General features: G+C 71.7%; 32 protein-coding genes. 18 read left to right on the top strand and 14 right to left on the bottom strand.

Translation table 11 applies throughout. The features are described 5' to 3' along the window. Positions 1 to 135: 135 nt before the first annotated feature. Positions 136 to 477: a site-specific integrase gene (locus tag KBX34_RS25525; RefSeq protein ID WP_210927379.1), complete on the bottom strand. Its 342-nt coding sequence runs from the start codon at positions 475 to 477 to the stop codon at positions 136 to 138. A 309-nt stretch (positions 478 to 786) separates the two neighbouring features. Here KBX34_RS25525 and KBX34_RS25520 point away from each other — a divergent pair, with 309 nt between their 5' ends. Both KBX34_RS25520 and KBX34_RS25515 read left to right on the top strand, forming a co-directional pair. Next, positions 787 to 1,158 (top strand): hypothetical protein, encoded by a 372-nt coding sequence (locus KBX34_RS25520; RefSeq protein WP_131309512.1) that lies wholly within the window; start codon positions 787 to 789, stop codon positions 1,156 to 1,158. A gap of 318 nt (positions 1,159 to 1,476) precedes the next feature. After that, positions 1,477 to 2,463 (top strand): zinc-binding dehydrogenase, encoded by a 987-nt coding sequence (locus tag KBX34_RS25515; protein WP_374223721.1) that lies wholly within the window; start codon positions 1,477 to 1,479, stop codon positions 2,461 to 2,463. 158 nt (positions 2,464 to 2,621) lie between these two features. Here the strand turns inward: KBX34_RS25515 and KBX34_RS25510 are convergent, their stop codons facing one another. After that, entirely contained in the window at positions 2,622 to 3,029 is a 408-nt protein-coding gene (locus KBX34_RS25510) for a nitroreductase family deazaflavin-dependent oxidoreductase (RefSeq protein ID WP_210927375.1), read from the bottom strand. Positions 3,030 to 3,251: 222 nt separating this feature from the next. Between KBX34_RS25510 and KBX34_RS25505 the strand changes: the two genes are divergently transcribed. Beyond that, positions 3,252 to 3,893 (top strand): DUF4291 domain-containing protein, encoded by a 642-nt coding sequence (locus tag KBX34_RS25505; protein ID WP_210927373.1) that lies wholly within the window; start codon positions 3,252 to 3,254, stop codon positions 3,891 to 3,893. Positions 3,894 to 3,959: 66 nt separating this feature from the next. Here the strand turns inward: KBX34_RS25505 and KBX34_RS25500 are convergent, their stop codons facing one another. From KBX34_RS25500 to KBX34_RS25490, 3 genes are all read right to left on the bottom strand, one after another. Beyond that, on the bottom strand, positions 3,960 to 4,442 hold the full coding sequence (locus tag KBX34_RS25500; protein WP_210927370.1) for a hypothetical protein: 483 nt from the start codon (positions 4,440 to 4,442) through the stop codon (positions 3,960 to 3,962). A 235-nt stretch (positions 4,443 to 4,677) separates the two neighbouring features. Then, the gene (locus tag KBX34_RS25495; protein ID WP_210927368.1) at positions 4,678 to 5,316 is read right to left on the bottom strand and encodes a hypothetical protein; all 639 of its coding nucleotides are present in this window, start codon (positions 5,314 to 5,316) and stop codon (positions 4,678 to 4,680) included. 101 nt (positions 5,317 to 5,417) lie between these two features. Then, positions 5,418 to 6,047, bottom strand: a complete 630-nt coding sequence (locus tag KBX34_RS25490) for a VOC family protein (protein WP_210927365.1) — start codon at positions 6,045 to 6,047, stop codon at positions 5,418 to 5,420. 264 nt (positions 6,048 to 6,311) lie between these two features. Between KBX34_RS25490 and KBX34_RS25485 the strand changes: the two genes are divergently transcribed. The 4 genes from KBX34_RS25485 (at position 6,312) to KBX34_RS25475 (ending at position 8,588) form a co-directional block, all read left to right on the top strand. Then, complete coding sequence (locus KBX34_RS25485) at positions 6,312 to 7,148, top strand: histidine kinase (RefSeq protein WP_307871492.1); 837 nt, start codon at positions 6,312 to 6,314, stop codon at positions 7,146 to 7,148. Then, positions 7,091 to 7,486, top strand: a complete 396-nt coding sequence (locus KBX34_RS33805; protein WP_247672229.1) for a sensor histidine kinase — start codon at positions 7,091 to 7,093, stop codon at positions 7,484 to 7,486. Before KBX34_RS25485 ends, KBX34_RS33805 begins: the two co-directional genes overlap by 58 nt. Further along, entirely contained in the window at positions 7,477 to 8,121 is a 645-nt protein-coding gene (locus tag KBX34_RS25480) for a response regulator transcription factor (protein WP_210927363.1), read from the top strand. Before KBX34_RS33805 ends, KBX34_RS25480 begins: the two co-directional genes overlap by 10 nt. 95 nt (positions 8,122 to 8,216) lie before the next feature. After that, positions 8,217 to 8,588: a hypothetical protein gene (locus tag KBX34_RS25475; RefSeq protein WP_210927361.1), complete on the top strand. Its 372-nt coding sequence runs from the start codon at positions 8,217 to 8,219 to the stop codon at positions 8,586 to 8,588. A gap of 77 nt (positions 8,589 to 8,665) precedes the next feature. On the opposite strand, the gene KBX34_RS25470 is transcribed toward KBX34_RS25475, so the two are convergent. Beyond that, entirely contained in the window at positions 8,666 to 10,354 is a 1,689-nt protein-coding gene (locus KBX34_RS25470; RefSeq protein WP_210927359.1) for a cellulose binding domain-containing protein, read from the bottom strand. A gap of 432 nt (positions 10,355 to 10,786) precedes the next feature. Here KBX34_RS25470 and KBX34_RS25465 point away from each other — a divergent pair, with 432 nt between their 5' ends. Beyond that, positions 10,787 to 11,494, top strand: a complete 708-nt coding sequence (locus tag KBX34_RS25465; RefSeq protein WP_210927357.1) for an SDR family oxidoreductase — start codon at positions 10,787 to 10,789, stop codon at positions 11,492 to 11,494. A 28-nt stretch (positions 11,495 to 11,522) separates the two neighbouring features. Here the strand turns inward: KBX34_RS25465 and KBX34_RS25460 are convergent, their stop codons facing one another. Together KBX34_RS25460 and KBX34_RS25455 are read right to left on the bottom strand one after the other, a co-directional pair. Next, on the bottom strand, positions 11,523 to 11,891 hold the full coding sequence (locus KBX34_RS25460; protein WP_141912776.1) for a MerR family transcriptional regulator: 369 nt from the start codon (positions 11,889 to 11,891) through the stop codon (positions 11,523 to 11,525). A 92-nt stretch (positions 11,892 to 11,983) separates the two neighbouring features. After that, on the bottom strand, positions 11,984 to 13,186 hold the full coding sequence (locus KBX34_RS25455) for a low temperature requirement protein A (protein ID WP_210927356.1): 1,203 nt from the start codon (positions 13,184 to 13,186) through the stop codon (positions 11,984 to 11,986). A 216-nt stretch (positions 13,187 to 13,402) separates the two neighbouring features. Between KBX34_RS25455 and KBX34_RS25450 the strand changes: the two genes are divergently transcribed. Beyond that, a complete protein-coding gene (locus tag KBX34_RS25450) occupies positions 13,403 to 13,996 on the top strand; it encodes a hypothetical protein (RefSeq protein ID WP_088948936.1) in 594 nt (197 codons plus the stop codon). A 95-nt stretch (positions 13,997 to 14,091) separates the two neighbouring features. On the opposite strand, the gene KBX34_RS25445 is transcribed toward KBX34_RS25450, so the two are convergent. The 5 genes from KBX34_RS25445 to murQ all read right to left on the bottom strand — a co-directional run bounded on the left by KBX34_RS25445 (position 14,092) and on the right by murQ (position 18,264). Then, positions 14,092 to 14,856 (bottom strand): class I SAM-dependent methyltransferase, encoded by a 765-nt coding sequence (locus tag KBX34_RS25445; RefSeq protein ID WP_210927354.1) that lies wholly within the window; start codon positions 14,854 to 14,856, stop codon positions 14,092 to 14,094. A gap of 28 nt (positions 14,857 to 14,884) precedes the next feature. Further along, positions 14,885 to 15,292, bottom strand: coding sequence for a helix-turn-helix transcriptional regulator (locus KBX34_RS25440; protein WP_210927352.1), 408 nt, complete (start codon positions 15,290 to 15,292; stop codon positions 14,885 to 14,887). A 150-nt stretch (positions 15,293 to 15,442) separates the two neighbouring features. Beyond that, the gene (locus KBX34_RS25435; protein WP_210927350.1) at positions 15,443 to 16,543 is read right to left on the bottom strand and encodes a Gfo/Idh/MocA family protein; all 1,101 of its coding nucleotides are present in this window, start codon (positions 16,541 to 16,543) and stop codon (positions 15,443 to 15,445) included. Beyond that, complete coding sequence (locus KBX34_RS25430) at positions 16,513 to 17,223, bottom strand: ThuA domain-containing protein (RefSeq protein ID WP_210927346.1); 711 nt, start codon at positions 17,221 to 17,223, stop codon at positions 16,513 to 16,515. Before KBX34_RS25430 ends, KBX34_RS25435 begins: the two co-directional genes overlap by 31 nt. Positions 17,224 to 17,370: 147 nt before the next feature. Continuing rightward, a complete protein-coding gene (gene murQ / locus KBX34_RS25425) occupies positions 17,371 to 18,264 on the bottom strand; it encodes an N-acetylmuramic acid 6-phosphate etherase (protein ID WP_210927344.1) in 894 nt (297 codons plus the stop codon). 184 nt (positions 18,265 to 18,448) lie between these two features. Here murQ and KBX34_RS25420 point away from each other — a divergent pair, with 184 nt between their 5' ends. Genes KBX34_RS25420 through KBX34_RS25410 form a run of 3 tightly spaced genes read left to right on the top strand, consistent with a single transcriptional unit; the run spans position 18,449 to position 24,111 of the window. Next, positions 18,449 to 20,014, top strand: a complete 1,566-nt coding sequence (locus KBX34_RS25420; protein WP_210927343.1) for a sodium:solute symporter — start codon at positions 18,449 to 18,451, stop codon at positions 20,012 to 20,014. An 11-nt stretch (positions 20,015 to 20,025) separates the two neighbouring features. Then, positions 20,026 to 21,222, top strand: a complete 1,197-nt coding sequence (locus KBX34_RS25415) for an anhydro-N-acetylmuramic acid kinase (RefSeq protein WP_210927341.1) — start codon at positions 20,026 to 20,028, stop codon at positions 21,220 to 21,222. Between the two features lie 24 nt (positions 21,223 to 21,246). After that, a complete protein-coding gene (locus KBX34_RS25410) occupies positions 21,247 to 24,111 on the top strand; it encodes an FAD-binding and (Fe-S)-binding domain-containing protein (RefSeq protein WP_210927339.1) in 2,865 nt (954 codons plus the stop codon). 9 nt (positions 24,112 to 24,120) lie between these two features. Here the strand turns inward: KBX34_RS25410 and KBX34_RS25405 are convergent, their stop codons facing one another. Then, positions 24,121 to 24,321 (bottom strand): ribonuclease, encoded by a 201-nt coding sequence (locus tag KBX34_RS25405; protein WP_307871491.1) that lies wholly within the window; start codon positions 24,319 to 24,321, stop codon positions 24,121 to 24,123. Between the two features lie 440 nt (positions 24,322 to 24,761). Between KBX34_RS25405 and KBX34_RS25400 the strand changes: the two genes are divergently transcribed. From KBX34_RS25400 to KBX34_RS25375, 6 genes are all read left to right on the top strand, one after another. Continuing rightward, entirely contained in the window at positions 24,762 to 36,890 is a 12,129-nt protein-coding gene (locus tag KBX34_RS25400; RefSeq protein WP_210927338.1) for a non-ribosomal peptide synthetase/type I polyketide synthase, read from the top strand. Further along, positions 36,887 to 40,048, top strand: coding sequence for a non-ribosomal peptide synthetase (locus KBX34_RS25395; protein WP_210927336.1), 3,162 nt, complete (start codon positions 36,887 to 36,889; stop codon positions 40,046 to 40,048). The genes KBX34_RS25400 and KBX34_RS25395 overlap by 4 nt, the downstream gene beginning before the upstream one ends. After that, complete coding sequence (locus KBX34_RS25390; RefSeq protein ID WP_210927334.1) at positions 40,041 to 41,108, top strand: TauD/TfdA family dioxygenase; 1,068 nt, start codon at positions 40,041 to 40,043, stop codon at positions 41,106 to 41,108. Before KBX34_RS25395 ends, KBX34_RS25390 begins: the two co-directional genes overlap by 8 nt. Continuing rightward, positions 41,105 to 42,121, top strand: coding sequence for a TauD/TfdA family dioxygenase (locus KBX34_RS25385; RefSeq protein ID WP_210927333.1), 1,017 nt, complete (start codon positions 41,105 to 41,107; stop codon positions 42,119 to 42,121). Before KBX34_RS25390 ends, KBX34_RS25385 begins: the two co-directional genes overlap by 4 nt. After that, the gene (locus KBX34_RS25380; protein WP_210927331.1) at positions 42,118 to 47,400 is read left to right on the top strand and encodes a non-ribosomal peptide synthetase; all 5,283 of its coding nucleotides are present in this window, start codon (positions 42,118 to 42,120) and stop codon (positions 47,398 to 47,400) included. Before KBX34_RS25385 ends, KBX34_RS25380 begins: the two co-directional genes overlap by 4 nt. Further along, a partial coding sequence (locus tag KBX34_RS25375; protein ID WP_210927330.1) for a PLP-dependent aspartate aminotransferase family protein occupies positions 47,397 to 48,562 on the top strand: 1,166 nt, incomplete at its 3' end. The genes KBX34_RS25380 and KBX34_RS25375, both read left to right, overlap by 4 nt.

Genomic DNA, 48,562 nt, shown 5'->3' with positions numbered 1-48,562 from the left:
GGACCCGGTGACCGTGTTCCTCACCGAGGTCGGCGATGTTCGATCCGCAGGCTTCGAAGATCCGTAGTCCGAGCAGGCCCAGGAGCGCGACCAGGGCGAAGTCGTTCGGGTTCGAGGACTTCCGCGCGGTGGTGATCATGGCTTCGAACTGCAGGTGCCCCAGTCCGAGGGTCGTGACTCGGCCGGCACCGTGGGCCGGCGGACGTAGTCGGCCGGCGAGTGCTCCAGGATGGCGTCGATGACGCAGACCCGATAGAACCCAACCACGACCGACAGCCGGCGGGGCACCGTCGAGGGCTGGTACCGGCGGACGTCTTGTAGCCAGCGCACGTAACGCTCGATGTCCACCCGCACCGCCGCCAGCGGGTCCAGGTCGTGGTCGGCGCACCAGCGGAGGAAGACCCGGAGGTCGGAATCAGTGTGGACGCGAGTCTGGCCACGGTAACGGCCCAGGAAAGCGGACACCGCGGCGCGCACAACGAGTTGATCGGTCAGTACGACAGGGGAAGCGGAAGCAGGCGAGGTAGTCATACATCACCGTGCGTCACCACCGGCGATGAACACCAGCCCGCCTGGAGCGGCATTTCCGGGCGTCGCGGGACAGCATGGGTAACACATAGCGTGACGGCCCTGCAGGCGCGCGATCAGCTCACCGAAGAGTTGCGGACTTCCGCGCAGCGGTCGCAGTTGTCGGCGCCGACTGTCGGCCCCAGTGGTGGCCCGCAAGGCGGGCGCAGGATCCGCCGACCGAAGCGGGGGTTACGGTGGATAATTAACAATCCGACGATGAGGCTGCAAATGATCAATGTCCAGGAGTTCGCGCGACGGCTGAGTACTCTCGGAGCTGATGCATTCACCAGCGACGACGTCGTGGACCTGGCGACCGCGGCCGATGTTCGCATCAGCGCAGACGTCGAGATCGACGCCACCCTGGCGCAGCGCTTGCTCGACCAGATCTCGCCCACCCTGCCGGTCACCGGGGCCCAGATCGCGGCGTCGCAATGGCCGCCACCGAAGTCTTCCCGTCCTGCAGCGCCTTCGGTGTCGTTCTCCAGCCCTGGTGCCGTCGACGGACCGGCTGATCAGCCGACCCGACCCCGCAGTTCTGGGTCTGCGGGTAGCGGTCGGCGACCCGGCTCCCGACGAACTGGCAGGTGAAACTGCAGTCCCAGCTTTTTCAGCAACCGCCAGACTGCTCGCCGCAGCCGTCGACTACGCGCGAGCTGCGAACCCAACTCTCGCCGCCATCATCGGCTGAACTTCGTCCTCCTGTCCGGCTACGTACGCCCGGGCAGGCTCGACGCACGATGATCCCGGTAAGGCATGCGGATCGCGGCATGTGCGGTTGTTTCGGTTGTGTTCAGACAACGGCTTGATGCGGCAACGGTGGGACCCCGGGGTTCGTCGGGGGGATGCGTCGGTCGACCTCCACTTAACTTGAGGTTGCATGCTCTCGATGTTCGCGTCGGCGAACGGATGGGAGCGGGTGGTATGCGAGTGGTCCAGGTAGTTCGTTTCGGGGGGCCCGAGGTGCTGGTTCCAGGCCAGGACTCGGATCCGGTGGCCGGACCGGGCCAGGTCGTGGTCGATGTGGCGGTGGCGGGGATGACGTTCGTCGAGACGCAGATCCGGCGTGGCACCGACAGGTGGCATGAACGACCGCGGTTGCCGTACGTGCCGGGCGGTCTGGTAGCCGGGCTTGTGAGCGGGGTCGGAGCGCAGGTGGATCCGGCTTGGGTGGGGCGGCGTGTGCTGGCCAGCACGGGAGAGACCGGCGGTTTCGCTGAGCGGGCGGTGGCACTGGTCGGGGCCCTCTTTCCGGTGCCGGATGGCCTGGGTCTGCCGGAGGCCACCGCCCTGTACAGCGACGGCAGCACGGCGCAAGGGCTGGTTGAACACGCCAAGATCGGCGCCGGTGACTGGGTTCTCGTCGAAGCGGCGGCGGGTGGGGTGGGCAGCCTGCTGGTGCAGCTCGCCCGTTCGGCGGGCGCGCGGGTGGTCGGAGCTGCTCGCGGGTCGCGGAAGCTCGATGTGGTCAGGGAACTGGGCGCCGACGCGGTGGTCGACTACTGCGAACCGGGCTGGACCAAGCGGGTACTCGAAGCAACCGGTGGCATGGGACCGGATGTGGTGTTCGATGGTGTCGGCGGTCAGATCGGGCGGGCCGCGTTCGAGGTTACGGCCCGCGGCGGCCGTTTCTCGGTACACGGCGCCTCCAGCGGTGAGGTCACGCTTATCGAGCCCGCCGAGGCGCGCCACAGGGGTGTAAAGGTGATCGGCATCGAGCAGCTATTCGCTTTCGGGCCGGAAACGGTGCGGTGGGCGGAACAGATCATTGCCCAGGCTGCGGCGGGAGTCGTTCGGCCGATCATCGGGCAGACCTTCTCGTTGGAGCGTGCCGCCGAAGCACACGCCGCAGTCGAAAACCGCACCGCCGTAGGGAAAACCCTGCTGCTGATCTGAGTGCCTGGAAGAGCTGACCAGGCCACACCATCCGCCACTGAGGCTCAACGGCCCGTGCCACCGCCTAGCCGGACCGCTCGCTCATCGGCATGAGCGGTACGCGCCGGATCAGCGGCGCGGCCCGCACCGCCGGGCAATGGGGGTTGTACCGTCCCTGCCTACGGCGCAGGTTCCAGTACGACGACTGGGATCTCGCGGGTGGTCTTCCGCTCGTAGTCGGCGAAGCCTGGATACGCGGCCTTCTGCGCGCTCCAGATCCGTTCCCGCTCGTCGCCGGCGGCAACTCTGGCGACCAACTCGACCTTGTCCGTACCAATCTCCGCTTGGGCCTGCGGGTGAGCGAGCAGGTTGTAGTACCAGTCGGGATTGGTGGGCGCACCGCCCTTGGACGCGAACACGGCGTAGCCGCCGTCCACCTTCTGGTACATCATCGGGTTCACGCGAGGCTGGCCGCTCTTGGCGCCGACCGTGTGCAACAGCAGCAGCGGCGCGCCAGCGAACTGACCGCCGACCTGCCCACCGTTGGCGCGAAACTCAACGATGATCTTGTCGTTCCAGTCGCTCATGCCCTCTCCTCGCCTCCACGAACCGACTTCTTGACCACGATTCTGACAGTCCCGGCCGGGGTGTGACACTGCGACCACGCACCAACGAACCCGCGGCGACAATGCGTAGCGCTCGATTCGCGGGGGGATGCGGGTGCAGCCGCAGGTTCATTTCGGCCTGGTGCTGGCCTGGGTGCGGAATCTCGGTGGCGCAGTCGAGTCCCGATCGGTGACGATCAAGCCGTGTCCGTTCCCGCCCGTCAGATCCGCGCCCGCTACTCAGCCGACACCATCACCGTGTACCAGGCGTATCCCCCGCAGATCGCGCTGGCGGCGGTGGCAGCCGGCCGTTTCGTGGCCCCCTTCAAGCGGGATCGGATGACGTGGATCAAGCCGTCGTTCCTGTGGATGATGTACCGCTGCGGCTGGGCCATCAAGCCAGGGCAGGAGCGCGTGTTGTCCATCGACATCGCGCGGGAGGGATTTGAGTGGGCGCTGGCACGAGCCAGCCTGAGCCACTACGACCGAGACCTCCACGGCGACAAAGAGACCTGGACCCGGCAACTGAAGGCCAGTCCCGTACGAGCGCAGTGGGATCCGGAACGATCACTGCGTTTGGAGGCGCTGCCGTACCGGTCGCTGCAGGTCGGGTTGTCCGGCGAGGCAGTCGATCGATACGTTGACGACTGGATCGTGGCCGTCACGGACATCACCCCCACCGTTCACCGCGTGAGGGACCTCCTGCGTAGCGGCGACGAACAGGCGGCAACAGCTCACCTGCCCGTCGAACGTGTCTACCCGCTGCCGGCTCAGATCGCCGCCGGCCTCAACGCCAGCCCGGACGTCGCCGCCGAAGAGGTGGCCGAGCAACAGCACGCACACTGACGCTCGCTCGGCACGCCAGCGCGCCCCGCTCGGCGGCAGATCCGGATACCTACGAGGTGCGATGGTTCAGGACGAACGGCCGTTGGTTGCTGCGCGTGGGTTACTCAAGCAGCCAACTGGAGCATCAGGCAACGCGAACCAACGGCCCTCAACCACCTCGCGTAGGTGACCCTCACGGGCAAGGTGGATACATGCCTCGACGATGTCCTCATGGTTGTGGCCGCCGTCGGCGGCTTCGTCCAGGTACGAGCGGATGCGCCAGGCGTCGAATGCTTCGACCACGCGCCCGAGGACGGGATCGGTGACCAGGTCGACGTCGACCTCCCTGCCATCGGAGCTGACCATGCGGCATCCCGCGCCGTGAACGGTGTACTCGATCCCGCTGTGGGTGAGACCCTCCCGGGGCAGTTCCCGGCGTGAGCGAACCGCTGCCAGAAGGTCCGCGATGTCCGCGATGGGGAGCAGGTCGGCAAGTAGCCGACCACGTATATCGCGCAAATCGGCGGTGAACCGCCGGACGGCGGCAGCCGATGAAGCATCTCGCGCCATGCGTCCAGTATGAGCGTCCTGCCCACCGGTGTGAAGATCCCCGGGTCAACGGCACCTGACGGGTCAGCCTGGGCCTCGTTGGTCGACGATCGGAAAGGCCAGCCGTGCGATGCCATAAATGATGCCGCGTACGCGCCGGAGCCGCTCACTCGGCGGGCGGCCGCCCCAGCATCGCAGCTCGTCCCGCTTGCGGTGCTCGGCTTCGTGATGTTCCTGCTCCAATCGCTTGAGCATCTCAGTCTCGACCTGCTCCGACAGGGTCGGCGGGGGGTGGCAACGCGCGCGCCCAGGCGTGCCAGTAGGCGGCGCCGCCGCTGGTCTGGCGCAGGATCGCGTCGGCGCGCGTCACGCCGTCACCCGGGTCGCCGCCCGTTGCGTCCTCCGGCCAGAAGCACAGCAGGTAGCGGTCCGGCCGCTGATCCATGTAGGTGTAGTCGTTCTCGGCAAACTCGTCAGGGTCGTGACCGCCGAACGGGTCGTGCCCCGCGTCCATGCCCGTGGCGCAGTACCGCACGCGGTAGACCGGCAACCGGCTGGTGTCCTGCCCGTCGGAGGTCAGCGGCAGCCGGGCGAGTGAACCGTCGCCCCACGGGACCAGGTCGAGCACTGCGGCCCTCGGCGCGAACGACACCTCCACCACCTCCTCCCACTCCTGCTCCGCCGCTGGCGGCTCGACTTCGTGCAACTCGACAGTGAACTGGACCTGCCCGGAATGCGTACCGGTCATCAGGAACAGCGTGCCCGGCTGACCACCCCCGCAGAGGCCATTCGCCTGCCCGGCGAACGACCCGGCCATGTCGTCTGGCAGCTCACGACTCGTCACGTAGATCTGCCCGTAGGCGACCGGAGCCTTGCCGTCGAAGAGAACGTGCATCGACCGATCCTGTCATCGACCGACGGACGCCCGCTGTCCCCACGAACGGCAGACAGGTCGACGATCGCCTGTGCGGCGGCGTCGCGCTGCCGGATGTGGTGTTATTCGCGGGCGATCCAGGTGGCGACGCACGCCTCGTTGCCTTCGGCGTCGGCCAGAATCCACCACCTCGGCGCATGTGCGTCGGAGACGAGGTGGCCGCCTGCGGCCAGGGCGGCGGCGATGCGTGCCTCAGCCTGGTCGTGGGGAACGGCGACGTCGAGGTGCATGCGGTTGCGCTCTGAGCGCACCGTGTCCATCTGCTGCAACCCGAGGCCCGGGCCTCGGCGTGACGGGTCACCCAGGTAGTCGTCTCCGACGCGGTGGTAGCCGAGCAGTGCCTGCCAGAACGGCAGCACGTCCGCGCCGACGAGTGCGTCGAGGGTGACGTTGACGAGCTGGACGGCTGTCGGGTCCGCGGGGAAGTTCAGTGCCTTCGCGGCGGCCGAGATCCGGCCGGCCAGGGCGATGTCGCGCCGGGTCATGGACACCGTGACACCGGAGTGCCGCAGGTCGACGGTGAGATGTTGCTGCTCTGGGCCGTCGACGAGCCGACCGATCTCATCCACGAGCGTGATGCCGTTGGCCAGCGAGCCGGTTCGGAAGTGCGCCGAGACCAGGTGATAGAGGCAGCGCCAGTCCTCGACACCATCGGCCGCGTGGAACTGCCCGGCGGTGATGTGCACGGTCATGCCGGCGAACGTTACATCGACAGGGAGACGCACGTCTGGCGTCGGCTGGAGGCGGTGCTTCGTTCGATGGGTGGTGCGGTTTTCCACACCCCGGCGGTTGTGGTCGGCCCACTGAGGTCGGCGGTCGACCTCATGGTTCGGGCCGCGGTGAGTTCATAGCGTCTTCGGCATGACTAGGTTGGGTGGGCGGCCCGGGCGCAGTGCCCGCCGCCCAGGCGAGGCGGCGTGGGTCCGAGACGACATGAGCGATGGAGGGACGCCCCGGTGGCGGAACGCGCGGTGCCCGCTGGGCGGTCGTGGATCGACAGCATGACCCGGTGGGGCCGGCCGTTGGCGGGCGTGGTGGTCGGTGTGATCACCGGTGCGTCCGAGGTGCTGTTCCTGCTGCTCGCCGCGCTCGTCGTGGTCGCGGTCTCGCCCGCGCCGGCGGCTCGGCGCCGCATCGGCGCCACCATCATCCGGTACGCCCACCGCGTCACCGAGTGGGAACGGCACCGCCTGGCCGTCATCGCCTCGGAGCCACCGCCACCCCCGGTTCGGGCGAACGGACCGCGGGTGCTCGGCTACCTCGCCGCCCGCCTCCTCCCGGCGGTGCTCGGTCTGCTCACCACCGGCCTGCTCGTGGTCGGTGCCGTCCTCGCCGCCATCGTGGTACGTGCCTTCGTCGGAGGCACCCTGAATGCGGCCGGTTTTCTGTTGCAGGGGCTCATCGGCGCGGCCCTGCTGCTGGTGAATGTGCAGGCGATAGTCAGCGTGGCCACGCTGGATCGATGGCTGGCCCGCAGCCTGCTCGAATCCCACACCCGTGAGGCCCTTCAGGCGCGGATCAGCGAGCTGGCCGTCAGCCGGGCCGGTGTCATCGCCGCTGTCGACGCCGAGCGCCAGCGCATCGAACGCGATCTGCACGACGGGCTCCAGCAACACCTCGTCGCACTCGGCATGCTGCTCGGCCGGGCACGCCGCACCCGCGACGCTGACAAGGCCGCGAGCTGCTCGCGCAGGCACACGAGGGCATCCAACGCGCCGTCGACGACCTGCGGGACGTGGCCTGGCGGGTGTACCCCGCAGCCCTCGACCACACCACGCTGGACGAGGTGCTGAGCATGGTGGCGCAACGATCGTCGGTCCCGGTGAGGGTCAGCTACCACGTGCCGGTCCGGCCCGCCCGACCGGTCGAGACCGTGCTGTACTTCGTGGCCTGCGAAGCGATCACCAACGCCGCCAAACACGCCCGAGCTAGCCTGATCACCATCGAGATCATGGCGGGGGACGGAAACATCACGATGCGGGTCCGGGACGATGGCCTCGGCGGCGCCGACCCGCACGGCAGTGGCCTGCAGGGACTCGCCCGCCGGGTCAGCGCGCTCGACGGGCACTTCGAGGTGGACAGCCCGTCCGGTGGCCCGACGACCATCCGGGTGGCACTGCCGTGCGCATAGTCCTCGCCGAAGACTCCACCCTGCTGCGGGAAGGGCTGGCCCGCCTCCTCGCCGACGAAGGACATGCCGTCGTCGCCGCAGTCGCGGACGCCGATCAGCTCGTCACGGCCGTCGAACAGCACCGCCCCAATGTCGTCGTCACCGACGTCCGCATGCCGCCCACCAACACCGACGACGGGCTGCGGGCCGCCCTTGAGATCCGCCGCCGCTGGCCCGACATCGCGGTGCTCGTGCTCTCCCAGTACGTCGAGAAGCGATACGCTGCGAAGCTTCTCGCCGACCGGTCGGAAGGCATCGGCTACGTGCTGAAGGACCGCGTCGCCCAGGTCGAGGACTTCCTGGACGCGCTCGACCGCGTCGCCGCCGGTGCCACGGCGCTCGACCCCGAGGTCGTCCGGCAGCTCATGTCGGCCACGAGCCACAGTGACCCGCTGAACCGCCTCACCCCACGCGAACGTGACGTGCTGCACCACATGGCGCAGGGGCACACCAACGCCACCATCGCCGAGCGCCTCCACGTGTCACAGAGCGCGGTCGAGAAGCATGTCAACACCATCTTCGACAAGCTCGGGCTGTTACACGTGACCGGCTACAGCCGCCGGGTCCTGGCGATCCTGCGCTACCTCGGCTCCTGACCAGCCGTCCAGGAAGCGCTTCACGGGTCCATCGCGTGCGACACGGGCGTCGACAGCGCTGACATGGATGGCCCAGTCCATGAAAGAGTCGGTCGATGTTACGTGGACGACTCCTGACGGAGAGCCTGCGTGTTGGCGTCGATGTGCGCGTACCCTCGCTGCGCGTCGTCCGAGTGGGCCGACACGACGTATCGGATTCAATATCAGCCGCCCAGACGAGTGTCTGGACGTTCCTGGATTTCGAGGCGCCCGACGACGTGGCCGACGAAGTGGCATCCGCGCTCGCTGGTTCCCTGGTCAGCGATCAAGGCTGGTACGCGGACTTCGAAGTCGGAGATGATCACGTCGTCGTGTTTCCCGGTCGTGTGTTCCGCTACGCCAAAGGTGATCGCGCGGGGCGAGACGCCGCAGTGGAGTACGGCCGGAGTGTCGGCGTGCCCGGCCATCAGCTCGATTGGGGCGATTGAGAGAGTCACCCCGATGGGGCGTGCGGATGCGTTCGCTCGATCACACCCACACGCCCCAGCGACGGTGAGAAGACGCCTCAGAGGGTGAACACGAGCGTGGAGATGCTGCGTGGACCGACGTTGATGGTGGCCTGACCTCCGTTCACGGTGATCGGCTGGCTGGCCGCGTTGGCGGTCTGCGAGGTGAGGAAGTGCTCGGCCTTGCTGACGTTCTGCGGGGCCTGGACCACGGCGTTGTTGACCGCGTTGTTAGACCGGTTGAGGATGACCAGGCTGATCTTCCCGTCACCCTGGTAGGCGGTCACCTCCAGCGGCGACGCCTTGGAGCTCTTCGTCAGGGCGACCCGCTGGTAGCCGGGGCGGACGTACTTGGCGTACTGCGAGAACGCGTAGCCGCGCTTGAGCGGGGCGCCGGCGACGGTGCCGTACGCCGCTTCGCCGTCACCGATGAACGAGTAGTAACGCTTGCCGTACCACCAGATGTAGGCGTTCCAGTTGGCCTCCATCGACTTGTGCACAGTGCGCATGATGTCGTCGAGAGTCTCGTTCCAGACCGCCGCGTTGCCGGGGTTGCCCCAGATGTTGGAGCCGCCGCCGTCGGCGGCGTGCAGGTTCCACTCGGTCATCCACACCGGCTTGTTGTGCTGCTCGGCAAGGGTGTACGGCTTGAGCCGGCCGGCGTCCTCGGTGCCGTACAGGTGGCCACCGATGTAACCGATGTTGTTGCGGGCGGTCGCGTCGTTGAGGGTTGGATCGGTGTAGTTGTAGTTCAGGTTCACCGCCTCGGCGACCATCAGTTTGGTGTTCTGCACCTTCGTGCCCTGGTCGCGGACGAAGGTGCGCAGCTCCGTGCCGCTCCAGTCCATCGAGTCGTAGTCCGGGTGCCAGTCCGGCTCGTTCTGCACCGAGGTGACGTCGATCGGCACGCCCTGGCCACGCATGTACTGGACGTAGCTGTTCAGGTGGTTGGCGTAGTCGTCGTAGTAGTCGGTCTTCAGTTTGCCGCCGTTGACCCGGCTGTTGTTGGTCTTCCACGCAGCCGGCGCGGTCCACGGCGAGGCGAGGATCTTCACGTTGGACCCGGCGGTCTTCGCCGTCTTCAGGGAGTTCACGTGTGTCGCCCACTCGCTGGACACCGGTGACAGACCGGTGCGCACGATGGACAGACCCAACTGGTTGGCACCCATCCCGACCAGTGTCTGCGTCTCCGTCGTGGACCATGCGCTGCCCCAGATGGACTGGGCGGCCCCGAACCCGTCGACGGTCTGGTATCTGGTCGCGCTGTTCACCGTGATGTCCGCCGGCCCGTTCGGGGGTGGGGTCGTCGGCGGCGGGGTGGTGGGCGTCGTGCCACCGGTGCAGGCCACCCCGTTCAACGCGAAGTTGGTCGGATCAGGGTTGCTGCCGGTCCACGAGCCGTTGAAGCCGAACGACACCGTCCCGTTGGTCGCGATGCCCCCGTTGTAGCTGACGTTCTTGGCGGTGACTGTGGCGCCGCTCTGGGTCAACGTCGTGTTCCACGCCTGCGTGACGGTCTGTCCGGCGTCGTAGGACCAGGTCAGCGACCAACTCGACACCGCGTCACCGACGTTGGTGATAGTGACGTTGGCCCCGAAGCCACCCTGCCACTGCGACGACACGCCGTAGTTCACCGAACAGCCGGCGGCTGCTGCCCCTGCCGGCACCGCCAAGGCGACCGCTGTCGATGCCAGCAGCATGGCGCTGGCCGACATCAACGCGGTTCTGATCACTCTGGGTCTTCTCATCGATCATTCTCCTGGATCGGGGGGACACTGATCCGTCGCCGTCGGGCCACGCCGCCACCGCAGCCAGGTCAGCGGTGCAGAGCATCGTTAGCGTTAACAAGCGCCGCCCGCCGTGCCCACGGCTGAGTCATGTCGATGCACTGCTGGCGCCCGAGCTCCCGACGGCACGCCACCTACGCCCACATCGACTCTGGTAGATGAGCACTGCGTCCGTCAAGCTGCGACGACGAGCTTTCGCGAAAGTTTCCGAACGTCCCTCGCCCCAAGGCGCTCCCCGGCACAACCCGGCCGCCAAATGTTGTCGTGAACATTCGGGCCGGGCTGAGGGTGACCGAGGTCACCGGCCAATGCCTTGAATCTGACACCAATGACAGGTTCTAGCGTTTCGGTGGCAGCGCACCTGGCGTCGCCCCTCCACCGAAGGAGTTCATCGTGCAGATTCAGGGTTCCATCGCTCTCGTGACCGGCTCGAACCGCGGCATCGGACGGGAGTACGTAGCGCAGCTCCTCGATCGGGGCGCGGCGAAGGTCTACGCGACGTCCCGCAACGGTCAGCCCGTGGACCTGCCGGGTGCCGTACCGCTGTCTCTTGAACTCACCGACCCCGCCGCCGTCCGCGCGGCGGCCGAGGTCGCGGCTGATGTGACGGTGCTGATCAACAACGCCGGCGTCGACTCCCATGTCGACCTGGTGGCCGGCGACCTCGACGCCGTCCGTCGCGACATGGAGGTCAACTATTTCGGCACCCTCTCCGTGGTGCGAGCGTTTGCCCCGGTGCTGGCCCGCAACGGCGGCGGCGCGATCGTCAACGTCCTCTCGGCGCTGTCCTGGTTCTCCTGGCCCGGGGAGGGGGCGTACGCGGCCGCGAAGGCGGCGGCCTGGTCGCTGACCAACAGCATCCGCCTGGAACTCGCGGCACAGGGCACGCACGTCACCGGCGTCCACGTGGGTGCGGTGGACACCGACTTCAGCGCGAACTACAACGGCGCGAAGATCGACCCAGCGGACGTCGCTCGGGCCACCCTCGACGGTCTGGCGTCAGACGCCCTGGAGGTCCTCGTCGACACGTGGAGCGCCGACATCAAGGCCGCGCTGGCTCGCGATCCACGCGACTTCTACTCCCAGCTCTCCGCAGCCTGACGGCCCGCGGGCGGGCGGGCGGCCCGGGTCAGGTGCGGGCGAGCACCGCGCGGTGGGCGCGGTTGGCGGCGATCAGCTCGTCGAGCACCCCGCGGGTGTGGACCAGGTCCTCGATGTGCCGATCGAGTCGGTCGCGCTCGTGGCGCATGCGATCCACTGCAGCCTCGGAGGTGTCCTCACTCGGCGAGTCGACGCACGGCAGCAGGTCGACGATCGTCCGGCTGCTCAGCCCGGCGGCGAACAGACGCTGGATGAGGACGACGCGCTCGACCTGACTGTCGCTGTAGCGGCGGTGGCCTCTGGGGCTGCGAAGGCTGGTGAGCAACCCCTGCTCCTCGTAGTAGCGCAGCGATCGCACGCTCACCCCGGCACGGGCGGCGAGTTCGCCGATCCGGATGCTGGCCGTCATCGCTACCCCCACAGCGCACCTGACATGTATGTCAGATTCAGTGTATCCATCGCCTCGCGGTTACCTGAGGGCCGGCGTGATCAGCGTTCGAAACGATGTGGGTGGGGCCGTTCGGGAGGGTTTTGCCTGGCGCGCATCGTGTCGGAAATGGCAATGCCACCGAGGACGACGGCGGCGGTGACGGCCGCGGCCAGTGGCGGCAGGAGCACCATGGCCGGCGCGGCGCCGAGGAGCACCAGCGCGCCGATTGTCCGGGAGCGGGACACCCGGTCGAATACGGCGTGTTCGGCCAGGGCTCGCCCGACAAGGAACAGTATCGGTCCGCCGACAATGACGAAGATCCACGCCGTTTCGGTGTGTCCGAACGGGTGATCGATCACGATTTCGTACCCGACGGCGACGGCGACGATGCCAGCCACCATGAGTACGTGGGCGAGGAACGCCTCCCGGACGAGGCGGGCGGGCCCGACGGAGACTCTGATCGCCTCGGGTAACAACTGGCCCGCCTTGAAAAGGTAGACCCGAAACAGCAGCACCGTCGTGATGAATGAGACCGCGAAGGCAACCGCCGCCCCGCCCTGCCGAAAGGACGTGTCGCTGTAGGCCGATCCCGTCGTCAGAATCAACTCACCGAGGGCGATGATGAAGAACTGCCGGTAGCGCTCGGACAGATATTCGGCCAGGACGGGCCACTGTCGTTGGGCGGGGCGGGTCCATGGCGCGGGATAGAACAGCAGCAGTGCCGCGCAGTCGATGGCCAGCGCCAGCGTCCACAACAACCCACGCGCCGAACCGGACACGATGGCGCCAGCGAGCCACGGCACGGCGGAGATCGCGAACCAGAGGAACACCCCAGCCGCTCGACGCTGGGCCTCGTGGCCGCGCAGCGCCGGCACGATGACCAGCCCACGAACGATGTGTACGGCAACGTACGCGCCAGCGAAGGCCAGGCTCCGGTCGCCGAACGCCTGCGGCACCGCGACCGCCATTATCAGTGCGCCGAGCATGGCCGTGTAGACCAACAACTGAAGCTGCGGCCGCTGCGGATCGTAGAGATCGGTGACCCATGCCGTGACCAACCAGAGCACCAGGAAAGCCAGCAGCAACAGCAGCGTCTCCCCGGCTTCGACAAGGACCACTCGCCGCTCGGTGAGGTCCTCGACCAGCCGGTGGGAGACCCGGTTGAGGGCAAAGATGAACACCAGGTCGAAGAAGAGTTCCAGAAGACTCGGTCGCTGCGGTTGCCCCGGCTTACGCAGCAGCTCTGCTGCCCTTGTCGACATGGGCCGCCCGTTCTGCCGGCTTCGCCTATCTGGGTATTGGTACCACGCCGGGCGGGTCGTCGAGTTGATACCGAACGATTGCCAACGTGACATTCGCCGGATTCCCATGGGCGAGGGAGCAGCTACCCCCTCGCAGGGGATCGCCTCCGTTCCCCGATCGCCGACCGTGGAGGTAACACAGAGCCGCGGCACCGCGGCCGGATCGGGAGGACGACCATGCGTAAGACACTCGGATGGGGCATCGCGGCAGCGGCCATGCTGGTTGTGGCGGCGACGCCGGCCGGGGCCGCGAGCCACAGGCCGGCTCAGGTGACCGGATCGGCGGAGTTCGTGCTGCCGTACGGGCAGGACAGCGACGTGCGATCGTTTGCCTTCGACGCCCGGTCGGTGCCCTACAGCCGCCCGATCCCGCTGCCGGGCGGGGAGAAGGGTTCTCCCGCAGACGCCACGGGCACGGTGCGGGTCGCGCACTGGCTGGCCACGGAGAACATCACCGTCCGCTTCGAGGCGGCGGTCGACTGCATGATCACCAGCCCGGGTCATGCGACAGTGACCGGCGTGGTCATCCGCGCTGACGAGAAGGCCAGCGACTTCCTCGGCCAGCGGGTCGGTTTCAGCGTGCAGGACGGCGGCCGTGGCCGCGACCGGGTCGGCTTCACCTGGTCGGCCAGCGCCGACCAGAACGAGGCCGGCCAGTGGGGTCCGGCCCGGGTCGGCACCTGCCTCGCGCCGGCGGCGTTCGCCACTGTGACTCGCGGCAACTACACGGTGCGGCACGCCGAGCTGACCGCGCCGCCCGAGGGCCACTGACCATCACCGCGCTGTGACAGAACCGCGGCGGGGCGGAGATCGCCCCGCCGTGGTGCGCACGCACCCCGCGACGGACGGGCTTCCGGCGATGCCGGTCAGCGACGAGCCGTGACGATCCAGGCGCGCGAGTCGAAGTACACGCCGCCGTCGGTGTGGTGGGCGTCGAGGGTGGTGCGCAACCGCGTACGGGCCTGCTCGGCGGCCGTGGCGTCCAGGTTGGCGAGCAGATCCTTGAATTCCCACAGGCGGAACACCGCATCGAAGGCGGTGGCGCTGTCCGGACCGTAGTAGACGGGTACGTGCACGTCGGTGAAGTCGACGTCCGCGAAGCCGGCCGCCACCAGGAGGTCTTTGGTGACGGTCTGGTCGGCGAGGGAGAACGGGTTCGGACCGCCGGGCGTGACTGGCTCGTCGGTGAAGGTCCGGCGGATCGCGGTGGCCCATTCGTTGCGGTCGCGGTCCTGCCACACCAGCAGAACCAGGCGCGCGCCGGGGCGCAACGCCCTGCCGATGTTGGTGAACGCGGCGACCGGGTCGGCGAAGAACATCGTTCCGAACCTGCTGATGCAGAGGTCGAAATGCGTCGGTGGGAAGCGGTGCACCTGGGCGTCCGCCTGTTGGAAGGTGATGTTCGGCAGGCCCTCGTCGTCGCTGAGCTGACGGGCCCGTTCGAGCATCGGCCCGGAGATGTCAACGCCTGTCGCGCTTCCGTTCACCGCGGCCCGGGCGGCGTCGCGGGTGGACTGGCCGGTGCCACAGCCGATGTCGAGCACACGGTCGTGAGAGCCGACACGGGCAGCGGCGCGGAAGAGTTCGTTGTGCAAGCGCAGTTCAGCGTCGTAGTCGAACAGGTCGGACATCACCGTCACCGGGTCCTCTCGATGCCTGTCAACTCGCCCGGGACGACCTTCGGTGCCCGAGGCGGCGTAAGGCGGCCAGAATGTGCTCTCGTTCGGCGGCGGTGGTGCGGGGATCGACAAGTCGGTCCCGGACGGCCACGAAGAGCGCCTCCGCCGCCGGCACCTCCGGTGCCGGTGTGTCGTACGACAGCGGGGTGAGAGCGCGCAGGGCGGCGCCGAGCGGGAGGTCCAGGGCCGCGCAGAACGCTCGCACCTTGGGAAGCTCCGGGTGGTGCTGCCAGTCACCGGACAGCCATCGGAAGACGGTGGACCGACCGACGCCGCTACGAGCCGCCACTTCCGTGATGGACCAGCCACGCTCGTCGCTGGCGGCGTCGACAGCACCGCGCACGAACTGAGCGAACGCGTCCTGCGCGGCCCGTCGGGTGTCACCCATGTCCCGGCCGTCGCCTCCCCCGCAGTCGACACCCGGCGGGGCCGGTGCGTCGTGGTGCGTCCGCTTCCCTCCGCGGACGTGTCGCATCACAGTAATCGATGCCAATCGAGCTGACCGGGACCTCACACCGGTCGTCATCGCGGACCCCCTTTACGCGTTCCAGGCCTCGACCGCGGTGAGCGGCACCGGTTCGGGCCGCTCGGCCACCGTCGTCAGCTCGATCCGCCGTCCCTCGGCGGCCGACCGGAGCAGGGTGGTCATCGTTTCGAGGACGTGCAGCGCGACGTCGCCGCCCGCCCGTGGCGGACGCTGACCGTCGGCCCTGACCAGGTCGATCAGGCCGATGCCTCGGGAGGCCTGGGCGTAACCGGCGCGGGGTTCGAGGACGCGCCACTCGGTGCCGCCGAGCGCGAACAGGCGGACCTCACCATCGAAGTAGTTCGGATCCGGCACGGCGAGCGTGCCGGTCTCCCCGTGCACCTCGATCGGTGCGGCCGTCGTCGCGACGCCGTCGAAGCTCGTCGTGATGGTGGAGAGAGCGCCGTTGGCGTGCTCCAGCACGCCGCTGACGTGGGTGTCCACCTCCACCGGAACCCGCTGGCCGGTGCGCGGGCCCGAACCGATGACGCGCTCGGCGCGCAGGCGGCTGGCGGCTCCGACCACCGCGCGCACCGGGCCGAGCAGGTGGATGAGCGCCGAGATGTAGTACGGCCCCATGTCCAGCAACGGGCCGCCGCCCGGGGCGTAGTAGAAGTCGGGGTTGGGGTGCCAGCGCTCGTGCCCCGCCGTGACCATGACGGCCGACGCGGACAGCGGGCGTCCGATGAGCCCGCCGTCGATCGCCGCCCGCGCTGTCTGCGTACCCGTGCCCAGGACGGTGTCCGGCGCGCACCCGACGCGGACGCCGGCCGACGCGGCCCGTTCGATGATCGAGCGGCCGTCCGGGAACGTCACGGCGAGCGGCTTCTCGACATACACGTTCTTGCCCGCCTCGATCGCGGCGAGCGAGATGTCGGCGTGCGCCGCGGGGATCGTGAGGTTGAGTACCGTCCGCACGTCCGGGCGGGCGAGCAGGCGCTCGACGCTCAACGCCTCGGCCCCGGGAATCGTGGCGGCGACCGCGGCCGACCGGGAGGCGTCGAGGTCGGCCAGTGCGGCGATGCTCACCGCGGGGTGGTTGGCGAGCGTGTCCAGGTAGGCGCGGGAGATGACCCCGAGACCTACGACGCCGACGCGGTGCGGGTCGCCCACACCATCCCCCTCTCGATGACGGTACGGACGCCCGCGTGCTCCAGCACGTCGAGGCTGTGCCCCGGGGTCGTCACGACGATGCGCCCGGCACCCCAGAGCCGGGTCCAGATCGCCGGCGAGGTGACCGGGCGGTGCCACGGGTGCCACGCCTGCGTCGGGTGGGTGGTGACGGCCAGTATGTCGATCAGGTCGTCGTGCAGCACCCAGTACTGCTCGGTGACCAGGTCGAAGTCCTCGATGCCCGCGGTGATGGGATGCTCCCGGCCGAGGTCGGTGATGCGCACCGTGTGCGGCAAGAAGTTGTCCTCCGGGCCACCGTGGCGCTCACACGGCTCCTTGCCCGGATGGGTCGCGAACTGCCCGCCCACCAGTTGGAGATAGTCGGACGACGCGCGGAACGAGTCCACGATGCCGCCGTGCCAGCCGGTGAAGCCCGTGCCGGCGACGACCGCCGCGCTGAGACCCGCCAACTGGTCCGAGGTGATCTGCGACATCGTCACGCACTGCACGACGAGGTCGGTGTCGGCCATCTCGGCGGCATCGGCGTAGATCTCCGTCGACTCCTCGACCCGTACGGCGTAGCCGCTGCGTTCGAGGTAGGGGATGAACAACTCCGTCGCCTCGACCGGTTGGTGTCCCTCCCAGCCACCTCGGACCACCAGTGCTCTGCGCTGCGTCACAGTCGCTCCCTCCCCCGGCCCGTCGCCGCCGGGCTGGCCGCTCCCGCCCCGGTGACGAGCCGCCGATTCGCGTGCCTTGCGGGCACCGCAACCGTACTCGGAGGACACCACTGAGGACAGTGGCCGGGCTCCGCCTGCCGCAGTGGCTCAGGCCGCTACGGCCGCCCGGACGTCGTCGTCGGCGGCGCGCAGCCGTGCGGCGGCCTCCTCGGCGGTGCAGTGCGCGAGCAGCAGCACGATGGCCGTCTTGGCGTGCCCGTGTGCCGCCGCGAGCGCCTGCGTGGCGGTGTCGAGATCGGTGTGGGCGGCTTCGGCGACGATCCGACGCGCCCGGTCGACGAGCTTCTCGTTGGTGGCGTTCATGTCCACCATCAGGTTGCCGTAAACCTTGCCGAGCCGGGCCATCGTGGCGGTCGAGAGCATGTTGCAGACCAGCTTCTCGGCGGTGCCGGCCTTGAGGCGGGTGGAGCCGGTGAGGACCTCGGGGCCGGTGGGCACCTCGATGGCGACGTCGGCGTGCCGGCTGATCACCGCGCCGGAGTTGCAGGCGACGGAGACGGTCGTCGCGCCGAGCGCGCGGGCGTGGGCCAACCCGCCGACCACGTACGGGGTACGGCCGCTGGCGGCGAGCCCGACCACCGTGTCGCGGGCGGTCAGGCCGACCGCGTCGAGGTCGGCGACGGCGCCGGCCGGGTCGTCCTCGGCGCCCTCGACGGCGACACCGAAGGCTCCGGCCCCGCCGGCGAGCAGGCCGAGAACCCGGTCGGGCGGCGTACCGAAGGTGGGTGGGCACTCGACGGCGTCGAGCATGCCGATCCGGCCGCTGGTGCCGGCACCGAGATAGATGAGTCGCCCGCCCTGTCGGAGCGACGCCACGACGACGTCGACGGCGGCCGCGATGTCCGGCACGGCCCGGCGGACGGCCTCCGCGACCGAGCGGTCCTCGTCGTTCATCGCGAGGAGCAGCTCGGTGGGGGACATCTGGTCGAGGTCGCTGGTGCGGTCGTTGCGAGTCTCGGTGCCGAGGGTGCTGAGGTCCACGGGGTGGTCGTTCCTCTCGCTGGTGAACACATCGCCGACCGACGGGAGGCGGCTCACCGGCGCGCGTTCCCCATATCAGCAGGCTGGAGGCTCAGCGTAGCCAGCCCGGGCCCGCTCTGGCAAAAAGTTTCGCGTTACTCTCGGCTAACGTCGCTTATTGACAACCGCTGGTAGGGAGCGAGCCGTGCGTCAACTCGACCTTGTCGTGATCGTGCTGTACCTCGTGGTGATCGCCTTTGTCGGACTTCGCCTGTCCGGCAGACAGAAGTCCGCCAAGGACTACTTCGTGGGCGAGGGTCGACTGCCCTGGTGGACCGTTTCGTTCTCCGTGGTCGCCACCGAGACCAGCGTCCTGACCGTGATCAGCGTGCCCGGTGGTGCCTACAGCGGTCAGGGGTTCGGCAACGTCGAGCTGGCCCTGGGTTACGTCATCGGTCGCGTCGTCGTGGCCGCGGTGCTCATCCCGCTCTACAAGCGGGGTGGCTTCGTCAGTGCCTATCAGTACCTTGGTGAACGGTTTGGCCTGAAACTTCAGGGTCTGGCGTCGGTCACATTCGTCTTCACCCGGCTGCTCGCCGAGGGCGTACGACTGTTCGCCTCGGCCATCCCGATCAAGCTTCTCCTCGACGAGCTCGGCCTGAACGTCGGCTACCAGGCCATCATCGTCGTCCTCACCCTCATCACGGTGATCTACACCTACCTCGGTGGCATCAAGGCGGTCATCTGGACCGATGCCATCCAGATGGGGCTCTACCTGGGCGGGGCGATCCTCGCGATCGCGGTGCTCAGCCACGCCGTCGGCGGCGACGGCTACGCGCAGGCGCTCGACGCCGGCAAGTTCCACCTCTTCGACACCAACTTCGACCTCGCGCACGTGCTCACCAGCCCGTTCGCCCTGCCGACCGCGATCATCGGCGGTGCGATCTTCGCGATGGCCAGCCACGGCTCGGACCAGCTGATCGTCCAGCGCATCCTGTCCACCCGCACCCTGCGTGACGGCCAGAAGGCGATGATCTCCTCGGGCATCTTCGTCGTCATCCAGTTCGCGGCGTTCTCCCTGGTCGGTGCGCTGCTGTGGTCGTACAACAAGGGTCAGACCTTCAAGGAACTCGGCCTGGACAGCAGCGACAACCTCTACCCGAACTTCATCCTGCACGCCCTGCCGGTGGGCATCTCGGGTCTGCTGGTGGCGGGCATCCTCGGCGCGGCGATGGGTTCGCTGTCGTCGGCGCTGAACTCGATGTCGAACTCCACCGTCGCCGACTTCATCCACAGCTTCTTCCGCAAGGTCCCGTCGGACGACGCGATGCTCCGGCTCGCCCGGGTGATGACCCTGGTGTGGGCGGTGCTGATGGCGATCTTCGCCTGCGCGTTCAGCTCCAGCACCGGGAACGTCTACCTGACCGGCCTGACCATCGCCGGCTACACCTACGGGGCGCTGCTCGGGGCCTTCCTGCTCGGCCGTCTCGTCAAGCGGGCGAACCAGGTCGACGCGGTGATCGCCTTCCTCGTCACCGTGGTGGTGATGACCTACATCGTCCGCTACGTCAAGATCGACGTCACGACGGCCGGGACCACCACCGCCACCGCCATCGCCGCGCAGTGGCTGGTCCCGATCGGCGTTCTGGTCACCCTGGTCGTCGGCGCGGTGTCGAGCCGGTTCCACCCGGCCCCGACGACGTTCTACGACCATGGACGCACCGACGAGGTCGACGACGACTCGGCGGCAGCCCCCGCCGGCCGGGCATGAAGGAGGACGTGATGCGCGTGATCGGCCTGATGTCCGGGACCTCGTATGACGGCATCGAAGCCGCCGCGGCCGAGTTCGACCTGAGCGGCGACAGCCTGCGGATGCGAACGCTGGGCCGGCTCAGCCACCCGTACCCCGACCGGCTGCGCGCCCAGATCGCCGCCGCCCTTCCGCCCGCGGCGACCAGCACCGAGGCGATCTGCGTGCTGGACACCGGCGTCGGCCAGGCCTTCGCCGAGGCCGGCGTGCGGGCTCTCGCGGAGCTGTGCGACGGTCAGGCCGACCTGGTCGTCTCGCACGGCCAGACGATGCACCACTGGGTCGAGGCCGGCGTGGTCCGGGGCACGCTCCAACTGGGTCAGCCGGCCTGGATCGCCGAGGCCACCGGCCTTCCGGTCGTGGCCGACCTGCGCAGCCGCGACGTCGCCTCCGGCGGCCAGGGCGCTCCCCTGGTCGCCCTCTTCGACGCGCTGCTGCTGGGTGGCCTGCCCGGCGTCCCCGCCGCGCTGAACCTGGGCGGCATCGCCAACATCACGGTCGTCGCGCCCGACGCGGAGCCCCTCGCGTTCGACACCGGGCCGGCGAACGCGCTCCTCGACGCCGCCGCCCGCCACTTCAGCGGGGGCACCGAGGAGTACGACCGGGACGGGCGCGGGGCTGCCGCCGGGCAGGTGGACCCGGTCCTGCTGCGGCGGCTGCTCGACGAGCCGTACTACCGGCTGCCCGGCCCGAAGAGCACCGGCAAGGAGCTGTTCCACCTTCCCTACCTGCTCGCCGCCCTCGCCGACGCGCCCACGCCGGATCCGCAGGACGTGCTGGCCACGCTCACCCGGCTGACCGCGGTCACGGTGGCCGGGGCCTGCCGCGACCATGGCGTCACCCGGCTGATCGTCTCCGGCGGCGGCGCACGCAACCCGACGCTGATGCGCATGATCGCCGAGGAGCTGCCGGGCGTCGACCTGTCGTCCAGCGACGACATGGGTGTCGCGTCGGACGCCAAGGAGGCGCTGGCCTTCGCGCTTCTGGGCTACCTGACCGTGCACGGGCTGCCCGGCGCCCTACCGTCGGGCACCGGCGCGCGGCACGCCTCCGTTCTCGGCAGCATCACCCCCGGCCGGCAGCCGCTGCGGTTGCCAGCGCCGGTCGACACCGCTCCCCGCCGCCTGCTGATCGCCGGCCGTCCCGCCGTGCCACCGGTGGCCGGCTGACCACGTTCCCGGGAGGATCCGCCCATGCACCCCGTCGTAGGACCACCCGCGCCGACCGCCGCCCGCGCCCGCGAGGTCGCCGAGCTGCTGCGCTCGCGCCTCGACGACCCGACCCGGGCCAGCGCCGAGCTGCCCCGACGGTTGGCGGCGGCCCACGACGCCTCGCCGTACCTGTTCGAGCCGCAGGCCGTCGTCCGCGCCGCCTCGGCGGCCGAGGTGGGGGCGCTGATGGCCGGTGCACGGGAGGCCGGCGTACCACTGACCCTGCGCGGCGGTGGCACCAGCCTCGCCGGGCAGGCCGGCGGCGCGGGGGTGCTGGTCGACGTGCGCACCGACTGGCGGCACGCCGAGGTGCTCGACGACGGCCGTCGCATCCGGCTCCAGCCCGGCCTGACGATCCGGCAGGCCAACGCCCGGCTGGCCCGCTACCGACGCCGGCTCGGCCCGGACCCGGCCAGCGAGGCCGCGTGCACTGTGGGCGGCATGGTGGCCAACAACTCCAGCGGGATGACCTGCGGCACCACCGACAACGCGTACCGCACCATGGAGTCGCTGCGCTTCGTCCTCCCGTCCGGCACCGTCGTCGACTCCGCCGTACGCGACGCCGACGACCGGCTGCGCGCCGACGAGCCCGAGCTGCACGCCGGGCTGCTGCGCCTACGCGACCGGGTGCGCTCGGCACCGGGGTCGCGCGCCACCATCGAGCGGCTGTTCGCCATGAAGAACACCATGGGGTACGGGCTGAACTCCCTTCTCGACCACAGCAACCCGGTCGAGATGCTGGCCCACCTGATGATCGGCAGCGAGGGCACGCTCGGCTTCGTGGCCGAGGCCGTCTTCCGTACCGTCGAGATCCACGAGCACGCCGCCACCGGCCTGCTGATCCTGCCCGGGCTCACCGACGCCACCGACGCGCTGCCCGCCCTGCTCGCCGCCGGTGCCCGTACCGCCGAACTGCTCGACGCGGCCGCCCTGCGGGTCAGCCAGCGCGACCCGGGTGCCAGCCCGACCCTGCGCGGCCTGACGGTCGCCGGGCACGCAGCGCTGCTGGTGGAGTTCGCCGAGGACAGCGCGGAGCGGTTGGCCGCGACGCTGGCCGACGCCCGAGGAGTGCTCGACCGGCTGCCCGCCGTCACCGGCACCGAGCTGACCCGCGACCCGCGCGAGCGGGCCCGACTCTGGCACCTGCGCAAGGGCCTCTACACGGCGGTCGCCGGTGCCCGCCCGCCCGGCACCACCGCCCTGCTGGAGGACGTCGCGGTGCCGCTGCCGCGCCTGACCGGCACCTGCGACGGACTGATCGGCCTGTTCGACAGGCACGGCTACTCCGACGCGGTGATCTTCGGGCACGCCCGGGACGGCAACCTGCACTTCATGCTGACGCAGTCCTTCGACACACCGGCCGAGATCGACCGCTACGCCCGGTTCACCGACGACATGGTCGACCTCGTGCTGGCCGAGGGGGGAACACTCAAGGCGGAGCACGGCACCGGTCGGGCCATGGCACCCTTCGTCCGCCGCCAGTACGGCGACGAGCTGTACGACGTGATGCGCGAACTCAAGCGGCTGTGCGACCCGAGTGGCCTGCTCAACCCCGGTGTGCTGCTCAACGACGACCCGACAGTGCACCTGCGCCAGCTCAAGGCCGTCCCGACGGTCGACCCCGAGCTGGACGCCTGCGTCGAGTGTGGCTACTGCGAGCCGGTGTGCCCCACCGCCGACGTGACCACCACGCCCCGGCAGCGCATCGTCCTGCAACGACAGATCGCCCTCGCCACCGCCGCCGGCGACGAGGAGCGCCGCCGGGAGCTGACCACCGACTACGAGTACGCGGCGGTGGACAGTTGCGCGGCGGACAGCCTCTGCGTCACCGCCTGCCCGGTCGGCATCGACACCGGCGCGGCGATGAAACGACTGCGCGCCGAACGGCACGGCCCGCTCGCCCAGCGCACCGCCCGCGCCGCCGCGCGGCACTGGAAGGGTGCCGTCGCCGGCGTCCGGATGGGCCTGAGCGCCGCCCACGCCGTGCCGACGCCGGTGACCCGTGCCGCCACCGGGGTGATCCGCGGTCTCGGTGCCGGCGAACTCGTGCCGCTGTGGAGCGACGACATGCCACGCGCCGGCGCTCCCCGCCCCGCCCCCCGCAGCGCGCCGGACGCGCAGGCGGTGTTCTTCGCGGCCTGCGTCGGCAGCCTCTTCGCGCCGGAGGACGGCCCGGCCGGCGGCTCGGCGGCGGCGTTCCTGCGCCTGTGCGACCTGGCGGGCGTGCCGCTCGTCGTGCCCGCGACGGCGGGCCTGTGCTGCGGAACGCCCTGGCAGTCCAAGGGTTACCCCGCCGGCCACCGCGAGATGGCCGAGCGGACCCTCGCCGCGCTCTGGACGGCCAGCGACGAGGGCCGCCTGCCCATCGTGTGTGACGCCTCGTCCTGCACCCACGGGCTGGCCCAGCTGACCGCCGCGCTGGCCGAGGAGGACCAGGCGCGTTACCGCGACCTGCGCTTCGTCGACAGCGTGACGTTCACCGCCGAGCACCTCCTGCCGGCGCTGCCGGAGCCCCGGCGTCTGGGCTCGCTGGCCCTGCACCCCACCTGCTCCACAGTGCACCTGGGCGGCATCGACGACCTGCGCGCCGTGGCCCGGGCGGTCGCCGACACCGTGACCGTGCCGGACAGCTGGGGGTGCTGCGCCTTCGCCGGCGACCGGGGGCTGCTGCACCCCGAGGTGACCGCCGGCGCCACCGCGGCTCAGGCCGCCGAGATCAACCAGCGCGGCTACGACGCGTACGCCTCCTGCAACCGCACCTGCGAGATGGGCATGAGCCGGGCCACCGGGCAGCCGTACCGGCACCTGCTCCAGGTGCTCGTCGAGGCGGTCGAGCCGCTGGCGTAGCCGGACGGGCTACTCCTCCGGGACGCGCGGGCCCACCTCACCGCGCCTCAGGTGCTCCTCGTTGCGGTCGGCCTCACTGTCGGCGTTCGCGGCGCCGGCACCGGGGTCCGTCGTGCGGCGCCCCTCGGCATCCTGATACACCTCACCGGTTTCGAGGGCTCTCTCCTGCTGACTCTGCTCAGGGGTGGTCATGAACGCCCAGATACCCACCGGCCGCACCAACAAACGGTCAGTGGCGTGAATGCCGCAATTTAATGGCCGATCATCGGCGCAATCCGGTTCGCCATGAAATGGGAACGGGATGGCTGCGAAAGCCCTCGCGTACCGGAGTTCCACCATTCAGTCGAGAACTAGTCACGTGTTCGACCCGAGCGACCGACGGCAATGGACGAACGCGCACCGGCCCCGCACCGAAAGCATCGACGGCCGACACGATCTGTGGATCCCATCAAAGATCACGAGTGTGATGATGTGACAGGGAAGCGCATCGGAACAACGACAGCTGTCGCATGAACGACTGATCACCTTTACCGGCGTGGGTAGCTTCCGAGCCGTGGGGGCGACCGATCGTCGTGTCACAGCATCCCCGCGCCGCAGCCGCTTTACCGGTGCCGCCGACCCAGGTCGACAAACCGTCACAGCAGGCTCGGATGCGAAGTCAGGAGCCATTGCTGGACCGGGCCGCCGCGTGGGCGGATCCGGCCGTTGCTGGCATCACGAAGGAGACGGACGCGATGACCGACGTCATGCGGCCCCGGCAGGCGACGCCGGTCGTGCCGCGCCGCCGCGACAGTGCCGGCGCCCTGGTCGCGGCCACCCACGAGCAACGCCAGATGTGGTCGTTGAGCCGTCTCGACCCCGATCCGGCCAGCTACCTGGTGCCGTTGGCGTACCGGCTGGTCGGGCCACTGGACGTCGCGGCACTGGCCGGGGCGCTCGACGCCCTGGTGGCCCGGCACGCCGCGCTGCGCACCACGCTCGCACCCGGCGGCCCCGGCTCGGGGCCAACCGAGGTCGACGACGCCGCGCCGCGCCTGGTCCAGGTGGTCGGCGAGCCGCAACCAGGACTGTTGCGGGTGCACGATCTGGGCGGGCTGCCCGCGTGGCAACGCGACCAGGAGATGCAGGCCCGGATGCACGCGGAGACGCGTGACCCGCTCGACCTGGAACTCGGACCGGTGCTGCGGGCCAGCCTGCTGCGCTTCGCTGCCGAGGAGCACGTGCTCCTGCTGACGTTCCACCACGTCGCCGTCGACGAATGGTCGCTCGGCATCCTGCACGACGAGTGGGAACGGCTCTACGCCGCGCACCGCACCGGACGACCGGCTGACCTCGGCCCGGTCGTCGTCGACCAAGCCGATCATGCGGCGTGGCAACGCGACTGGCTCGCCGGGGCCGAGGCGGCGGCGCAACGCGACCACTGGCACGCGCAACTCGCCGACGCGCCCGCCGTCCTGGAGCTGCCCACCCGCGGACCCCGGCCCGCGGTGCCGTCGGGTGCGGGGGCCACAGTGTCGTTCCCGCTGGACGTGCCCACCGAGGGGCTGCTGGCGCTGTGCCGACGACTCGGCGTCTCCCCGTACATGATCATGCTCGCCACGCTGCACGTCCTGTTGGCACGCTGGACCGGGCAACGCGACATCGTGGTGGGAACGCCGGTGGCGAACCGCCGGCGCTCCGAGGCGCAGCAGCTCGTCGGGCTGCTGCTCAACACCGTCGCGGTCCGGGCCCGGCTGGACGACGACCCGTCGTTCAAGACGCTGCTCGCACGGGTGCGCACCGCCGCCGGCAACGCCCTGGACAACGGCGAGCTTCCCTTCGGGACACTGCTGGAGTCGCTGCGCCCGGCCCGCAGGCCCGGCTTCGCCCCGCTGTTCCAGGTGATGTTCGTGTACGGCCGTGAGACGGCACCACCCAGCCTCGACGGCATCGAGGTCACCCCGATCGACGTGCCCGGGACCACCGCGAAGTTCGACCTGACCGTCTCGGTACGGGAGAACGCCGACGGTGTGCGGACCGTGCTGGAATACCGCACCGACCTGTTCGACGACGACGCGATGGCCCGCCTCGCCGGTCACTTCCAGACGTTGCTGCGCTCGCTGGTTGCCGAGCCCGGCGCACCGGTCGGCTCGGCCGCGATGCTCACCGCCGACGAGTACCGGCAGCTCGTCGTGGCTGCGAACGCCACCGCCACCCCCACCGAGCCGGACGACCTGGTCCACGTGCTCATCGAGCGGCAGGCGCGCCGAAACCCCGACGGCGTGGCGGTGACCGACGGGGACACCGCGCTGAGCTACCACGAGCTGCACACCGCTGCCGAGGCGCTGGCGGAGACGCTACGCGGGCGGGGCGTGGGCATCGGCAGTCTCGTCGGAGTGCTGCTGCCGCGTGCGGTCCCGTTCGCGGTGGCGGTGCTCGCCGCACTGCGGGCCGGCGCGGCCTACGTACCCATGGATGCGGCGAACCCGCCCGCCCGGCTGCGGTATCTGATCGAGGACACGGCCGCGCCGGTCGTCCTCACCTGCGCGGAGCTGGCGCACCTGGTGCCCGACGGCCTGGCGCTGCTGGTGCCGGACGGCCCTGCGCTGGCGGCGCCGGGCCGGCACACGCCGGTCCCTGCCGCGCAGCCCGGTGGCGCCGCGGCCGGTCCGCGGCGACGAGCGCGACGGCGGCCGGAGCCCTCGACGGACGACCTCGCGTACGTCATCCACACCTCCGGGTCCACCGGCCACCCCAAGGGCGTCATGGTCACCCACCGGGGGGCCTGCAACTACGTGCGCTGGGCCGCCCAGGCCTACCGGCTGCGGCCCGGGGACACGGTTCCGCTGCACTCGTCGGTCGGGTTCGACCTGACCGTGACGAGCCTGCTCGTCCCGCTGGTCAGCGGGGCAACCGTGCTGATGCTCGGCGAACACCTCGGCCCGGAGGCGCTCGGCGAGGCGCTGCGCCACCAGCGGCCGGCCTTCGGCCTGGTCAAGATCACCCCAGCTCAGCTCGACCTCGTCAACCATCAGCTCAGCCCCGCCGAGTTGGCCGGCCGCACCCGGTGCTTCGTCATCGGCGGCGAGAATCTGCGCGCCGACCAGGTGGCGCCGTGGCGGGCGCACGCCCCCGACACCACGCTGGTCAACGAGTACGGGCCGACGGAGACGGTGGTCGGCTGCGCCGCGTACGAGGTCGACCCGTCCACCCCGGTCGACGGGTCGGTCCCCATCGGTCGGCCGATCGCCAACACCGAGCTGTACGTGCTGGACAGCTGGGGCAACCCGGTGCCGGTGGGCGTTATCGGCGAGCTGTACGTCGGCGGAGCCGGCGTGGCACGCGGCTACCTGCACCAGCCCACGCTGACGGCAGCGCGGTTCGTCCCACACCCATTCTCGCCCGTCGCCGGAGCCCGGCTGTACCGCACCGGCGATCTCGTGCGACTGCGTCCCGACGGGAACCTGGAATACCTGGGCCGCACCGACAGCCAGGTCAAACTGCACGGTTACCGGGTGGAGTGCGGCGAGATCGAGGCCGCCATCCGCCGATGCCGGCCGGACAGCGACGTGACGGTGCAACTGCGCAGGGACGACCCGGACGACCCGCGCCTCGTGGCGTACGTGGCCGGTGGAGCTGGATTTGCCAGCGGAGCCAGCGGAGCCAGCAGAGCCGGCGGAGCCGGTGGAGCCGGTGGGGCGGAGACCGACGCGGCGGCCCTGCGGGCGGCGCTCGCCGCCGAACTGCCCTCCTACCTGGTGCCCGCCGCCGTCGTCTTCCTCGACGCTTTGCCGCTGACCCGCAACGGCAAGGTGGACGTCGCCGCGCTGCCCGCCGCCGGTCGGGAGGTGCCCCGGCAGCGCGCCGAGGCGGACCCGGATCGACCGACGCCCGAACAGCCGGCGACCGCACCCGTCGCGCCCGTACCGGCCAACTGGGACGCCGCCCGGATCGGGCTCGAACGACTGGTCGCCGACGTGTGGCGGGACGTGCTCGGCGTCGCGCAGGTCGGTACGCGGGACAACTTCTTCGACCTCGGCGGCCACTCCATGCGCCTGCTGGCTGTCCTCAAGCGACTGCACGAGCGACTCGGTGACGTCGTCACGGTCACCGACCTGTTCCGCAACCCCACTGTCGAGTCCCTGGCGGCGTTCCTGACCACGGCCACCACCGGCACGCAGGCCCCGGCCGCCCCGGCCACGACGGCCCGCGTCACCCGGCCACGGACGGGCACCACGTCCCAGCCCGGCGGCCTGATCGCCGTCGTCGGCATGGCCTGTCGCTTCCCCGGCGCGCGGACCATCGACGAGTACTGGCACAACATCCGCGCCGGCGTGGAGTCGGTGCGGGAGTTCAGCGTCGAGGAGATGCTGGCCGACGGGGCCGACCCGACCCGGCTCGACGATCCCGCGTACGTCCGCTCCGGCACCTGGCTGCCCGGGATCGACGAGTTCGACGCCGCCTTCTTCGGCGTCACGCCCCGGGAGGCGCAGACCCTCGACCCGCAGCACCGGATGCTGCTGGAGTGCGCCTGGCACGCGCTGGAGCACGCCGGCTACGACCCGGCGGGCCACGCCGGCCGGGTCGGCCTGTTCGCCGGGTCGGGTCGCAGCACGTACCTGCTGGACAACCTGAGCAGCCATCCGGAGCTGATGCACACCATCGGCGAACACCAGTTGTCCATCAACAACGACAAGGACTTCCTGCTCAGCCGTGTCGCGTACAAACTCGACCTGACCGGCCCCGCCGTCACCGTGGCAACGGCCTGCTCGACCTCCCTGGTCGCTGTGCACCTCGGCCGGCAGAGCCTGCTTACCGGTGAGTCCGACCTGGTCCTGGCCGGCGGGGTCAGCGTCTTCCCGGCGCAGCGGCGCGGCTACCTCTACCACGACGGCGGGGTCTACTCCCCCGACGGACACTGCCGGCCGTTCAGCGCCGACGCGCGGGGCAGCATCGCGTCCAGCGGGGTCGGCATCGTCGCGCTCAAGCGGCTGGAAGACGCGGTCGCGGACAACGACACCGTCTACGCCGTGATCCGCGGTTCCGCGATCAACAACGACGGCGCCCGCCGCACCGGCTACACCGCGCCCGGCGTCGACGGCCAGGTTGCGGTGATCAGCAGCGCCCTCGCGTCGGCCGGCGTGCCGCCCCGCTCGGTGAGCTACGTCGAGGCGCACGGCACCGGCACCAGCCTGGGCGACCCCATCGAGGTGACGGCCCTGACCGAGGCGTTCCGGCGGGGCACCGACGACCAGGGCTTCTGCGCTCTCGGCTCGACCAAGGCCAACATCGGCCACACCGACGCCGCCGCCGGTGTGGCCGGGCTCCTCAAGACGATCATGGCGTTGCACAGCCGTACGCTGCCGCCCACCATCAACGTGAGCCGACCCAACCCGGCGATCGACTTCGAGAGCAGCCCGTTCTACCTGAACGACACCGCCCGACCGTGGCCCGGCGACGACGGCCCGCGCCGGGCGGGCGTCAGCTCGTTCGGTATGGGCGGCACGAACGCCCACGTCGTGCTGGAGGAGCCGCCGGCCACGGCCGCCGCGCCGCCGGCCACGCCGGCCACCGGGCCGCACCTGCTGGTCCTGTCGGCGCGTACGGTCGAGTCGCTGGATCGGCAGACGCGTCAGCTCCGCGACTGGGTCGGCGCGCACCCCGAGGCGGACCTTGCCGACGTGGCGGCGAACCTGGGCCGGCGCCAGCCGATGACCCACCGCCGTTTTCTCGTCGCGGCGGACCACGCCGACGCGCTGGTCGCCCTCGACGCGCCACAACGGCAGTTCACCGGCGTTCATCCCGGTGGCCATCGGACCCTGGTGTTCGCCTTCCCGGGGCACGGCGCGCAGCACGTGGCGATGGGCGCCGGTCTGTACCGCGCGGAGGCGACCTACCGGGCGGTGGTGGACGAGTGCGCAGAGCTGCTCCGCGACGACCTCGGCCTCGACCTGCGTACGCTGCTGTGCCCAGCGCCCGACGGCCACCCGGAGGCGGAGCGGCTGCTCGCGCGGCCCGGGTTGATCCAACCCGCTCTGTTCGTCACCGGGTACGCCCTCGCCCGGTCGCTGCTCGCCCGCGGGGTGACCCCGGACCTGATGGTGGGACACAGCCTCGGCGAGTACGTCGCGGCGTGCCTCGCCGGCGTCTTCTCCCTGGCCGACGCGCTGCGGCTGGTGAGCGCCCGCGGTGAGTTGGTCGAACGGACCCCGGGCGGGGCGATGCTCGCGGTGAGCCTGCCGGAGACGGCGGCGGCAGGGCTGGCAGTGAACGGTCTGTCGCTGGCCGCCGTCAACGCACCCGAGCTGTGCGTGCTGTCGGGCGCACCGGAGGCGATCGAGGAGCTGCGCCGGCGGCTGACCGCCGACGGGGTCGGGTGCCGGCCGCTGCGGGTCACCCGGGGCTACCACTCGGCCCTGCTCGACCCGGTGCTCGACGAGTTCGCCGCCCACGCGCGCCGGGTGACCTACCACGAGCCGCAACGCCCGTACCTGACCAACCTGACCGGCGGTCCGGTCGCCCCCGGGCAGGTCACCGACCCCGCGTACTGGGTGCGGCACATGCGGGAGCCGGTCCGGTTCGCCGAGTCGGCAGCGCTGCTCGCCGAGCAGGACGTCGTCCTCGCGGAGCTGGGTCCCGGGCACGCCCTCGGTGGCCTCGCCCGGTTGGCCGGGGTGCGACCCGGTCAGGTGGTGGCGGCGATGCGGCATCCGCGCAGCGACGCCGACGACCTCACCACGATGCTCGACGCGGTGGGCCGGCTGTGGCTGTCCGGCGCGCGGGTCGACTGGCAGGCGTTCCACGGTGGCCCACGTCGCCGCCTGGCCCTGCCCGGCTATCCCTTCGAGCGGCGCCGCCACTGGCTGGACGCAGTGTCGCGGCCCGACACGGCGCACCCCGTGCCCGTCCCGCCGAGCGCTACCGCTCCGGAGGCACCCGGGCAGGTCGAGGCCGGCAACCGCCAGCCGGTCAGCACCGCCTACGTCGCCCCGAGCACGCCCGGGCAGGAGATCGTGGCGGACCTGTGGAGCGAGCTGCTCGGGATCCGGCCGATCGGGGCGCTCGACAACCTCTTCGAGCTGGGCGGGCACTCGCTGCTCGCCACCCAGTTCGTCGTGCGGCTGCGGGCCCGACTCGGCGTCGCGCTGCCGCTGGAGACCATCTTCGCGACGCCGACCGTCGCCGGGATCGCGGCCACGCTGCCGCAGACCGACCCCGCACCCACCACCACCGTCGCACCGCGGCCCAGCGTCGCGCCGACCATCCCCCGCGCCGACCGCGACGCCGGGCCGGCGCCGCTCTCCTCCGGGCAGCACCGGCTGTGGTTCCTCGACCAGGCGTACGAGCAGAGCGCCTACACCGTCGGCACGGCACTGCTGCTCGACGGCACCCTCGACGTCGACGCGCTGCGCGGGGCCCTCGCGGAGCTGACCCGGCGGCACGAGTCGCTGCGTACCGTCTTTCCGCTCGGACCCGACGGTGACCCGGTGCAGCAGGTGCTGCCGCCCGGCCCGGTCGACCTGCCGATCGTGTCCGCCCCGACCGGCGCGGACGACACGTCCCCGGTCGCCCGCAGCATCGTGGAACCGGCGGTCGCCGACGCGGTGCCGCCGTGGGCCCACGCCGCCCTCGCCGCCGACGTCGGACGCCCGTTCGACCTGGCCCGCGGGCCGCTGTTCCGTGCCGTGCTCCTGCGCATCGCCGACGACCGGCACGTGCTGTCGATGACCATGCACCACGCCATCTCCGACGGTTGGTCACTCGGCATCGTCGCCAGCGAGGTGGCCACCCTGTACGGCGCCGCCCTGGACGGTCGCGCCGCACCGCTGCCCGAACTGGCCGTCCAGTACGGCGACTACGCCCGGTGGCAACGCGGCCGGCTGGCGGACGTCGACAGCGACGACATGCGGTACTGGCGCGAGCAGCTCGACGGGGTGGCGAGCGTCCTGGAGGTGCCCACCGACCGGCCCCGACCACCCGTGCAGACCTTCCACGGCGCGGTGCACACCCGGGTCCTGTCCCCGCGCGCCGCCGACGAGCTGCGCCGGTTCAGCCAGACCCGGGGCGTCACCCTGGCCATGACGGTGCTGTCCGCCCTGAAGGCGCTGCTGTGGCGCTACACCGGCCAGCGGGACATCTGCATCGGCACGCCGGTCGCCGGGCGGGTACGCGCCGAACTCGAACCGATGGTCGGCTTCTTCGTCAACATGCTGCCGTTGCGGACCTCGATCGACGGCGAGTGGACCTTCGAGGAGCTGCTCCAGCAGGTCCGGCGCACCGCCCTGGGCGCGTACGACCACCAGGAGGTGCCGTTCGAGCGGCTGGTGGATCTCGTCGACGCGCCCCGCGACCTCAGCCGCAACCCGCTGTTCCAGGTGATGTTCAACTTGCTGAACCTGCCCGAGCGGCGGGACCTGGGAACCGCGGGGCTGCGGATGGTCCAGTTCGCCGTCGAGCCGGGGATCGCCCAGCAGGACCTCGCCCTGTACGCGTACGAGGTGACCGAGGGGCTGCGGTTCCGGTTGGAGTACAACACCGACCTGTTCGACGCGGCCACCGCCGAGCGGATGATGGGGCACCTGGAGACGCTGCTCGCCGCTGCCGTCGCCGACCCCGACGTCCGGTTGGCGGATCTGGCCGTCCTCACCCCCACCGAGCTGACCCGCGTCGACGAGTGGAACGACACCGCCACCCCGCTCGGCTGGGCCACGCCCGGTCGGGACGGGGGGACGCCGACCCTGGTCGAGCTGATCGCGCACCAGGTCGCCACGAACCCCGACCGGCCGGCCGTGACGTTCGGGACAACCACGCTCACCTACGCCCAGCTCAACGCCCGGGCCAACCGGCTCGCGCACCGGCTCCGCCGGGCCGGTGTCGGCCCCGACGGCACTGTCGCCGTCTGCCTGCACCGCTCCGAGGAACTGCCGGTCACGCTGCTCGGTGTGCTCAAGGCCGGCGGCGCGTACGTCCCGGTGGACCCCGACTATCCGATCGAGCGGCAGCGGTACGTGCTGACGCACAGCGGTGCGAGCGTCCTGATCACCGAACCGGGCCTGGCCGACCGCTTCACCGGGTACGCGGGCGAGGTACTGCGCGCCGACGCGAGTGCGGGCACCGGGCCGGAGACCGACCCCGAGCCCCTTGCCGGGCCGGACCATCTCGCCTACGTGATCTACACGTCCGGGTCAACAGGCCACCCCAAGGGCGTCCGGGTGACGCACGGCGCGATCGTCAACACCCTGGCGGCCATGCGGGAGCGGCCCGGCCTGACCAGCGACGGCACGATGCTCGCGATGGCCAGCTTCGCCTTCGACATGTCCGTACCGGAGCTGTTCCTGCCCCTGGTCGTCGGCGCGCGGATGCTGCTGGTGGGCCGCGACGTCGGTTACGACGCGCCGCGACTGGCCGCGTTGCTCGCCGCGGAGGGGGTCACCCTGGCCCAGGGCACCCCGGCGACCTGGCGGCTGCTGATCGAGTCCGGCTGGGCCGGGCTGCCCGGCCTGACGGCGGTGTGCGGCGGCGAGGCGGTGTCCGCGCCGCTGGCCCGGCAGCTCGCCGAACGGGTCGGGGCGTTGTGGAACTTCTACGGCCCGACCGAGGCCGCCGTGTGGTCCACCATGGAACGCCTCGAACCCGACGTCACCCACCTCAGCATCGGCCGCCCGATCGGCAACGTGCGCGCCTACGTGCTCGACCCGCGACTGCGTCCCGCACCGGTGGGCGTGCTGGGTGAGCTGTACCTCGGCGGCGCGGGGCTGGCGCGTGACTACCACGGCGACCCAGACCTCACGGCGCAGCGGTTCGTGTCGGAGCCGTTCTCCGCCGGCAGGCTCTACCGCACCGGGGACCTCGGCCGGTGGCTGGCCGACGGCCGGATCGAGTTCGTCGGCCGCAGCGACTCGCAGGTGAAGGTCCGCGGATTCCGCATCGAACTGGGCGAGATCGAGGCGGTGCTGCGCCGCCACCCGGAGGTCCGCGACACCGCAGCGGTGGTCCGCGAGGACGACGGCGAGAAGAGCGTCGTGGCCTACCTGACGCTGGCCACCGGAACGGCGGCCGACCGGGACGGATCCGACGGCGGGGCGGCAGGGCAGCCCGTACCCGACTTCGACGCCGACCCCACGCCCTGGCGGGCTTTCGCGCGCACCTACCTGCCCGACTACATGGTCCCGTCCGCGTTCGTGGTGCTCGACCGGATGCCGCTGAGCGCCAACCGCAAGGTCGACCGGGCGGCCCTGCCGGCACCGGTACGCGGCGGGGCCGGCGTCGGCGCGGCACCGCCCGACACCCCGCTGCGGGCGGCGCTGGCGAAGCGGTGGGCGGCGGTGCTCGGCTACGACACCGTCGGCATCGACGACGACTTCTTCGACCTCGGCGGCGACTCCTTCAAGGCCATCAAGGCGTTGGCCGGCAACGACCCGGCGATCAGCGTCCTCGACCTGTTCCGCCACCCGACGATCCGCTCGTTGACCGAGCACCTGGACGCGACAGGGGGTTCCGCCGGGCGGCTGCTGCACGAGCTGACCCCGGCGCTACCGGCGGCACCGACACGGCTGACGCTGGTCTGCGTACCCTTCGCCGCCGGTAGCGCGATCACCTTCCAGCCGCTGGCGGACGCCCTCCCGCCCGGCGTGCGGCTGTACGCCCTGGAGCGCCCCGGGCACGACGTGAACCGCCCGGATGAGCCCCTGCTGGGCATGGACGAGCTGGTGGACGGCTGCGTGGCCGAGGTCGTGGCGGGGATCAGCGGCCCGGTGGCGGTGTACGGGCACTGCATGGGCGGCGCCGAGGCGGTGGAGCTGGGCCGTCGGCTGGAGGCGGCCGGTGTGGAGCTGACCGGCGTGGTCATCGGCGCCCACTTCCCCGCCCCTCGGCTGCCCGGCCGGGTGTTCCGCTGGCTACGGCAGTGGTTTCCGACGGAGCGGTGGACGTCGAAGCGGCGGACCCTGGAGTCGCTGCGGGCGATGGGCTTCTTCACCGAGGTCTTCGACGAGCGGGAGAAGGACTTCGTGATGCGCGTGGTCCTGGCCGACGCCGCGATGGGCGAGGACTACTACACCGACGTCTACGACAACGGTCTGCCCAGGAAACTGTCGGCCCCGATCGTCTGCGTGGTCGGTGGCGGCGACCGGGCCACCGAGCTGTACCAGGAGCGCTACCTGGAGTGGGAGTTCTTCTCCGACCGGGTGTCCCTGGAGGTCATCGAGGGCGCCGGCCACTACTTCGCCAAGCACCAACCCGCCGAGGTGGCGCGCATCATCCAGGCGACCTGCGATCCGTCGAACGCGACGCCCGCCAAGCCGCCGCCCGCCACGGTTACTCCGCCAGCCGACACCGCGCCCCCGCCGGCCGCCGCCATGGTCGTGCCGGCGACGGACGGCACACCACCCGCCGTACGTCGGGCGATGCCCAGCCTCACCGTGTTCTACCTGATCGCCCTGGGTCAGCTCGTCTCGCTGATCGGCAGCGGACTGACCGGCTTCGGCATGGGCCTGTGGGTGTACCAGCAGACCGGGTCGGTCTCGTTGTTCGCCACGGCCACCGTCCTGGCGCTGCTGCCCGCCGTGGTGCTGTCCCCCATCGCGGGGGCGCTGGCCGACCGGTGGGACCGGCGGCTCATCATGATCGTCGCGGACTGCGTGGCAGCCACCGGCACGGTGAGCCTCGCCCTGCTGCTGTGGCTCGGCCAACTCCAGCTCTGGCACGTCTTCACCGCCATCACCGTCACCGCCGTGGCTACCGCCTTCCAGCTACCCGCCTACCTGGCGGCCGTCACGCAACTCGTGCCCAAGCGGTACTACGGGCGCGCCAACGGCATCGTCTCCCTGGGCACCGCGACGAGCACGGTGCTGGCGCCGCTGCTCGGCGGTGCGCTGGTCATCGCGGTCGGGCTGCGCGGCGTCGTGATCATCGACCTGCTCACCTTCGCCGTCGCGGTCACCGTCACCCTGTCGGTCCGGTTCCCGAACACCCTGTTCGTCCGGCGCGAGGAGACCTTCCGGCGGGCGGTCCTGGGCGGTTGGCGGTTCATCGTGCGCCGCCACGGCCTGGTGGCCCTGGTCGTGCTGACCGCGTCGCTCAACTACTTCTTCGCCATGGTCGAGGTCCTGGTCACCCCGCTGACCCTGTCGTTCGGTGACCCGGCGGTGCTCGGCCGGGTGCTCGCCGCCAGCGGCGTCGGCATGCTCGTCGGCTCGGTCCTCATGGGAGTGTGGGGCGGCACGGCCCGGCGGACCACCGGCATCCTGGCGAGCGTCGTGCTCCTCGGCGCGTCGCTGCTCACTGTCGGCCTGCGCCCGAGCCCACTGTTCCCGGCCCTCGGCCTGTTCGGCATGGGCCTGGCCACGGCCCTGGTGAACACGCACTGGTTGGCCATCGTGCAGGCCAAGGTCGGGCTGGAGCTGCAGGGCCGGGTGCTCTCGATGGGCCAGATGCTGTCCTGGCTGATGGTGCCGGCCGGTTTCCTCACCGCCGGTCCGCTCGCCGAGCACGTGTTCGCCCCGATGGTGTCGCCCGGCGGCGTGCTGTCCGCTGTCGTCGGCACCGGCCCGGGCCGCGGCATGGCCCTCACGGCGATCGTCGCCGGCCTCTGCTCGCTCGCCCTGGCCGCCGTCGGCATCGCCTACCGACCGATCCGCCACGTCGAGGACGAGCTGCCCGACAACGACCCCGGCACTGTCATCGTCGCCGACAAGGACCGCCTCCAGGCCGAGGCCGACCGACGGCTCGCCGAGCACCGTGCTGGGGGCCCGCAGCGGGCCGAGCCGGTCCCGGTGGGCGGGCGCGGTGGTCGTCGATGAGCGCCCCCGCCCGGCCCGCCGGCCCGACCCGCCGAACCGTGGGCCGACGCGCCACCGGCGTACCAGCCGACGTCGACTGTCTGCACCGGATGGTGGCCGCGCAGGCCGCCCGAACCCCTCACGCCGAGGCGGTACGGCACACCGACCGCACGTGGTCGTACCGGGATCTCGACGAGGCGGCGAACCGGCTGGCCCGGGTCCTGCTCGCGCGCGGGGTGAGCCGGGAGGACCGCGTCGGCGTCTGTCTGCCCCGGAAACCCGAACTGGTGGTCGCCCTGCTCGCCGTACTCAAGGCCGGCGCCTGTTACGTGCCACTGGACCCGGCGTACCCGCCGGCCCGGGTGGCCTTCATGGCCGCCGACTCCGGGGCCCGCCTGGTGCTCACCCGCGCCGACCTTGCCGAGCGGTTCCCCGACCTGGCCGTCCCGATCGACCGACTGGACCTGCCCGGGGACGGCACCGACCCGGCGGTGCCGACGAGCCCGACGGACCTGGCGTACGTCATCTACACCTCCGGCTCCACCGGGCGGCCCAAGGGCGTGGCGATCGAGCACCGCTCGGCGTCGGTGCTCATGCACTGGATCCGGCAGACCTTCGACGACACCGAACTGGGCGGCCTGCTCGCCGCCACCTCTGTCTGCTTCGACCTGTCCGTCTTCGAGATCTTCGGCCCGCTCTGCTGGGGCGGGCGGGTGCTGCTCGTCGACGACGTGCTGGCCCTCGCCGCCCCCGGCGCGGATCGGCTGCCCGTCACACTGGTCAACACCGTGCCCTCCGCGATGGGGGAACTGCTCACCGCCGACGCCCTGCCGGCGAGCGTGCGGACGGTCTGCCTCGCCGGTGAGCCACTCACCGCCGCGCTGGCCGCCCGGGTGTGGTCGTGTCCGCACGTCCGCCGGCTCTGCAACCTCTACGGCCCGTCGGAGGACACCACCTACTCCACCTGGGCGGAGGTGCCGCCGGACAGCGGGGACCCGCCGATCGGCCGGCCCCTGCCGCAGACCCGGGCCTACGTCCTCGACCCCGAGGGGCGGCCGGTCCCGCCGGGCGATCCGGGTGAACTCCACCTGGCCGGGGCGGGCCTGGCCCGGGGCTACCTCGACCGCCCGGAAGAGACGCGGGCCCGGTTCCTGCCCGACCCGTTCCGCCCCGGCGAGCGGATGTACCGCACCGGCGACCGGGTCCGGCTGCGCCCGGACGGGCAACTGGCCTACCTGGGCCGACTCGACGACCAGGTGAAACTGCGCGGCTACCGGATCGAGCTGGGTGAGGTCTCCGCCCGTCTCGCGGCCCTTCCCGGCGTACGCGAGGCGACCGCCGCCGTCCGGAAAGGGCCGAGCGGGGATCCGCTGCTGGTCGGCTACCTGGTCGGCGAGCGGCGCGACGACGTCCGGGCCCGGCTGGCCGGGGTGCTGCCCGCGCCGCTGGTCCCCGCGACAGTGGTCTGGCTGGACCGGCTGCCCACCCTGCCCAACGGCAAGGTGGACCGCTCGGCACTGCCCTCCCCCGCCCTCGGCGGCGACGCCGGGCCCGGCGCCGGGCCGTTCGACGGCATGCTCGCCGAGGTGGCGGCCGTGTGGCGCGAGGTGCTCGGCGTGCCGGTGACCACCGCCGACGACGACTTCCTCACCCTCGGCGGAGACTCCCTGCTCGCGGTCCGCTGCGCCACCCGGCTGGCCGCCGCGACCGGCCGGCCGGTCCACGCCGGCGACCTCTTCGCGCACCCGACCGTCGGCGCGCTGGCGGCCCACCTCGACGGGCTGGCCGTCGACCCGACGCAGCTCGGGGAACCGGTCGGCCCGGCACCGGCCGGCCCCGCGCCGCTGTCGGCCGCGCAGGCCCGGCTGTGGTTCCTGCACCGGCTCGACCCGGCGGACACCTCGTACCTGCTGGCCTTCGCGGTGCGGTTCGACACGCCGGTGGACCCGGACCGGCTGGCCCGGGCGCTGGGTCGGATGGTCGAGAAGCATCCGGCCCTGCGCACCGTGTTTCCGGTCGGGCCGGACGGGCCGGTGCAGCACGTCCTCCCCGGCGCCGGGGCGCCGCCGCTCGTCGCGCCGGCCGAACCGGGCACCCCGCTCGACGAGCGGCTCACCCAACTCGGCGTCGAGGCCACCCGGGCCCCCATGGACCTGGCCACCGGACCGTTGCTCCGCGCCCACCTGGTGCCGGACACCACCGGCCGTGCGGTGGCGCTGCTGTTCGTCGTGCACCACATCGTCTGCGACGACTGGTCGTTCGGCCTGATCGTGCGGGAGCTGGCCCACGCGTACGACAACGTCGCGGCAACGGCCCCGGTGCCCTCGGTGGTCGGCCCGGCGGCGTTCGCCCTAGCGCAGCGGGACTGGCTGGCCGGTCCCGCCGGGCAGCGGGCGCTGGCTGACCAACTCGACGAGCTGCGCGGCGCACCCGACCTGCTCGACCTGCCCGCGACGGGCCGGCTCGACCGACGCGCGGCGCAGGCCCGACCGGACCGGGCGCCGTCCGGCGCCACCCTGCGGACCACAGTGGACCCCGCCACCGCCGAGGCGGTACGCGAACTGGCCCGGGCCGAACGGGTCAGCCTGCACATGGTCGGGCTGGCCGCCTTCGCGACCCTGCTCGGCGCCGCCACCGGCCGGCGCGACCTGCTGATCGGCGTGGCCTTCGCCGGCCGGACCAGTGTCGCCGCCGAACGAAGCGTCGGCTGCCATGTCAACACCGTGCCGCTGCGGCTGCGCCCCGCGCCGGAGCGCGGTTTCGCCGACCTGCTCGCCGAGGCCCGCCGGGTCACCCTGTTCGCCGCGGCCCACCAGGACGTGCCCTTCGACCTGCTGGTGGAGCGGCTACGGCCCACCCGCCAGCCGCACCGCACCCCGCTGGTGCAGGTCGCCTTCGGCGTGCAGAACGCCCCACCGGCCCGACACCGCACCGCGGCCGGCGTCGAGTTCACCGGCGTGGAACTGACCCCGGACACCGCCCGCCTCGACCTGACCCTCTGGCTCGACGATCGGCGGGACGGGCTGGCGGCGCTGTGGACGTACCGCACCGATCTGTTCGACCACGACGGGGTGGTCACCTGGCACCGCCGGTTCACGGCGTTGCTGCGGACCGCCGCCGCCGACCCCCGACGCAGTCTGGCCGACTGCGTCGACACCCTGGGAGCGAGAGATGACTGAGCAGACCCGGGTCGCGCGGAGCATTCCCCGTCGCGGCCGTGAACGGAACCTGGTGGACGTCCACCCCGACTGGCCCGGCGGCCCGCTGCCGGCGCTGATCCGGGCCAACACACCCGACGTGGATCTGGCCGGGTGGCTGGCCGGACGCCGCGACGAGGTCGACGAGCTGGCCCGCCGGCACGGGGCTGTGCTGTTCCGTGGCTTCGCCGTGGCCGGTGCCGAGGACTTCCGCACCGTGATGGCCGCGCTCTCCGACGAGGTCCTCAGCTACGGCGAACGGTCCTCGCCGCGCAGCCAGGTCACCGAGGGGGTGTACACCTCCACCGAGCACCCCGCCGACCAGCCGATCGTGCTGCACAACGAGCAGTCGTACACGGTGAGCTGGCCCCTGCGGATCGTGTTCCACTGCGAGGTGGCGCCGGGCGCGGGTGGGCGTACCCCCCTCGCGGACAGCCGCCGGGTGCTCGCCCGGCTCCGCCCGGAGACCGTCGCCGAGTTCGAGCGGCGCGGGGTGCTCTACCGGCGCAACTACCTGCCCGGCATCAGCCTGACCTGGCAGACCGCGTTCCAGACCGAACGACGGGAGGACGTCGAGGCGTACTGCGCCCGCGCGCTGATCGACGTGGAGTGGGTCGGCGAGCGGCAATTGCGCACCCGGCAGGTCCGCCCGGCGGTACGCCGCCACCCGGTCACCGGCGAGCGGACATGGTTCAACCACGCGCTGTTCTTCCACGTCACCTCCCTGCCCGACGACGTCAGCGCAGGGCTGCGGGCCGCCCTGGGCGAGGAGGACCTGCCCTACCAGACCGCGTACGGCGACGGCACGCCCATCTCCGACGAGGTGCTGGCCGAGCTGCGGGGCGCGTACGCCGCCGAGACCCGCTCCTTCGACTGGCAGCGCGGGGACGTGCTGCTGGTGGAGAACATGTTGGCCGCGCACGCCCGGGATCCGTTCACCCCGCCCCGGCGGATCCTCACCGCCATGTCCGATCCGACCGCCGCGCCCGAACTGACCGAGACGAGCCACCCGATGCAGGCTCCGACCGGGGACCGGTCATGAGCGGGCCGGCGCCGCGTCGACGCGGTACCGGCACGGTCAGCTCGCCGGTGTCCCGGCGGGTCCTCGTGGACGACCGGTTCGTGCTGCTCGTCGAGGCCGCCGTGCCCGACCTCGACCTTGCCGGTTGGCTCGCCGGCAGGCGCGAGGAGCTGCTCCGGGACCTGGACCAGTACGGGGCGGTGTTCTTCCGCGGCTTCGAGGTGCGCACCCCCGACGACTTCAGCCAGGCCGCCCGGGCGGTCAGCCCGGACCTGCTCGGCTACCTGGAACGGGCCGCGCCCCGGCACGAGGTCGCCGACCGGGTCTTCACCTCCACCGAGTTCAACGCCGAGCAGTGGATCCCGCTGCACCACGAGATGTCGTACTCGCACAACTGGCCCAGCTACCTCTACTTCTGGTGCGCGCAGCCGGCAACCGGCAGCGGCGGGGCCACCCCGCTGGCCAGCGAACGGGTCATCACCCCGCTGATCCCCGCCGACGTGCGGGAACTCTTCCTCCGCTCCGGGGTCTGCTACGTGCGCAACTACGGCCCGCACCTGGACCTGCCCTGGCAGGAGGCGTTCCAGACCACCGACCGGGCCGAGGTGGAGGCGTACTGCCACGCCTCGGCGACCGAGTTCACCTGGCTCGGCTCCGACGGCCTGCGGACCAGGGCCCGGCGGCAGGCGGTCGCCACGCATCCGCGTACCGGGGAGACGGTGTGGTTCAACCACGCCCACCTGTTCCACGTGTCGAACATGCCGGCCGAGGTGTCCGGCGCGCTGCTGCGCGAGTACGGCCCGGACGGGTTGCCCCGCAACGCGTATCTCGGTGACGGGCAGCCGATCCCCGACGAGGTGGTCGCCGGGGTCCGCGAGCTGTATCGGGAACACGCGGTGTCGGTTCCCTGGCAGCGCGGCGACGTGCTGGTGGTGGACAACTTCCTGGCGACCCACGGTCGCGAACCCTTCAGCGGCGACCGGCAGATCCTGGTCGCCATGTCCGACCTCTACGTCAACCGGAGCGTTCTGTGAACGGTTACCGTCTGTCCCCCGTCCAGCGGCTCGCCTGGTCGGCCAAGCAGGACCTGGTCCGGGCGCGGGTGCGGTTGGACCGCCCGCTGGACCGGGCCCGGTTGCAGAGCGCCCTGGACGCGGTGGTGGCCCGGCACGAGGCGCTGCGCCTGACCCTGGTGCACCACCCGGGTCTGCGGGTGCCGATGCAGGACGTCGACGACGACCGCAGCGTCACCGTCGGCGCGCAGGGCGAGCTGTCGGTGACCCTCACCGACGATGCGCTGGAGCTGACCGCCACCCCGCTGATCGCCGACCCGGCCAGCCTGCGTCTGGTCCTCGCCGACCTGGCCCGGGCGTACGCCGGCGAGGCGTTGCCGCAGGACCCGGAGGCGTTGCAGTTCCTCGACGTCGCCGAGTGGCAGCTTGAGGAGCGCGAGCAGGCACCGACCAGCGCCGCGCCGACCGCACCGACCGCCCGACTGGTCACCCCGCACGGGGACGACCCGACGGCCGTGGTGTCCGCGACCGTTTCCGCCGCCGAGCTGACCGACGTGGCGCGGGCTGCCGGTGTCGAGCCGGAAACCGTGCTGCTGGCCGCGTGGGCGCTCGCGGTGTCCCGCCGCGCCGAGGCACCGGAGGGCGCCGACGAGGTGGACCTGGTGCTGGCCCGGTGGAGCGACGGCCGCCATGCCGCTGGCACCGCCAAGGTGGTGGGTCCGCTGGGTGGCTACGGCCCGCTCCGGTTGGCCCTGCCGCTGCCCACCGCGCCCGCCGACCTGCTGGCCGTCGTCCGCGCGGCCGAGAGCACCGCCGACGACACGTTCCACCTGGTCGACCCGGTGGACGAGCAGTCCGGGGCGGTGGCGGGCTTCGCGGTGCCCCCGGCTGCCGCGCTGGCCACTGTGGCCGGGCTCGGTGGAGTCGCCGTGCACGTCGTCACCCCACCGGCGGCGGCCGGCCCGCAGCTGACAGTGCTGGCCGAGGGCGACCGGGTCACCCTGGACGTGGTCGGTGGCCAGTGGCTGCTCGACGCGCTGCTGGCGGTCCTGCGGACCCTGCCCGCCGCGCTCTCCAGCGCCGACGCGCCGTCGGTGCTCGGCGACGCCGAGGGCCGCTGGCTGACCGACGCGGCGGGAACACCGTCGCAGGCGTCGGCGCGTACCCTCGTGGACCTTTTCGACGCGGGCCTGGCGGGGATGGACGAGCAGGCCGTGGCGGTGGTCGACGCGGACGGCGCGTACACGGTCGGTGAGCTGCGGGAACGGGCCGCGCGGGTGGCCGGGGTCCTGGCCACGCGCGGCCTGTCCGGCGCCCCGGTCGGCGTGCTGGCCGACCGGTCCCGGGACACCGTCGTGGCGTTCCTCGGCGTGCTGCGCGCGGGGGCGGTCTTCGTGCCGTTGGACCCGGACGCCCCGTCCCGGCGGCTCGCCGCGCAGATCCGCGCGGTCGGCGCGGAGGTCGTCGTGGGCGACGGCGGTGCGGGGACCGTGACCGTCGGCGACCTCGTCGCGGCCGGCGACCGCCCGCCCGCCGCGGTGCCGACCCCGACCGACCCGGCGTACGTGATCTTCACGTCCGGCTCCACCGGCACTCCCCGACCGGTGCAGGTGTCGCACGGCGCCGCCGCGCATCTGGCCGACGCCTTGGAGCAGGTCGTGTACGCGGACAGCCACCCCGGTCTGCGGGTGGCGGTGAACGCCCCGATCACCTTCGACGCCAGCGTGAAGCAGCTCGTGCAGCTCGGCCACGGCCGCAGCCTGTACCTGGTGCCCGAGCAGGTCCGCCGGGACGGGGCCGCACTGGCTGCCACGCTGGCCGACCACGGTGTCGACGTGCTCGACCTGACCCCCTCTCAGCTGCGCATCCTGCTCGCCGGGGCGGGTGACATCCGGCTGCCCGGCCTGCTGCTGCTCGGCGGCGAGGCGATCGCACCCGACCTGTGGGAGACCCTCGCGGCGCTGCCCGACGTCCGGGCGGTCAACCTGTACGGCCCGACGGAGTGCACGGTGGACACCACTGCGGTGCACGTGCGTGCCGGGGAGGCCCCGACGATCGGCCGACCCCTGCCCGGCGTCGCGGTGTGGGTGCTCGACGAGCAGCTGCGTCCGGTGCCGCCGGGCGTGGCCGGTGAACTCTGCGTCAGCGGCCCGCAGCTCGCCGACGGTTACCGGGGCGACCCGCAGGCCACCGCCCGGCGGTTCGTGACCGTGGCGCTGCCGTCCGGGCGCACCGAGCGGGTGTACCGCACCGGCGACCGGGTCCGCTTCGACGCCGACCGGCGGCTGCGCTACCTGGGTCGGCTCGACGACCAGGTGAAGATCCACGGGTTCCGGGTGGAGCCGGGCGAGATCGCGGCCGCTCTTCGCGAGCACCCGGAGGTGGCCGACGCCGCGGTGGTGGCCCGCGACGACGACCGGCACGGCGACCGGCTCGTCGCCTACGTCCGCCCGGGTGACGCGCCGACCACTGTGGACGTCGACCGGGTCGCCGGGGTCAACCCCCACGAGACCCGCTACCTGTACGACGAGATCTTCGTCCAGCAGGTCTACCTGCGCGACGGCATCGTGCTGCGGCCCGGAGCCACCGTCCTCGACGTGGGCGCGAACATCGGCATGTTCTCGCTGTTCGTGAACGCCGTCTGCCCGGACGCCACGATCCACGCGTTCGAGCCGGTGCCGTCGGTGGCCGACCTGCTACGCCGCAACGTCGCCGAGTTCGGCGTGCCGGCCACCGTGCACGCGGTCGGGCTGTCCCGGGCTGCCGGGGAGGTGTCCTTCACCTACTACCCGGGCTACTCGATGATGTCCGGCCACGCCGCGTACGCCGACCCGGACGCCGAGGTGGCGGTGATCAAACGGTTCCTCGCCAACGAACGCGACGCCGGCGCCGACCGCGAGGTGCTGCTCGGCCGGGTCGACGAACTGCTCGCGGAACGCTTCGCCGGCCGGGAGCTCACAGTGCCGGTCCGGCCGCTGTCGGCGTTCCTCGACGAACTCGCCCCGGAACGGATCGACCTGCTGAAGATCGACGTACAGCGGGCCGAGGCGGACGTGCTCGCCGGGCTGGACGATCGGCACTGGCCGCTGGTCGCGCAGGTCGCCATGGAGGTGCACGACGCGCCCGGCACCGACACCGAGGGCCGACTGGCCGAGCTGGTCGCCACCTTCGAGGCGCGGGGCTTCGACGTGGTGACCCGGCAGGACGACCTGCTGGTCGGCACCGACCGGCACACCCTGCACGCCGTGCGCCCCGAGTACGCCGCCGATCCACGCCCGGCCGTGGTCGTCCCGGCCGGGCCGACGGCAGAGCCCCTCGACGAGCGGCTCACCGGCTGGCTGGCCGACCGGCTCCCGGCCCACCTGGTCCCGGCGGCGGTGGTGCTCCTCGACGAGCTGCCGCTGACCCGCAACGGCAAGCTCGACCGGGCGGCGCTGCCCGTGCCCCGCCTCGACCGGCCGCAGAGCGGCACGGTGGTGGCGCCTGCCGACCGGGCCGAACAGATCCTCGTCGAGGCGTGGCGCGAGGTGCTCGGGGTGGCGACCGTCGGCGTGACGGACAGCTTCTTCGCGCTCGGCGGCGACTCCATCCGCAGCATCCAGATGCAGGTCGCCGCGAACAAGCGAGGGCTGTCCTTCCGGCTCAGCGACATCTTCACGTACCAGACGATCCGCGAGTTGGTCACGCACGGCGAGATCACCGTCGCCGGGACCGACGCGGTGGCCGGCTCGGCGTCGGTCCCGGCGGCCGGACGCTTCGCTCTGGTGGCCGCCGCCGACCGGGAGCTGCTGCCCGCCGGGCTGGCCGACGCGTACCCGATGACGACCCTCCAGCAGGGCATGGTCTACCACTGTGAGCTGACCGGGGACCCGGCGATGTACCACAACGTCACCGCGCACCGGATCGCCGCGCCGTTGGACGCGCCCGCGCTGCGGCGCGCGCTGGCCGGTCTGGTGGCCGCCCATCCGGTGCTGCGGACCGGGTTCGCGCTGGGCGCGTACTCCGAGCCGTTGCAGCTCGTGCACGCCGACGTGCCGGTCGAGGTGCCGGTGACGGATCTGACCGGTGTCGACGCGCACACCCGCCGGGCCCGGGTCGACGAACTCGTGGCGGCCGAGCGGGTACGCCCCTTCGACCTGGCCCGACCGCCGCTGCTGCGGTTGCACGCCGTCCGGGAGGACGCCGACGCGTTCACCCTGATCATCGCCGAGTACCACGCCATCCTCGACGGCTGGAGTCTGCACCTGTTCCGCACCGACCTGCTCGCCGCGTACGACCGGGAGCGGGCCGGCGCCTCTCATCCGGCCCGCCCCGGTCTGCCGTTCCGGGAGTACGTGGCCGCCGAGCGACGGGCCCGGACCGATGAGGCCAGCCGCCGGTTCTGGCTGGACGGTCCCGGCGCGGTGCCGCCGCTGCTGCTCGGCGGGGCAGCCCCACGGACCACCACCACCCAGCAGGTGCCACTGCGGGCCGGCACCACCGAGGCGGTCACCGAGGCGGCCCGGGCCGCCGGCGTACCCGTCAAGTCCTGGCTGCTCGCCATCCACCTGCGGATGCTCGGCGAACTCACCGGCCGCGACGACGTGGTCAGCGGACTGGTGGTCGGTGGGCGGCCGGAGGGCGAGGGCAGCGACGCCACCCTCGGGCTGTTCCTCAACACCCTGCCGGTCGGTGTGGACCTGGGCGCCCGGTCGCTGGCCGAGCTGGCCGCCGAGGTGTGGCGGGTCGAACGGGACATGATGGGGCACCACCGCTTCCCGCTGGCGGAGATCGTCCGGGCCGGAGGGGTCGGGCCGAGCTTCGACCACTTCTTCAACTGGACGCACTTCACCAACGACCCGGACGGTGGCGGCCCCCGCATCGTGGACAGTCGGGGCGTCACCGTCGACGTGGCGTTCAGCCTCGCCGTCGACGCCGAGCTGGACGCGGACACCGGCCGCCTCGCCCTCACCCTCCAGTACGACCACCGCACCGTCGCCGGGGACCGGGTCGACGCGTTCGCCGACGGCTTCCGTCGCCTGCTGGCGGCCGACCCGCACGCGCCGCTGCCCGCCGTTGCCAGTGGTGGGCAGGCGGCCGGCGATGCGTGGGCGACCCGGGTGGCTGCGGCCTGGCAGGAGGTGCTCGGGGTCGCGCCGGATGATCCGGCGACCGGCTGGTCGGCCGCCGGCGGTGACTCACTGCGCGCGCTGCGGCTGGTCACCATGCTGCGGCAGCGCCACGGCAGCGACCTCACGCTGCCCGAGTTCGTGACGCTGGGCAGTTACGGCGCACTGGTGGACCGGGTGGCCCGGTCATGACCGGTCTCAGCACCTCCGCCGTGCACGGCGACGACGGACTGGTCCCGGGCGGAGCCGTCGCGCCGCCGATCGTGCAGAGCGTCACCTTCAGCGCCGACTCCGACGAGCAGTTCACCGCGATCGCCACCGAGACGCGGGGCAGCGCCTTCTACACCCGCTACGGCAACCCGAACCACGCCCAGGTGGCCGCCGTCGTCGCCGAGCTGGAAGGCGCCGAGACGGGACTGGTCACCGCCTCCGGGATGGGGGCGATCAGCACCATCGCGCTGGCCCTGCTCTCCGCCGGCGACCACGTGGTGGTGCAGCGCAGCACGTACGGCGGCACCACCTCGCTCGCCACCGGCCTGCTGTCCCGGTTCGGGGTGTCGTACACCCAGGTGGACCAGACCGACACCGAGGCGTTCGCACGGGCGATCCGGCCGCGGACGCGGCTCGTGCTGGTGGAGACGCCGAGCAATCCACTGCTGGAGCTGACCGACCTCACCGCAGTGGTGGAGCTCGCCCACGCGACCGGCGCGCTGGTGGTGGTCGACAACACCTTCGCCACACCGGTCAACCAGCGTCCGATGGCAGCCGGGGCGGACCTGGTCTGGCACAGCGGCACCAAGTTCCTCGGCGGCCACTCCGACGTGTCGGCGGGGGTGGTCGTCGGCTCCGCCGCGCTGGTCGAGCGGGTGTGGCAGACGGCCATCGTCACCGGCGCCACCCTCGGCCCGGTGGACGCGTGGCTGCTGCTGCGCGGCATCCGTACGCTGCCGCTGCGGGTGGAGCGGCACAACGCCAACGCCCTGGCCCTGGCCCACGCGTTGGAGGAGCATCCGGCGGTGGCCCGGGTCCGTTACCCCGGGCTGCCGTCGCACCCGCAGCACGCGTTGGCGCGGCGGCAGATGACCGGCTTCGGCGGGGTGCTCAGCGTCGACCTGAGGGCCGGGCGGGCCGGAGCCGCCGCACTGCTCGACGGGCTGCGGCTGGCCAAACGAGCGGCCAGCCTCGGCAGCGTCAGCACGCTGGTGGTGCACCCCCGGTCGATGTGGGCGGGCATCGTGGACCCCGAGCAGTTGGCCGCGACCGGCATCGGGGACGGGCTGGTGCGCGTCTCCACCGGCATCGAGGACACCGCCGACCTGGTGGCCGACTTCCTCGCCGCGGCGGACAAGGCGAC

Origin of the sequence: Micromonospora sp. M61 (genome assembly GCF_018070245.1) — a bacterium.
In the GTDB taxonomy this organism is placed as follows: domain Bacteria; phylum Actinomycetota; class Actinomycetes; order Mycobacteriales; family Micromonosporaceae; genus Micromonospora; species Micromonospora zamorensis.
Note: the sequence above shows the minus strand (reverse complement) of the source record. Positions and strands in the feature narration are given on the sequence as shown.

Excerpts from the sequence above, each read along its gene's own strand:
- KBX34_RS25520 (WP_131309512.1), top strand. The coding sequence starts at position 787 with ATGAGGCTGCAAATGATCAATGTCCAGGAGTTCGCGCGACGGCTGAGT.
- KBX34_RS25515 (WP_374223721.1), top strand. The coding sequence starts at position 1,477 with ATGGGAGCGGGTGGTATGCGAGTGGTCCAGGTAGTTCGTTTCGGGGGG.
- KBX34_RS25510 (WP_210927375.1), bottom strand. The coding sequence starts at position 3,029 with ATGAGCGACTGGAACGACAAGATCATCGTTGAGTTTCGCGCCAACGGT.
- KBX34_RS25500 (WP_210927370.1), bottom strand. The coding sequence starts at position 4,442 with ATGGCGCGAGATGCTTCATCGGCTGCCGCCGTCCGGCGGTTCACCGCC.
- KBX34_RS25495 (WP_210927368.1), bottom strand. The coding sequence starts at position 5,316 with ATGCACGTTCTCTTCGACGGCAAGGCTCCGGTCGCCTACGGGCAGATC.
- KBX34_RS25490 (WP_210927365.1), bottom strand. The coding sequence starts at position 6,047 with ATGACCGTGCACATCACCGCCGGGCAGTTCCACGCGGCCGATGGTGTC.
- KBX34_RS25475 (WP_210927361.1), top strand. The coding sequence starts at position 8,217 with ATGTTACGTGGACGACTCCTGACGGAGAGCCTGCGTGTTGGCGTCGAT.
- KBX34_RS25470 (WP_210927359.1), bottom strand. The coding sequence starts at position 10,354 with ATGAGAAGACCCAGAGTGATCAGAACCGCGTTGATGTCGGCCAGCGCC.
- KBX34_RS25455 (WP_210927356.1), bottom strand. The coding sequence starts at position 13,186 with ATGTCGACAAGGGCAGCAGAGCTGCTGCGTAAGCCGGGGCAACCGCAG.
- KBX34_RS25450 (WP_088948936.1), top strand. The coding sequence starts at position 13,403 with ATGCGTAAGACACTCGGATGGGGCATCGCGGCAGCGGCCATGCTGGTT.
- KBX34_RS25445 (WP_210927354.1), bottom strand. The coding sequence starts at position 14,856 with ATGTCCGACCTGTTCGACTACGACGCTGAACTGCGCTTGCACAACGAA.
- KBX34_RS25440 (WP_210927352.1), bottom strand. The coding sequence starts at position 15,292 with ATGGGTGACACCCGACGGGCCGCGCAGGACGCGTTCGCTCAGTTCGTG.
- KBX34_RS25415 (WP_210927341.1), top strand. The coding sequence starts at position 20,026 with ATGCGCGTGATCGGCCTGATGTCCGGGACCTCGTATGACGGCATCGAA.
- KBX34_RS25410 (WP_210927339.1), top strand. The coding sequence starts at position 21,247 with ATGCACCCCGTCGTAGGACCACCCGCGCCGACCGCCGCCCGCGCCCGC.
- KBX34_RS25400 (WP_210927338.1), top strand. The coding sequence starts at position 24,762 with ATGCGAAGTCAGGAGCCATTGCTGGACCGGGCCGCCGCGTGGGCGGAT.
- KBX34_RS25395 (WP_210927336.1), top strand. The coding sequence starts at position 36,887 with ATGAGCGCCCCCGCCCGGCCCGCCGGCCCGACCCGCCGAACCGTGGGC.
- KBX34_RS25390 (WP_210927334.1), top strand. The coding sequence starts at position 40,041 with ATGACTGAGCAGACCCGGGTCGCGCGGAGCATTCCCCGTCGCGGCCGT.
- KBX34_RS25385 (WP_210927333.1), top strand. The coding sequence starts at position 41,105 with ATGAGCGGGCCGGCGCCGCGTCGACGCGGTACCGGCACGGTCAGCTCG.